Raw genomic sequence first — 56,956 nt, forward strand, 5'->3', positions numbered from 1 at the left:
GTTCCTGACTGAGATGGCGGGCGTTGCGCAGCTGCACCACGGCCATGCCGAAGGCCCGGCGGCGCAGCGTGGAAAGTGAGGTATCCGTGGTCATACGGGTATGCTCCGCGAGCGCGGCCCCGCAGTCCACGGACTATAGTCCTCATTTTTCTGTAGGCTGGGAAGTCATGGGCGGCGACGCCCATGACGGTTGATTTATTGCCGACGCACGTGTACATTACACGGCAAACGCCGGTGCCGCGTGACGACGGCACGACGTCGCGAACGACCGGCGGCGGGCCGGAAAGTCAGGAGGAACGCATGGACATCATGAGCGAGCTTTCCTACATCGGGCGCAACACCGCCGCCATCGCCGATCTGCTGTCGAACGTCGACGACGACACCCTGACGGAGGTGTTCAGGTCCCTTGACCCGGTGAGCCAGTCCTTCGTCCGCAACATCGCCGGAGTGGAGATGCTCCGCCGGGGGATAGCCCTTGACGACGGGTCCGAGACGTACGCCGTGCAATGGTGACCGTTGCCGCGGCAAGGTCCGTCAACGGCGATTCTTTCGACGTCAATGAATTCCCCGGTATCAATGAAGAAAATACGGGATTGGGAAGCAGATAAAAAAACCGTGATATTCCATCGAATATCACGGTCGAATGGTGCGCCAGACAGGATTCGAACCTGCAACCTTCTGATCCGTAGTCAGATGCTCTAATCCATTGGGCTACTGGCGCATGTCATCTCTTCAGACAACTCAGCTAATATAACGCTCTCACGGGAAAGATGCAATATCGGCGTGTCGCGTGATTTTCCCCGGAATCCGTGGGATAACCGCATGAAAAATGTTGAGACAGAATGTCATGCTTGATGGAGAAAATCAGGGAAAGGAACACGCATGGCCGATGCAGCAACCACGGGCTTTTGGGGTAGGATCCGGCGTATCGCGGCGTCGGATACGGTCTCGGGGCTGGTGATGCTCGGATTCGCGCTCGCCGGCCTGCTCCTCGCCAACATCCCGGTCACCTCCCACGTGTTCGAGGCGGTCGCGGAATACCATATCGGCGTGCCCTCGACGAACATCGACCTGCCGATCGGGCATTGGGCGCAGGATGGTCTGCTCACCGTGTTCTTCCTTGTGGTGGGCCTGGACCTCAAGCAGGAGCTGACCACCGGCTCCCTGGCGAATCCCCGGGCCGCGGCGGTGCCCATGGCCTGTGCGGTCGGAGGCATGGTCGTGCCGCCGCTGCTGTTCCTGCTGGTCTCCACGCTGTTCTCGTATTTCGGTCCGGGGGGTGTCGGCATGGAGGTGGTGGCCACGGGCAGCATCCTGCCTTCCGCCGAGATCGCACAGGGCTGGGCGGTGCCGATGGCCACCGACATCGCCTTCTCGCTCGCGGTGCTGGCGTTGTTCGCCAAGGGGCTGCCGGGATCGATCCGCGCGTTCCTCATGACGCTCGCCACCGTGGACGACCTGCTCGCGGTCATCGTCATCGCCGTCTTCTTCTCCTCGCTCAACGCCTGGTACTGGTTCGCGGGCATCATCGTGTGCGCCGCCATATGGTCCGTGCTCGTCAAACGCCGCCACGTCCCGTGGCCGCTGGTGGGGCTCGTCGGCATTCTGGCGTGGGTGATGATGTTCGAGGCCGGGGTGCATCCCACACTCGCCGGCGTGCTCGTCGGTCTGCTGACGCCTGCCCGAGAGATGTACGGCGAGACGACGCCACGCGCCGAACGGTACAAGGACAAGCTGCAGCCGTTCTCCGCACTGCTCGCGTTGCCGGTCTTCGCCCTGTTCGCCACGGGCGTGCGCTTCGAGGCGCTCAGCCCGCGCATGCTGCTGTCCCCGGTCGTGCTTGGCATCGGCGTCGCATTGGTGGTGGGCAAGCCGGCGGGCATCATGGCCACCGCATGGATATCCACGCATCTCGCCGGTCTCAGGCTCGCCAAGGGGCTGCGGGTGCGCGACCTGTTCCCCGCGGCGTGCGCGTGCGGTATCGGATTCACCGTGTCGTTCCTCATCGCCTCGCTCGCCTACGCCGACTCCGAGCTGTCGGGGGAGGCGCGGTTCGGCGTGTTGGTCGGTTCACTCGTGTCCGCGGCAATATCGGGAGTGCTGCTCAGCCGCCAGGCGAAGCGCTTCCGTGAACGCAACGCGGAGCGGGAGCTCGCCGAGGCGGCCCGCAAGGCGGCCGGCGACCAGGACATCGACGTGGAGCAGGTCCTCGCCGACGGTTCCGTGACCATATCGATGAAGGACCTGAGCCCCGAGGCGGTGGCACGATACAAGGCACGTCACGGGCAGGGCGACGACCGTTCCCACGACGGCGGACAGACGCCGAAGGACGGCGGGGGAGCCGTGCGGCGCCTCCGGCGCCGTCTGGGCATCTTCCGACGAGGCGGGAACCGAAAACATCCCGGCACGAAATCCCGGCGCAAGCCCCCGCACCGCCGGCATCCGGGCAAATGAGGATGACGGCGCCCTCGTCCCCGATGACCACATGCACGATGCGCGTGGATATGTGAATGGCGAATTAATTCACGGGGAATTCGCATCGGACGCCAACGCATCTGCGGCGGCGGGCCCGAAGTCTTGCTAGGCTGGCAGTCGGCAAGGAGCGTGACACATGGCAAGACTCGTGAAGAACAGCGCCGGGAAGAAGGGACGTCACGGGCGTGACGATGCGCAGCCCGCGAAGAAGAAGGACAAGAACCTCAAACGCAAGAACATCGTCGGGCATGACGACGATGCGGCGCTCGCCCCGGGCCCCGGCATGGACGCCGCCGAAATCGCGCGGGAGAAGGACTCCCCGTTGGGCGGCACCTACTACCGTGGCCCGGTGGTGATGCGTGGGTCGATGATTCCGAAGGACACCACCAGCGGTAACCTGCTGCGCCGTGACGACCGCACGGACTGGCTGCACATGGACCCGTGGCGTGTGCTGCGCATCCAGGCCGAGTTCGTCGACGGCTTCGGCGCCCTCGCCGAGGTGGGGCCCGCGGTCACGGTGTTCGGCTCGGCCCGCACCAAACGCGGCGACCCCTCCTACAAGGCGGCGAGGCGCATGGGCAAGCTGCTGGCGGAACGTGGCGTGGCCACGATAACGGGCGGCGGCCCGGGCATCATGGAGGCCGCGAACAGGGGTGCGTCCCTGGCGGGTGGCAAATCCATCGGCCTCGGCATCGAGCTCCCTCACGAGCAGGGGCTGAACAGCTACGTCAACCTCGGCATGACGTTCCGGTACTTCTTCGTACGCAAGACCATGTTCGTCAAATATTCGTCCGGCGTCATCGTATGCCCGGGCGGGTTCGGCACCATGGACGAGATGTTCGAGGTCCTCACCCTCGTGCAGACCCACAAGGTCACCACCATGCCCATAGTGCTGTTCGACACGGACTACTGGCAGGGGCTGTTCGACTGGATCAACGGCACGCTCGCCGACCACGGCATGATTTCGCCGTTGGACCCGAACCTCGTGACGCTCACCGACGACCCGGACGAGGCAGTCGACTATGCGACGCATCTGATCGGGAACTGACGCGGGCCGGCCGCCGGCGGTGCCTGCGGCCGGCTACTGCTGCTCGGGCAGCTTAAGGCTGAGAATCATTCCCGTCCCCGTGGGAATGATGCTTGACGAGAATCGTTCGTCGGCCATGGCGTAGTCGATGAGCTGGCGCATGCGCGTCGCCTTGCCGCAACGGTCGGACGGGTTGAGCAGCCCGCCGCGCGAATCGGCGTTCTCCAATGCCAGCGCGTCGCATAGGATGAGCACGCCTCCGGTGCGCAGCAGCCGATGGGCATGGTCGTAGGCGTCCGCATAGTTCTGTTCGTCCCCCGAGATGATGACGAGGTCGTAGTCGTCGTCGTTGAGGCGGGGGAGGAACACCTCCGCCTTGGCGTTGACCACGCGCAGCCGCACCTCGGACCGTGTCCGGGCCGTGATCTTGCGGATCGCCGTGGCGCCCTGGGCGGAGGAGTCCACTACGGTGAGCTGTCGTCCCGCCGGATCCGTCAGCCGGTCGAGCCCGGCCATGAGATGCAGCGCCTCCATGATGGCGCCGGTGCCGAGGATGATGACGGACCGGGCGTCGAGCTGTCTGGCCTCGAAGGCCAGGAAATCGGCCTGGGCCGCCGACCCTTGGCCGAATCCCATTCCGTCGGCCTGCTCGCGCAGGCCGCTGAGGTCGTCGGACTCGTTGACGAGGGCGGCGTTCTCGATGAATTCCCATCCCTTGGCGATATTGGTGAAGTCTCTTCTGTTCATCGTCACTTGAGCGCCGCCTTGGCCGCATCGACCTTCTGAATCGTCTGCCACAGCTCCTCGCCCACGTCGATGCCCTTCGGGCAATGCATGGAGCAGGCCCGCACGGACTGGCACGCGGCCGACCCGTCCGGTGCCATCAACGCCGCGAGACGCTCCGCCCCGGCACCGTCACGCGAATCATTGAGGAATCGTGAGGAGAGGATCATCGCGGCCGGGCCGACGAACGCCTCGCCGCCGGCGTAGACCGGGCAGCTGCCTTCGCATACGCCGCAGGCGATGCAGTTGCTGAGCAGCTCGTACCGTTTCAGCTGGTCGGGGTTCTGCAGGTATTCGAACGCATCGACCTTGCCGTTCGGCGTGGTCTTCAGATCGCCGGATGCCTGAAGGTACGGCTTGAGACGACGAATCTGGTCCAGCATGGGATCGATGTCGGCGATGAGGTCGCGGCGGGTGGGGAAACCGGGCAGTGCGGCCAGTTCGATGACCAGCGGGGTCCCGGGGGCCAGGGCGTCGAGGTCGATGGCGCGATCGGAGGAGTCCAGCGGCTCGCCGGTGGGACGGAACCCGTCCTCATTGGCGTATTCCGGAGCATCGGGCTTCGCCCAGTCGCGGACCTTCGCCGTGCACAGCAGCGTGGGCGTGCCATTGATGGCCACGGCATCGGACCCGCACATGCCATGCCCGCACGAATACCGGAACGCCAGGGAGGGATCCTGTTCGCGTTTGACCGCCAACAGGCAGTCGAGCACGGAATCGCTGGCGTGCGCGCTGACGACGTAATCCTGGGTCCAACGCTTGCCGCGCACGCGGTTCGACCTGGCCCCGGCGTCCGATCCGCCGAACGGCGACTTCGAGCCGAACGGGCTGCCGCCGCGACGACGCCCGGCACGTTCGGGCTTTGGGGTGAAACGGGCGATGCGCAAGGTCACCGACAGCACACGGTCGGTCGCGGCAATGGTCATTTCGTTGGTTCTCCTCAATCGTTAACTACCGACATCATAGCTTACCGGCGCATCGCATCGGGATGCGCCGGCGGCCTCAATCATCAAGGAGTGTTCACGAGCGGCCGGCTCCGACGGCCACCCCGCCCCCGTCAGTAGGCGCGCGACTTCGGCGGATAGTCGGTGATGACCACCGGCTGCCAGGAGACGGCGTGCCGTGCGTCGGTCATCGAATGGGCGAGGAAGCCCTCGTCGTCGCGTTCCGGGAAATCCCTGCGGAACAGCGCGCCGCGCGACTCGTGGCGGGCATCCGACGCCGCAAGCATGGCCTGCGCCACCGTGAGCAGATGCCGCACTTCGAGAATCGCGGTGACCTCCTGGTTGTAGGCGGCGGTGTCGCTGTGTGCGACGAGACGGTCGCCGCGGGGCGTGAGCGTGCGTTCGATGGCGCCCAACGCCTCGGCAAGCCCGTCATGGTCGCAGCGCACGGCCGCATGACGCTCCATGAGCGCGCCGAGGTCGGCCATGAGACGGTAGGCGTTGTCGTCCGACGCGTCGGATGCGCCGTCCCCGGCGGAATCGGAACCGGCTGGCGACGAGGGCTTCAGCAGCGTCTCGATGATGTGGCGACGTGCATCGGCGGCATCCGCGACCGCCGGGGAGGCGTCGTCGGCTCCGTCGTCGTGGGGCTGTGCGGCTTCGATGCGCGCCGCGAGCGCCGCTCCGGCCCGCGTTCCGAAAAGGCAGGCGTCCAGCAGCGAGTTCGCGCCCAGGCGATTCGCGCCGTGCACGCTGACGCACGAGCATTCGCCGGCCGCGTAGAGGCCTTCGATGGGGCGCCTCTCGCCATCGGCCCATTCGTAGACGTTGCCGTCGGCGTTGATGGGTATGCCGCCCATGGTGTAGTGGGCGGTCGGCTTGATGGGGATGAGGTCCTCGGCCGGATCGAGGCCCGCATACTGGCGCACCGTCTCGCACACCTCGGGAAGCCGTTCCTCGAGCACGTCGCGGCCCAGCGCCCGCAGGTCGAGCCATACGCAGTCCCGCGGCCCGTCCGGGTCCTTCGGATCGGCGACGCCACGGCCGGCGTCGACCTCGGCCATGATGGAACGGGACACCACGTCGCGGGCGGCGAGGTCGCCGTGGCCGGGAGCGTAGCGGTCCATGAAATGCTCCCCGTCGGCGTTCAGCAGCCGGCCTCCCTCGCCGCGGGCCGCCTCGGACAGCAGGATGCCGGTATGGGCCAGGCCGGTGGGGTGGAACTGCACGAACTCGATGTCCTCCAGCTGCAGCCCGGCCTCAAGGGCCAAGGCCATGCCGTCCCCAGTCAGGTCCCAGGAATTCGACGTGGTATGGAACAGGCGTCCCGCGCCGCCGGTGGCCAGCATGATGTTGCTCGCCTCGATGCCGTGCACCTTGCCGGTGTGCGTGTCCAGCACCACCAGTCCGCGGGCGTGCCCCATGCCGTCGCCGTCGCGTTCGACCACGAGGTCGCTCACATACCATTCCTCGGCGAATTCGACGCCTTCCTTGACGCACTGCTGCCACAGCGAGTGCAGGATCTGGTGACCGATGCGGTCGGCCGCGTAGGCGGTGCGGTGCACCGGTTGCCGGCCGAATTCCGCCGTATGCCCGCCGAACAGCCGTTGGGCGATGTGCCCATCCCCGGTGCGTGAGAACGCCACGCCGTCATGCTCGAGGCCGATGACCGTGGCGGGGGCGTTCTCGGCCAGTATCGCCGCCATGTCCTGATCGGCCAGCCAGTCGCTGCCCTTGATCGTGTCGTACAGGTGCCAGTGCCAGTCGTCATGCTCGACGTTGCCCAGACTGGCGGCGATGCCGCCCTCGGCGGACCCGGTGTGCGAGCGCAACGGCTGGAGCTTCGAGAGCACCAGGATCTTGGGGCTGCGGCCTTCCTGCCGCATCCGGTCGAACGCCTTGGAGCGCAGCAGCCCCAGACTGGCGGACAGTCCCGCCGCTCCGGCGCCGACGATTACCGCATCATAGTGTTTTTCCAACTGCTTCGGACTCATACCCTCGATTGTCGCACAGGCCCGGACCATGGCCTTCGGGGCGGTGGGATGCGGCCGGGGCCGGCGACGCCCCATAATGGGGATATGGTCGAAGCTATGGAACAGTCGTTTTCGCAGAGGGTCTATGCCGTGGTGAGTCGGATACCGAGGGGCATGGTCGCCACTTACGGCCAGGTTGCCGCACTCGCCGGCGCACCGCGCAGCGCCAGGTTCGTGGGGTTCGCGTTGCATGGCAATCCGGAGCCGGGGCGGATTCCCTGCCATCGCGTGGTGTTCCGGGACGGTTCCCTTGCCCCCGGGTTCGCCTTCGGCGGTCCGGAACGGCAGCGGGCGCTGCTGGAGGGGGAGGGCGTGGCGTTCGTCCCGCCCGCCGTGGGGGCGGGCAACGCCGGGGCGGAAGGATGGCGGGTCGATCTCGGCCGCTGCCAGTGGCGGGCGTAGTCGCGGACGCCCGCCTACATGGCCCCGGACCGTCCGCCACGGGTCCGCGGAACCAGCGAGATGACGCCGTCGGCCCCGATGACGATGATGTCCCTGGCTTCCAGGGCGGCGAGCGTCAGCTGCAGGGTGGCCGCGTCGCAGGGCGGCGACGTCCCGTTCGTGGACAGATGGTCGAGGATCGCGTCGGGGGTCGCCGCCACATGCCGCCGCCCGCAGCTTCGGATGGCGCTCGTCACCGCCCGCTGCAGCGGATCGGCCGGGGCGTCGGTTCTCGTGGGGTCCGCGCCGTCGTCGCGTTCGTTTCCGCCGTCGTCCCCGACGGCGTCGTGGGGCGCATGGCAGATATCGGAGACATCGGTCGCGGAGGCCAGCAATACGGCCTTGCCCTCATGCACCAGTCTGTTGCATCCGGTGTTGTAGGGCTCATCGATGTCCCCGGGGGCGGCGTAGAGCTCGCGGCTCATCTCCGCGGCCCAGGTGGCGGTGTTCAACGCGCCCGAACGGTGCCTCGCCTGTGCGACGACCACGACCCTGCCCAACGCCGCGATGATCCGGTTGCGTAGCAGGAACCTCCGTGCCTCGGGTATGGTCCCCGGAGGCATCTCGCTGATCAGCGCGCCCCGCCGGTCGGTCATGGCCTCGAACAGGGGGAGGTTGCGGGAGGGGCCGATATGGTCGAGGCCTCCCGCGAACACCGCGACGGTGCGTCCCGCCGGGTTCGGGCCATCCTCGATGCCGGACCGCTCGTCCCATGCGGCGATGGCTCCCCAATGCGCCGCGGCGTCGGCGCCCATCGCGCCTCCCGACACCACAAGATGACCTGCGCGCGCCGCATGCAGCCCGATGCCCCTCGCCACGAACCGGCCGTAGTCGTTGGCCTCACGCGATCCCACCACGGCGACCGGGGCGTCGCAGCTGGTCAGAGCGGCCGGGTCGCCCACGCCCCAGAGGCACAGCGGGGGCGCCCAGTCCGAACGTATGGACAGGTCGGCGAGCTGGGTCGGCCAGTACGGCGAATCCGGGCCGATGATCCACTGGCGTTCGTCGTGCACGAACCACGCGGTCAGGCCCTCGCGAGATCGTGCGGGCAGCCGGCCCAGTCTTCCGCGCCATCGGTCCAGCGCCGTATGGAACCCCTCCACGGCCCTGGCGTCGGCCCTGCGGCCCCATCTGGCCAGCCCGGTGACGAACACGCGGTCGAGCTCGCGCGCCCCGCCCGGTCCGTCGTATCCGAGCCAGTCCGGCCTCTGGTGGGTCGTCTCCTCGCAGAGGAGGGCCAGAAGCCGTCTGGGCGATTCGGCGCCTTTCAGCGCAGCGAACATGAGGGCGTCGGGCCCATCCCCGCAGTGGGTGAGCGCCGCGCGGCAGAGCGTATCCGTTTCCGGTGTCGTCGTCATCGTTCCTCCGTTCCCGTTCTCTCCTACTTCAGTCTTGTCCGCAGTGCTATGCCGGCGGCGACGTCGCCCGAATCGGGACTGGTGCGTCCCGACACGTCCGCGAGCGTCCATGCCAGCCGCAGCGCACGGTCGGCGCCACGCAGGCTGAGCTTCTGCGTCTCCAGCGCGTCGGCCACCAGCGACATGGCCTTTGCCGACGTGTTCCGACGCAGCCAGTCGCCGCTCGCCTTGGCGTTGCATGGCCATCCCTGCATCCGGTACCGTTCGGTGGCGGCGGCGCGCGCCTCGATGACGCGTCGCCGTATGACCTCGCTGGATTCGCCTGGTCCGCGTTCGCCGGCGACGAGGTTGGCCACCGGCGGCACCGTCACCTGGATGTCGATGCGGTCGAGGATCGGCCCGGAGAGGCGGTTCCAGTAGCGGGTGCGGTCCTTGACGCTGCAGACGCACCGCTCTCCCGAGCCCCATCCGAACCCGCACGGGCAGGGGTTCGCCGCCATGACGAGCTGGAACCGCGCCGGATAATGCGTGGTGCCCTTGGAACGTGACAGCGAGACGAAGCCGGTCTCCAAAGGCTCGCGGATGGTCTGCAGCACGCGTGGCGGGAACTCGGGCGCCTCGTCCATGAACAGCACGCCGTTATGCGCCCGCGTTATGGCCCCAGGCCGGGCGAATCCCGAGCCTCCGCCCACCAACGCCGGCACGCTGGACGTGTGGTGGGGCGCCTCGTACGGCGGCACGTCCGTGATGCCGTACGAGGGCAGGGTGCCGCACAGCGAACGGATGGAGGCCACCTCGAGCTGCTGGCGTTCGTTCATCGGCGGCATGATGGTGGGCAGACGCGAGGCCAGCATCGTCTTGCCCGCGCCGGGCGGTCCCACCATGATGACGTTGTGGCCGCCCGCGGCCGCGACCTCCAACGCCCATTTGACATGGTCCTGGCCGACCACCTGGTTCATGTCCGACGCGTCGCGTCCCCCGTCCGCATCGATGCCGCTTCCGGCGTCCGCGCCGATGTCGACGTCCTCGGGAAGGCGGTACCGCGTGCTGCCTCCCATATGTTCGATGAGCTCGCCGAGATGCCGCACCGGAACGACGTCGATGTCGGGAACCAGTCCCGCCTCGTCGAGGTTGCCGTGGGGGATGAACGCCCGCGTGATGCCGCGGTTGCGCGCGTGGATCAGTATCGGCAGCAGTCCGGTTATGGGCAGCACGCAGCCGTCGAGCCGCAGCTCGCCCATGACGAGGGTCTGCTCGAAGGCGTCATGGGGTATGACACCGCCGGCGCACAGCACGCTGGCGGCGACCGCCAGGTCGTGGCTCGCCCCGCTTTTGGGCAGTGACGCGGGGGAGAGGTTCACCGTCACGCGCGTCTGCGGCCACGGGAACCCGGCCGCCGAGCACGCCGACTTCACCCGTTCGCGGGCTTCGGACAGCGAGGTGTCGGGCAGGCCGATGATGGAGAAGTACGGCAGTCCGGGCGAGATGTACGCCTGCATCGTGATGGTGAAGGCCTTGAGCCCTACAAGGCCCACCGAAAGCGCGGTCCCGATCATCAGAACGCCCCCGGTATGTGCCTGATCTGCGGTGCCCGGCGTCCTCCGAGCACGCTGATGGCCAGGACGTCGAAACGGGTGCCGCTGCGGCGTATGGCATCGCCGTGCCGTTGGATCCATTCCATCCCGGCGTGCCGCAGTGCCTTGCGCTTGTGCTCGGTCACGGCGTCCTGCGGGGGGCCGAACATGGCGCTGCGCCGCGTCTTCACCTCGACGAATGTGAGTTGGTCGGCGCGGTTCAGCGCGATCACGTCGAGTTCGCCGTGCCGCGAGCGCCAGTTGCGGTCGAGGATGGTCCAACCCCGCTCCCGCAGCCAGAGTTCGGCATAGTCCTCGCCGAGGCGGCCGAGCTGCCGTGGCGTCAGCCCGGGCTGATGGAGCCGCCGGGTCAGCTGGTCGATCTGCTGTCGGACCCGTGCCGCAGAGGGCTCCCCGGCCATGGTGGCATGATGGTCCGCGGTCCGTCCGGCCTGCATGGTGTCTGTCATGATGTCTGTGTCTGTCATGGTCCCACTTCAGCATGGAACGGCCGCCGGCGGGCGCCCGCACCGGACAAGTGGACGGATGGACCACCCCCGGACGCCGAATGTGGACGATTCCCGGCCTCCGCCGGCCATGTGGACGGATTCGGGCGCCGTCCACATGCCGTCCACGCGCCGTCGTCGGCGTGTCGCGGAAAACCGCCCGGAAAAAGCGGCGGTCCGTCTCCGCGGCAAACCATTGCGGAACATGCGACTGGGAAAAGGCTATAACCAACCCTGATAGCCAAAAGCCCGTTTTGGCTTGAAAACAGAGGCTTCGAGCGGATATTGTCACAGTCATCAACCAAAAACAAACCAACCGCGAACTTGAAGGAGCTCACCACAATGGCTGAGAAGAACAAGAACTACCGCTTCGAGACCCTGCAGCTGCACGTCGGCCAGGAGCAGGCCGATCCCGCCACCGATTCCCGCGCCGTGCCGATCTACGCCACCACCTCCTACGTCTTCCACGACTTCGACCACGCCGAGGCCCGCTTCGGACTGCAGGACCCGGGCAACATCTACGGCCGTCTGACCAACTCCACGCAGGGCGTGTTCGAGGACCGCATCGCGGCCCTTGAGGGCGGCACCGCCGGCATCGCGGTGGCCTCCGGCGCCGCGGCCGTCGAGTACGCGGTGCGCAACATCACCCAGTCCGGCGACCACATCGTCTCCTCCAAGAACATCTACGGCGGTACCTTCAACCTGCTCAAGCACACGCTGCCGCGTGACGGCATCACCACCACCTTCGTCGACCCGGAGGTCCCGCAGAACTTCGAGGACGCCATCCAGGAGAACACCAAGCTCGTCTACTTCGAGACCTTCGGCAACCCGAACGCCGACCTGCCGGACTTCGAGGCCATCTCCGCCATCGCCCACAAGCACCATCTGCCGGTGATCGTCGACAACACGTTCGCCACCCCGTACCTGTTCCGTCCGCTCGAGCACGGCGCCGACGTCGTGGTCGAGTCCGCCACCAAGTTCATCGGCGGCCACGGCACCACGCTGGGCGGCGTCGTCGTCGAGGGCGGCAAGTTCAACTGGGCCGAGGTCCCGGGCAAGTTCCCGACCCTCACCGAGCCGGATCCGTCCTACCACGGCCTGAACTTCTACGAGGCCCTGGGCGGCGCCGCATTCGTCACCCGAATCCGCGCCATCCTGCTGCGCGACACGGGCGCCACGCTCTCCCCGTTCGCCGCGTTCCTGCTCCTGCAGGGCACCGAGACCCTGTCCCTGCGCGTCGAGCGCCACGTCCAGAACGCCCTCAAGGTCGTCGAGTACCTGCAGACCGTGCCCGAGGTCGAGTCCGTGTCCCACCCGGCCATCGAGGGCCGCCGCGACCACGAGCTGTACAAGAAGTACTTCCCGAACGGCGCCGGCTCCATCTTCACCTTCGACATCAAGGGCGGCAAGGACGCGGCACGCGTGTTCATCAACAACCTGCACCTGTTCAGCCTGCTGGCCAACGTGGCCGACGTGAAGTCCCTCGTCATCCACCCGGCCTCCACCACGCACTCCCAGGAGACGCTGGAGGAGCTCGAGGACCAGGGCATCCACCAGGGCACCATCCGCCTGTCCATCGGCACCGAGAACATCGAGGACATCCTCGACGACCTCAAGGGCGGCTTCGCGGCCCTGCGCGAGTCCGGTCTCGCCAAGTGACCCACGGGATTCGGGGGTAATCCTTACTTTCGGTCATTCGGGGCCGGCGCTGTTGGGGGATGGCGTCGGCCCCTTTTCCATGTCGGATTCATGTCCATGCGGCATGGTCCCGTCTTCCGCGGGAACTCCATCCCCCGCATAGGCCCCGGCCGGCCCGCGCGTCATCGTGCGTGCCGGCCGTCGCGGGCCGTCTCATCCGCCTATCGGCCGCACACCTCGTCCACGAAGGCGCGTACGAAGGTGAGCGCCGCGCCAAGCACGTCCTGATCGGGCGCGCACGCGCTCTTACGCATCGTCAGTGAGCAGTCGGGGAACGAGTCCAGCTTCTCCACACGCTGCTTCAGGTCGGCCATGTCGTCGTTGGTGAAGTACTGGCCGACCTGGCCGCCGATGATCACGTCGCAGTTGAGCACGGTGCGCATGTTCTTGATGGCCAGCGCGAGGTTGTCGAGATAGTTGTTGAAGACGCGGCGGTGCGTGTATTCGTCGTCACGCACCTGGTTGAAGAACTCCTCGAGGCTTTCGCCGCGGTGCCCGGTCAGCACGCGCGCCGAGCAGTAGGCGTCGAGGCATCCCCTGCGCCCGCAGTAGCATGGCGCGCCGTCCTCCACCAGCGTCATGTGCTCGATGGTGCCGTTCTTCATGGTGGAGCCCTGGCGCAGCCGGCCGTCGATGATGACGGCACCGCCCATGTACGGCTCCAGATACACGCACAGCGCGTTCTCTATGGACGGGTCCAGCCACAGCTCCGTCATCGCCGAGGCGTCGGAGTCGTGGATGAACGTGCATGGGTGGTCGATTTCGCGTGTGAACGTGGAGGTGTCCAGCCCCTCGTTGCCGAGGATCTTGCCGAACGTGATGCTTTGCCCGTCCGCGGAGACGATGCCCTGCATGCAGAATGCCACGCCGAGGATCGTGGACGGCGGCACGTTCAGCGACCTGATGAAGTGGTTGATGAACTGGCAGATGCGATGATAGTACGCGTCCGCGTGCGCGTACGGCAGCCGTCCCGAGGCCCGTTTGACGCAGGTGCCATGCATGTTCACCGCGCAGACGATGACCATGTCCGCGGTCATGCGCACGCCGATAGCGAGCCGCACCTGGCTGTTGAACATATACCGTTTCGGCTTGCGACCGCCGGTCGATTCGAAGAAACCGCCGCCTTGGATCAGCCCGTCCGCCTCCAGATCGCGCAGGTTCTGCGTGATCGTGGGCAGACTCATGTTCAGCGCCCGCATGATGTCCTGCTTGGACGAGCCGTCGTGCCGGTATATGTGGTCAAGCACCTGATGCCGGTTGTGCAGCTTGACCTGCGCCGTGGTTGCAGTAGCCAATAGAAAACCTTTCCAACGCCTCATTGTATCGGCCGGCGACAGGTTCCGTAGGAAAGGTCCGGAAAATGTCGCGTTCACGGTCCCCGACTACGATGGCCGATGACGGTCGTCTCAAACGATAGGACGTATCATGACATCTGATTTCCGCATCCGCATCCCCGACCTCATGATGGCGTCGGGCCCCTGTTCCGTCTATCCGCGTGTGCTGGCCGCCATGGGCCGGCAGATGGTGCACCACCGCACCGACAACTTCGTCGAACTCATGCTGTCGGTCAGCGCGGACCTGTCGAAGCTGTTCAAGACGGCGAATCGCGTGCTGCCCGTCGAAGGCGAATCGATCCTCGGTCTGGAGATGGCCTCCTACAACCTCGTCGAACCCGGCGACGTGTGCATCAACCTGGCGTCGGGCTACTACGGCGCCGGATACGCCAAGGTGCTGCGCGCCTACGGCGGCGACGTCGTCGACGTGACCGTGCCCTACGACACGTCCGTGACCATCGAACAGGTGCGCGAAGCGCTCGACCGGCATCCCGACGCCAGGGTGCTGGCCTTCGTGCATTCCGAGACGCCGTCCGCGTCCGAGAACCCGATGGAGGCCATCTGCCGCGAATGCCATGAGCGGGGCGTGGTCACCATCGTCGACTCCGTCTCCGGCGTCGGCGGATCCGACGTGCGATTCGACGACTGGGGCGTCGACGTGTGCGTCACCGGCACGCAGAAATGCCTTGGCTCGACGCCCGGCATGTCGTTGGTGGCGTTGAGCGGCCGCGCATGGGAGCGCGCCGGGGAGGTGATCGCACGCACCGGCCGCTACGAACGGTCGTATCTGTCGTTCCTGCCGTGGCGGCAGTGGCTGGAGAAGGACTACGTGCCGTACACGCCGCCGATCTCGTCGATATACGGTCTCAAGGCCGCGTTGGACATCATCATGGACGAGGGCGGCGTCGACGCGACCATCGCCCGTCATGAACGGGCGGCCAGGGCGACCCGCGCCGGCATCCGCGCCATGGGACTGGACCTGTGGGTGGACGACGACGCCAACATGGCCAATTCCGTCACCGCCGTCGCCGTTCCCGACGGTATCGACGACCGGAGGCTCCGCGGCATCATGGACGACGAATACGGGCTGCACATCTCCGGCGGACTCGGCGACGAGGCCGGCCGGCTCATCCGCATCGGCCACATGGGCTACACGGCCAGCCGGCAGAAGGTCGTCACCGCGCTCGGCGTGCTCGCCTCCGCGCTCGCCGAACTCGGCCACCCGGTCGACGTGACCGCCGGCCTCGAGGCGGCCATGGCGGCGTGATTGCCCGTTGTCGGGGGCGGGCTGATACACTGCTCCACGCATTTGTAGCGGCTCAGGTATGAGTGATGACATGGACCCGCAGGGATGGCTTTACGATACGGGCGATGCGAGGAATGCTGCGACAATTCCAAAAAAAGAGCAACAGAGCATGAAACGAGGATGGGAACGTGAGGGAATCGCAGTCCGAACAGCGGCAGACGACACGGCATCAGACGACAAAACGACAGACAAGCGCAATCGATGAAAGGATACCGCGCAGGCTCATCGGCTCCATTTTCGCCGTCGGCTCGCTCGCGTTCTTCGGTATCCTGACCGAGACGGTGATGACCGTCCTGTTCCCCGAACTCATGCGTGAGCTCAACGTCGGCACCGCCACCGTGCAGTGGATCACCACCATCTACCTGCTGTCGGTGGCGGTCACCATGCCGATCAGCTCGTATCTCAAACGGCGTTTCCCGCTGAAGGCCATCTTCGTGGCCGCCGTGATCCTCGCCGTCATCGGATGCGTCATCATGATCTTCGGACGCAGCTTCCCGGTGCTCATCCTCGCCCGCATCATCCAGGGCGTGGGATCGGGCATCGCCACGCCGCTGATGATCAACATCATCCTCGAGCAGTCGCCGAAGTCGAAGATCGGCCGGCTCATGGGCGTGGGTTCGCTGGTCATCACCGTAGCGCCGGCCATCGGGCCGACCGTGGGCGGCGCCATCTCCAGTGTGCTGCCCTGGCGCGCGATCTTCGTGTTCATCCTCCCCATCATGGCGATCTCGCTGGTCGTCGGACTCCTCTGCATCGAGCAGAAGACGCCCACCCAGTCCGCGCAGCTCAACCCGCTGCAGTTCATCGCCATCGTGCTCGGTCTCGCCGGGCTCATCATGGCCCTGAACCAGGCCGGCGTCGCCGTCAGCGCCGCCGCGGACGGCGCGTCGTTCACCCTTTCGGCGAACATCGCCGGCGCCAGCCTCGTGATCGGCGTGTTGGCATTGCTGTTCTTCGGCTACTCGTCCAAACGTTCGTTCTCGCCGTTGATCCGTCTGGGCATCCTGCGCGACCCGGTGGTGCTGCTGCATCTGCTGGCGTACGCGATCCTGCCGATGGTCGGCATCGGATTCGGCTACGTGATCACCAATCTCGCGCAGCTGTCGCTTGGAGCCGACGCGTTCCTCGCAGGTGCGCTCGTGCTGCCCGGCGCCCTGATCGGCGCGTTCTTCGCACCCGTGGGCGGCATGCTGTACGACCGGTTCGGCGCGACCCGGCCGATTCTCACGGCCTTCGCCGTGGCCGTCGTCGGACCGGTGCTGTTGCTTGTCTTCTCCATGCGGCTGACGCCCGCCCTGCTCGCCGGATTCTACTTCATCTTCGGACTGAGCTATGCGCTCGGCTACTCCAACATCATGACCAGCGCCCTGAGCGCCCTCCCCGGGCAGTTCACACCGGACGGCAACGCCATCTTCAACACCATGCTGCAGTTCGGCGGCGCGGCCGGCACCACGCTGTTCTCCACCATCCTCACCATCGCCCAGGCCGGGGCCGGTGGCGAGGGCACGCCGGCGTTCGCCCATGCCACGGCCGTCGGCGGCGCATGGACCTTCGCCACCATGATCGTCATCTGCGTGGCCGCGTTCGCCGCACTGGCCGCGGCGTTCCGCATCCGCGCGCGACGACGGTAGCCGCAACCGCACGAACGGCATCACCACGACATGCCACAGGCAACCAGTTTGGCCATGATGTGATATCCTCCTGTTGTTGTTTTTCGGCTCCGGGACCATCCCGGAACCTATCCCATGAACGCCATGAACAGTTGCACCTGTTCATGGCGTTTTTATTCCACGGGAAAACAAAAAACGCGCGACCACAGAAGTTCCTACAACCCTTGTTATCGGTTTCATGGGTTTCGTTGTCCTCAACGAGTCATCATCCTCGAGGATGAGCGGCGTCATGCGTTTTTCCGTCTCACGCACGATGGGAACGACGCCGCGTCTTCCGTAGTTTGGTATGCAGCAACGGGCCGATGCCCGACACCGAACGAAGGGAGAACGACGATGGGTCGGCATACCAATACGGAAATCAACTCGACGGCGGCGGAACGGCCGGGCGTCCCGAAACACGTCGGACGGCCGGGCGGGACGGCATACGACGTCCCGCTGCCGCCCACCCGCGTGGAGGGGGAACGGACCGCGGTGGCCATCGAGGCCATCGGACTGACCAAGGACTACGGCGAGGGCGAGAACGTCGTGCATGCGTTGCGCGGCGTGGACATCAGCTTCGCACGCGGCCGGTTCACGGCGATCATGGGACCATCCGGATCCGGCAAATCCACGCTCATGCACACGCTCGCCGGACTCGACTCCGCCACATCCGGCCACATCCTGTTCAACGGGGCCGATCTGACCCGGATGAACGACAGGCAGCTCACCCTGCTGCGCCGCAGCCGCATCGGCTTCATCTTCCAAAGCTTCAACCTGCTGCCGATGTTCACCGCCGAACAGAACATCCTCATGCCGCTGACGCTCGCCGGGGCGAAACCGGACCGGGCATGGCTGCGCACGCTCGTCCGCACGCTAGGCCTCGAACAGCGCATGGACCACCGGCCCAACGAACTCTCCGGCGGCCAGCAGCAGCGCGTGGCCATCGCACGCGCGCTCATCACCCGGCCGAACATCGTCTTCGCCGACGAACCCACCGGCAACCTCGACTCCGTGTCCAGCGCCGAAGTGCTCGAATTCCTCAAACGCTCCGTACGCGAACTCGGCCAGACCATCATCATGGTCACGCATGACGCCGTCGCCGCATCCTACGCCGATCGCGCCATCGTCTTCGCCGACGGCCGCATCGTCGCCGACGAACAGCATCCCACCGCCGACCGCATGAACACGCTGCTCATGGAGGAACGCGAACGGGCGACCCACGCCGCCGTGGCGGGCCGTCGCACACACTGAGCAGGAAGACAAGGAAGGACGAAACGAACCCCATGTTCCCAATCACGTTGAAGCTCATGCGCAGGAACGTGCGCATGCTCATCCCCGCCGGCGTGGCGATCCTCATCGGCACCGCGTTCATCGCCGCCACGTTCCTGTTCGGCAACGCGATGACCGACGCGCTCGCCCGCATGACCACCGCCCAGTACGGTGACGCGAACTACTCCATCGGCCCCGACACGTCCCTCACGGACATGAGCGACAGTGACATGGACTACCTGTATTCGCGCACCGTCAAGGACTTCCGCCCCGACCGCATCCGCGCCGTCGACGGCGTCGACGGCGTGCGCTTCGAGTCGCGAGTCGACCTCGGCGCCACGCACGGAAGCCGCCACGCCAGCGTGTTCGCCGTCACCACCGCTACGGAACGCGGGCTTCTGCCCGTCACCGTCACGAGCGGACGGCAGCCGGCCGACGGCGACGAAATAGCGTTGATGGAATCCACGGCGAGCCGGCTCGGCGCCCACGTGGGCGACACGATCGCGCTGACGCCGAAGTCGGCGGCGCCGGGAACCCCGTCGGCGTCCGGCGTGACGGCGCGCGTCGTCGGTCTCACACGCGACGATGCGGGCGCCTACCCGTATTACGGTGGAGCATCGCTGCTCTCCGACAGGCTCATGGCCACAATGAGCGGCGTCGCCGGCTTCGATGACGTGAACGCCACCAACGTCTACCTCGACATCGCCGACGACGATTCGGCCGCCGCGGCCGCCACGGTGCGGGAGGTCGGCAGACTCCTGCCGAAACGGTTCACAATCGAATCCCGCGAGAAGGCTTCGGCCGCGGCCGTCAAATCGTTGAGCGGCGGCGACACCGACATCACCACCATGTTCCTGCTCGGCTTCGGCGCGCTCGCCATGCTCGTCGGCGCGCTCGTCATCGCCAACACGTTCCAGGTGCTTGTCGCGCAACGCCGGCGCACGCTCGCCCTGCTGCGCGCCATCGGCGCCCGCAAGGGCCAGCTGTACGCCTCGGTGCTGTTCGAGGCGGGCGTGCTCGGCCTCGTCGCCTCCATGCTCGGCGTCGGCCTCGGCATCGCGCTCATGGCCGCGGTGACGGCTTCCGGGCTCACGGCGTCCGCCGGCATGGCCATGCGCCTCGTGCTCGACTGGCGTGTGTTCGTCGTGCCGATCGCGTTCGGCATGGTCATGACCATCATCGCCTCCCTCTCCTCCGCCCGTTCCGCCACCGCCGTGACGCCGCTGGAGGCGTTGCGGCCCATCGAACTGACCGACACGCGCCGCGTCGGAGCCATACGCGGCGTGCTGTCCGTGTTGGCGGCCATCGGCGGGGCGGCCGCATGCGCGTACGCCGTATGGCGGATGAACCAGGCGAACGCGGGCGACGGCACGATGGGCGCGGGCACCGCGCTCACCATCGCGGTGGCCGGCTGCGCGCTCGTCTTCCTCGGCGTCGTTACGGCAGTCCCGTTCTGGCTGCCCCATGCGCTGCGCGGCGTGGGCGCGCTCGTCGCCCTCGCCGGGCCAAGCGCGAAGGTCGCGAACGCCAACATCCAGAAGAACCCACGCCGTGTCGCCGCCACAGGCGCGGCGCTGCTCATCGGCGTCACCCTCGTCGCCACGGTCGCCACCGGAGCGGCCAGCTCCAAGGCGACGATGGGGCAGGCGCTCGCCTCACGCTACAGCGTCGACATGGTCGCCGCCGGAAGCGACATGACCGACGCACAGGCCCGCACGGCCGCCAGGACGAAGGGCGTGACCGCGTCCGTGTACGCGCCCACTGCGGTGGCGGAGGCGAAGACCGCGGACGGCAGGAAGCTGTCGGTGCTGCTCGTCGGCATCGAAGACGCGGGGGATCTGCGCAAGGTCATGCACGCCGACCTCGCCGGCGTGTCCATCGGCTCCGGCGACGCGCTCATGCCGGCCCGCTCCGCCGTCAGCGGACGCACGCTCGCATTCACCGGCGGCAGTGCCACGTTCGACGTGAAGGGGATGTCGGGCACCTCCGACACCACGGCCGCCGCAGGCACCCCGTCGAATACGAAAACAATGACACTTACCGTGCGGCAGTCCGACTACCGCCGCGTCTCCTCCGACTACGACGCCGTCGCCTTCATCGACGCCTCGCATTTCACCGACAAGACGCTCGTCGCAAGCGGCCACATGCTGCTCATGCGCGTCGACGCGGCGACCACCGGCGCCACGCTCAACGACGTGTTCGCGGACGTGCAGTCCGCGTTCGCCGGCTCCACCGGCGTGACCGTGACCGGACCCGTCGCCGAACGCACCCAATGGGACACGATGGTCAACGCGATGATGGCGCTACTCGTCGGACTCATCGCCGTCGCCGTGCTCATCGCGCTCGTCGGTGTCGCCAACACGCTGTCCCTGTCCGTCATCGAGCGCACGCGCGAATCCGCGACATTGCGCGCCATCGGCATGACCCGTGGCCAACTGCGACGCTCGCTCGCCGTTGAGGCGCTGCTGCTCTCCCTCGTCGCCGGCGCGGCGGGCATCGTGCTTGGCACCGGATTCGGCTGGCTCGGCTCCTACATGCTGCTCGGCTCCTACGGCGGCGTGGTCTTCCCGTTCGACTGGGCGGCCAACGGGGCGATGCTCGCCGTTACCGCACTCGCCGCGCTGCTTGCCTCCATCGCTCCCGCACGCCGGGCCGTACGCACGCCTCCGGTCGAGGCGCTCGCCGAAGCCTAGCCGCCACGCCCCGGCATTTCAAGACCGGCATTCCAAGCGAACCGGGACGCGGCTTCAAGGTTCCGTCCAGACGCCGGCCCTACAACGGAACACAACAGATAAGAGAAGAATCGCATTCCCCAGTGGTGCCCGCACGACACGCCTTCGGACGTGAAACGGCGGGCATCGTCCATTCCGATATTGTGATGTTGTGATGCGTCGTTGCGATCGTCGTTGCGTCGCCGTGTCCGCGAGCCCCTACACCAGGTGGTTCTCGTAGGCGAACACCACCGCCTGCACGCGGTCGCGCGCGTTGATCTTCGCGAGGATGTGCGCCACATGCGTCTTCACCGTAGGCAGGCTCACGAACAGCTTGTCCGCGATCTCCTGGTTGCTCAGCCCATGCGCTATCTCGATGAGGACCTCGCGCTCGCGGTCGGTGAGCAGCTCGAGCTCGGGGTCGGTGTAGTCCGCCGGGGGAGTGCCCTGCGGCGCCATGCCTCCGGCGCTCATCTTCTCGATGAGGCGCTTGGTGGCCGAGGGTGCGATGATGGCGTTGCCCTGATGCACCGTGCGGATGGCGTCGAGCAGCGCCTCGGGCTCGGTGTCCTTGAGCAGGAAGCCGGAGGCCCCGGCGTTGATGGCGGCCATCACGTATTCGTCCAGATCGAAGGTGGTCAGGATGATCACACGCGTCAGATTCCCCTTGCCCGCGTCGTCGTTGTCGCCTTCGCCGGAACCCGCGTTGACCGCGGTGATGCGGCGCGTCGCCTCGATGCCGTCCATGCCGGGCATGCGCACGTCCATCAGCACCACGTCCGGGTGCAGCCGTTCCGCCAACGCCACGGCCTCGGCGCCGTCGCCCGCCTGGCCGACCACCGCAAGATCGGGCTGCGAGCCGATCACCATGGCGAATCCCGCACGCACCAGCTCCTGATCGTCCGCGATGACCACACGGATGCACTGCTCCGTCATGACTCGTTCCTCCTTCACCTGGCACCGTTCCCGGCATCATCGTGCGCCGGTCCTTCGGACTTCCACTGTAGCTGCTCGTCCAACGGACTCGCGGGGTCCAGACGAATTCGCGGTTTTTCTTCGTCGTCGCTGAAGCCGGTCTCGCGCAACACGCCAAGCAGCTGCCTCATGCGTTTGAGCGCGGCCCGCCCCTCCGAGGCGATACCCTCGAACGCAGCGGCTATCATATGCGCATCGGTATCATCCGAGTCCAGCAGACGCAGGCCGTCGTCCGCCTTGCCCATCACGCCGAGCAGCGTGTCGGATACGTCGGCCTGGATGTTGGCGCTGATGCGGTCGCGTTCCATGTTCGCGGCGAGCAGCTTCTGCTTGGCCTCCTCGTCGCGCAGCGCCTCCTCGCGCGCCTGCAGCACCAGCATGTTCGCGCCCCGCGACCGTGACCACATGCCCCAGGCCATCGCCCCCAACAGGGTGATGCAGGAGGCGACGGCGTAGGCCAGCAGCATGAACAGCGTGCCGGTGGCCTTCGCCGCGGCGCCGTTCATGACCGTGGGCAGTTCCGCGATGAACGCCATCGTGGTCATGTCGAGATAGTTGGATGCGGTGAAGTTCACGGCGAAGACGCATGAGCCGAGCGCGATGGTGGGGATGGCCCAGCGTTTCGCGGTCCTTGGTCCGTACAACGTCACCGAATACACGGAATACACCGACGCCAGAGGGGCCAGGGTGCTCCACGGCAATGTCAGCAGCTCCAGCACCGTGACCGCGGCGAACGCCGCGGCGCTGGCCTGGGGGAACCGTCTGCGCCATATCAGCGGCAGCAGCACGGCCGTATTGGACAGTTTCCGCCATGCCTCCTCTTCCGGTGTCATGCCGTTCACCGATGTGGTGAGAAACATCATGGCCAACGCGGCGACGATGAGAAAGTCCATCAGCTGATAATGCCGTTCCGTCCAGCTGGAGACCCGTTCGATGACGTTGAAATCATGGGATTCGGGTGCTCCCACGGCGTCGGTCGTCTTTCGACCATTTCGTATGTGCATGAATATCGTATGCATACGGTCGATGACGGCCTGCTTCGATCCGCTGATGAACGTCATCCCGTCCGAATGCGTGGTGACGTCGTCATCGGTGGACGGGCGCGTCGCGCCGTTCTTGTCGGTATCGGACGGGATGAAGACGTTCGTTTTCCGTGGGGTCTTGCCGTCGAAGGGAATGAACGCCGCCACCTCGAATCCTCCGCCGACGCGTGGCCCGGCCGTGCACGTTCCGCCCAGTGATGCAAGCCGTTCCCTCATGCCGATCAGCCCATATCCGGCCTTATGCCCGTCGGCCGCGGCCGTGGCGCCTCGCCCGTCGTCTACGACGCGCAGCCGGAGCCCGTTGCCGGTCCACGTCTCCTCCAGGCCCGCATGCACATTCGACCCGGCGTATTTGCGGATGTTCGTCAATGATTCCTGCACCACACGGTAGGCGATGATCTGGGCGGAGGTATCGAGTCTGTCCGGGTCGGGTTTTCCGATGCGACGGCGTTCCAGATACAGGTCCGGGCTGGCTGCGCGCGTCTGGGCGATCAGCCCGTCGATGCCGGCATAGCTTGGGCGGTCGTCTTCGGCCTTGGCATCGGCGTCGTCGCCGTCATGATGGTCGGCGAAGATGCCGAGCAGCCGGCGCATGTCGGCCAACGCCTTCACGCTTTCACGCCGTATGGTCTCCATGGTGGATCGTGCGAGCGCGCGGTCGTTGGCGCCGGCGAATCGTCCGCCGTCCGCCTGCACGATGATGATCGACAGCGTGTGCGCCACCACATCGTGCATGTCGCGCGCGATGCGGGCCCGCTCGGCGAGGGCCGCGATGTGGGCCTCCTCCTCACGTCTGGCCTCCAGCGCGGCGTTGCGTTCCCGCATCCATCGGAGGGTGGTGGTTCTCGCCCGCTGCCAGTACGCCATGACGGTGACCGCGATCACCGGGGCGAGGAACATGGCCAGCATCATGAGGGCGTCCAGCCGTATCGAAGGGTCGCAGGCGTTGAGGGCGATGTCCCCGGACGGGGTGAGGCATTCGTATGGGGCGCGCCGGTATCGGTCAGGTCCCGGCATGGACAGTGGCCCGAAGGCCAGCAGCGTCGTGATGACTCCCGCCGCCAGCAGGGTCATGCCCACGGCGACGGCGATGAATGGTTTCGCGGTTTCACGGCGTCCATACACGATCACCGAATACAGCAGTATGAGCGCATAGCAGTCGGTGGCCACCAACGCCGGTCCGAACACCAGCTGCAGCAGAGCCAATGCGACGAACAGTGCGGCCGAGACGTGCGGCGCCTTGCGGCGGAACGCCAGTGGCAGGGCATAGACCCAGGTCCAGGCGAGGACCAGACGGGTCGAGAAGGGGAACAGCAACCCGTCCTGCAGCGTCCACGACGACGACACCAGACTGAGCAGGGTCGTCAGCATCAGGGACGTCGCGACGTCGACGATGAGGTTCCGGTCCATGAGCCGGCGCGCCGCCGACGCGGTTCGGGCGAGGATGTTCGGAAAAGCGTGCACACCAACAGCCTAGCCGTTCTCGCCGCCCACGCCATCCTTCCGGGGGATGATGCCGTTCCCCGACATACTTCGGTGCGACAATGGGGGCGTCACGAACAAGGAGCGTATACCATGCCATTGCTGGGGAGATACTATGTGCCGGGCCTCTACGTGGAGGACCATTCCATCGTCGTGCCGACCGACTGGGGAGGGGCGGATCCCGCCGACGTCCTGCGTTCCGGCCTACCGAAGACCGGTCCGGATGGGGTTCCGCCGACGCTGGGCCTGTTCTACCGCGTGCTGTGCGCGCCCGAGCATGTGCATGACGACCAGCCGCTGCTGGTCTTCCTGCAGGGCGGGCCGGGAGGCCAGTGCCCACGACCGCTCGGCCCGGACGACGACGGCTGGATCGCCGAGGCCATCAAACACTTCCGCGTGGTCCTGCCCGACCAGCGTGGCACCGGACGGTCCTCACGCATCGATTCGCAGACCATCGCCGGCATGGACGCACGCCAGGCCGCCGACTACCTGAAACTGTTCCTCGCCGACTCCATCATCCGTGATTTCGAATACCTGCGGCTCAAGGCGTTCGGCGGCGCCCGCTGGGCAAGCCTCGGGCAGAGCTACGGCGGGTTCCTCACGCTCACGTACCTGTCGTTGTACCCGCATGGTCTGGCCGCCTCGTTCACCACGGGCGGCATCCCGCATGTGCCGGCGGACGCGGCCGAGGTGTATGCGCACACGTTCCCGCGCATGGCCATGAAGACCCGGCAGTACTACGAACGCTATCCGCAGGATGTGCGGAGGGTCGCCGCCATCGCCGACCGGCTGGCTCAGGGGGACGTCGCGCTGCCCAACGGCGACCCGTTCTCCGTGAACCGTCTGCAGATGCTGGGCAGCGACTTCGGCATGAAGCCGAGCTTCGAACGGCTGCACTGGCTCGTCGACCAGGCATTCACCGGGGGAGACGGGGCGATTCTGCCCGAGGACGACGAATCCGGCGTCCCGCACGCAGACCATGCGTATGGCCAGGAGCCGGCGGCGCTTTCCACGGGCTTCCTCATGAACGTGCTGGCGCGTACGGCATCGTACGAAAGGCCTCTCTACTGGCCGCTGCAGGAGTTCATCTACGCGGACGGCGAACTCGATCATCCGATTCGCTGGGCCGCGCAGCATGAGCTGGAACGCCATCCCGATTTCGGCGTGGACGCCCGTCCGCTCATGTTCACCGGCGAGGCCGTGTTCCCGTGGATGTTCGACGAGGACAGCTCCCTCAAGCCGTTCAAACCGGCCGTGGACCTGCTCATGGAGGACACGCGCTTCGGTCGGATCTACGACGCCGCCCAGCTGGAACGCAACGACGTGCCGCTGCAGGCCGCCGTCTACCACGACGACATGTACGTGGATTCGGGAATGCAGCTCGACACGCTCTCCCGCGTCGGCAACGCCCACGCGTGGGTGACCAATGAGTTCGAGCACGACGGTGTGCATCACGGCACGCGTGTGTTCCGCCGCCTGTACGAGGAGGCGCTGAACCGCGGCGACCTCGCCGACCTGCAATGATTCTCCGGCTTTTTGCCTTCCCCTTGAGGGGAAGGTGGCCGGCTTCGGCCGGTCGGATGGGGTGACGGTCCGCACGACGGCCGTCAATAGCAAATCGCCGTGGGACTCCATGATTGGAATCCCACGGCGATTTGCTATCGCTATGTGGCTAGGCCGAACCTCATGCCATGAGCATCATCACATGGTTTACTTGATGATGACGTCCTCCGGCTTGATGTCGCTGGTGAAGCTCGGCGCGAGCTCGGTCTGGTAGGCCTTCTCGAAGAAGCCCTGGTCGGTGAGGGTCTTGATCTCCTTGTTGGTCCAGTCGAGCAGGCTCTTGTTGCCCTTCTTGACGGCGGGGGAGATGGTGGACTCCTCGCCAAGCGTCTTCACGCCGACGGTGTAGCCCTTGTTGTCCTTGGCCCACGCGTACAGGTAGGTGTTGTCGTCGGCGAGGGCGGCGACACGGCCGTCCTTGAACGCCTGGAACTGCTGGGTCTTGGAATCGAACTTCTGCAGCTGCACGTCGGGGTAGTTCTGGGTGAAGAACGTCTCAGCGGTGGTGCCCTTGGTCACGGCGAGGGTCTTGCCCTTGAGCTGGTCGGCGCTGGTGATCTTGGCCTTGTCGGGGGAGACCACGCCGATGGAGACCTTCATGTACGGGCTGGCGAAGTCGACGACCTGCTTGCGCTCGTCGGTCACGGTGAAGTTGGCGAGCACGAGGTCGACCTTGTCGGACTTGAGCGCGTCCACACGGCCGTCGGCGTTCACCTGCACCCAGTCGACCTTGACGCCGAGGTCCTTGCCGATCTGGTTGCCGAGCGCCACGTCGTAGCCGGCGCGGGTGCCGTCGTTCTTCACGTAGCCGTAGGGCGGCAGGTCGCCGAAGGTGGCGATGCGGATGGTGCCGGCCTTCTTGATCTGCTCGACGGTCTGACCCTGCTGGGAGGAGGAGCCGTCGGAGCTGCTGGAGCCGCCGCAGGCGGCGAGCGAGATCATGGTGACACCGGCCAGCACGCCGGCGACGATCTTCTTGAGTGTATTCATCGATACTGTCCTCTCTGTGTGATGAATCCCTTTAGAAAAAACTTGGTTGTTATATGGTCCGCGCGGACGCGTCGGCGGCCGTCGTCGGACGGCCCGCGCTATTCCTCGTCGCTGATCGGCGCCATGCTGTCGAGGAACGCCTTCGCGCGGTCGGTCTCGGGGTGGGTGAAGAAGTCATGCCCCGACTGGCGTTCCAGGATCACGCCGTTCTCGAGGAACAGCACGGTGTCGGCCACGCGGCGGGCGAACTCCATCTCATGCGTCACCACGATCATGGTCATGTGGTGTTCGGCCAGGCCGAGCATGAGCTCGAGCACCTCGCGCACCATCTCCGGGTCGAGCGAGGCGGTGACCTCGTCGAACAGCATGAGCTCGGGGTTCATGGTCAGCGCGCGCACGATGGCGATGCGCTGCTTCTGGCCGCCGGAAAGCTCGCGCGGGTAGGCGTTCTTGTATTCGCTCAGCTGCACGTCGGCGAGGAGCTTGTCCATCTGGCGTTCGACCTCGTCCTTCGGGCGTTTCTGCACCTTGGTGGGGCCGAGCAGGATGTTCTGCGCCACGGTGAGGTTCGGGAACAGGTCGTAGCTCTGGAACACCATGCCGATTTCGGTGCGCAGCCTGCGCCAGGTCTTCTCCGTGCCGTCGATGGGCTTGCCCTTGAACGCGATGGTGCCGCCCTGGATGGTCTCGAGGCCGTTGAGGCAGCGGATGAGCGTGGACTTGCCCGATCCGGAGGGTCCGAGCAGCACGAACACCTTGCCGCGCGGCACGTCGAAGCTGATGTCCTTGAGCACCTCGTGGTTGCCGTAGGACTTCTTGAGATGCTGTACGGACAGCAGGATCTCGTCGTCGTTCGGGCCGAAATTGTTCGGGTCAGCCATTGTTACGCTCCTTGGCACGCTTCTCCAGGGCCCGGGCGATCATCGCCAGGGGCCAGCACACGATGAAATACAGCAGGAACACGAATCCGTACACCCAGAACGCGGAATCCGGGTGGGCCATGCGGTTCGCCTCCATGATCTGCTGACCGACGGTGATGACGTCGATCACGCTGATGAGCAGCAGCAGCGACGTGGTCATGATCACGCGCGCCGCCAGGTTGATGGTCGCGGGGACCATGAGGTTGATGGACTGGGGGAGCCGCACGTACCACAGCAGCTGCAGCCCGTTCATGCCGAGCGCCTTGCCGGCGTCGACCTGATGCTCGGGCACGGAGATGAGCGCGCCGCGCACGACGTCGCTGATCTCGGCCGCGACCCACAGGCCGAACGCCACCACGGCGATGGTCTCGCCGTCCACCTGCACGCCCATCTCGCGTGGCAGGATGTAATAGAAGAGGAACAGGATGACCAGCGTCGGGATGATGCGGAAGAACTCCAGATACAGGCGCAGCACGGCGCGCAGCACCGGATTGTGCATGATGCGCAGCGCGCCGAGCACGACGCCGAGCGGGATGCCGAAGACCAGCGCCAGTCCGGCCACGCTCACCGACGTCCACAGGCCGCCGAGCAGTCGGGTGAGGTTGTCGCCCGTGAACAGGATTGTCCAGCCGGAGTCCGCGGCCAGCACGGTCGTTGCGGAATCAATCGCCGAAAGTACCACGACGGACCCTCCTTTCGAGCAGCGTCAGCACGACGGACAACGGGATGAGGATGATGGCGTAGGCGACCACCAGCATGAGCAGGTACTCGTCGGTGCGGTAGTACATGCCGATGAGGTCGCGGGCCGTGTTGGTCAGTTCCGGCACGGCGATGACGGTGAACACCGACGTTTCCTTGACCAGGAAGATCGCGTTGGCGGCCACTGCGGGCACGCTGCGCGTCAGTCCCTGCGGGAGCGTCACGTGACGGATCATCTGCAGCGGGGAAAGGCCCAGCGCCTTGGCGGATTCGACCTGGATGGTCGGGATGCCGCTGAATCCTCCGCGGAACGCGCCGGACATGTACGCCGCGCCAAGCAGCGAGATGCCGATGATGGCGCATGCCTGGGCGCTGAGCTTGATGCCGATCGACGGGAACCCGTAATACAGGAAGAACAGCTGAATCAGCAGCGGCGTATTGCGGAGCAGTTCCTCGAACGTGGCGCAGATCTGGGAGAACACCGGCACCTTGTATTCGCGCACCAGCGCGATGACCAGGCCCAGGATCGTCGCCAGCACGACGCCGATGGCCGAAAGCTCGAGCGTCAGCACGAAGGCCTTGCGGAACAGGGGAAGGGCCTGTTGGATGACTTGCCAGCTCATCGTGAACCCTCCTCCGTTCCGTGAATTCTTGTCTCTGTCTCTTTGCTTTGCATGAGTCTTTTCTCTTGAAAACGTCTGTGAATACCATACGGGTTTTTCGACCGTCCGAAGGACGCGCCCGCACCCGGGGACTCGGGTCCGAAGGCCTTCGGGGACGAGGGCGGACGGTCGGCGTACGGCATCCGCCGTCGTCGACCGTCCGTCGATAATCGTTGCGGTCATTGACGTTCGGACGTGGCATACGCCGGCCGTCGAAGCATCGGACCCATGAAGGGTCCTCCCGCGGTTATGGACATCATTTATGACGTGCTATCAGCAAATCGATAACTACCATAACAAAACTTTGGTGTGTCGCAATTGCGACGCCGGAATTTCGTTATAAGAAACATGATTACCTCCTATAAACGGCGTTTATAGGGGTCTTCCTGACGTCGCGCCGCATGACGTGACGTCAAGGTCGTCGATGTCCCTCGAACCCTTAGACTGGGAGACATGTCTTTAACTATTGGAATCGTCGGTCTGCCGAACGTCGGCAAGTCCACCATGTTCAACGCGCTGACCCGCAACAACGTGCTTGCGGAGAACTACCCGTTCGCCACCATCGAACCGAACACCGGCATCGTCCCGCTGCCCGACAAGCGTCTGCCCGTGCTCGCCAAGCTCGTGCACACCGAGAAGATCGTGCCCGCCACCGTCACGTTCGTCGACATCGCCGGCATCGTCAAGGGCGCGTCCGAGGGCGAGGGCCTGGGCAACAAGTTCCTGGCCAACATCCGCGAGGCCGACGCCATCTGCGAGGTCGTGCGCGCCTTCGAGGACGACGACATCGTGCACGTCAACGGCAAGATCGACCCCGCCGACGACATCGACACCATCAACACCGAGCTCATCCTCGCCGACCTGCAGACCATCGAGAACGCCCTGCCGAAGCTCGAGAAGGACCTGCGCGGCAAGAAGATCGAGCCCGCGTACTTCGACGCCGTCAAGAAGGCCAAGGAGATCCTCGAGGCCGGCGAGACCATCGACCATGCGGCCGCCGCCAAGAAGATCGACAAGAACGACCTCTACGACCTGCACCTGCTCACCGCGAAGCCGTTCATCTACGTGTTCAACGTCGACGACGACGAACTGCAGAACGACGACCTCAAGAAGAAGCTCGCCGACTCCGTCGCCCCCGCGCCGGCCGTGTTCCTCAACGCCCAGTTCGAGGCCGACCTCACCGAGCTCGACGAGGCGGACGCCCGCGAGATGCTCGAGGACGCCGGGCTCAAGGAATCCGGCCTCGACCAGCTCGCCCGTGTGGGCTTCGACATCCTCGGCCTGCAGACCTTCCTCACCGCCGGCGAGAAGGAGGTGCGCGCCTGGCAGATCCACAAGGGCTACACCGCACCGCAGGCCGCCGGCGTCATCCACACCGACTTCGAGAAGGGCTTCATCAAGGCCGACATCGTCTCCTACGACGACTTCGTCGCCGCAAACGGCTCGATGAACGAGATCAAGGAGGAGGGCAAGCTCCGCCAGGAGGGCCGCGACTACGTCATGCAGCCCGGCGACATCGTCGAGTTCAAGTTCAACGTGAGCAAGTAGTGATTGCTGGGTAATGTCGAGGGCCTTGGAATCGTTATGGTTCCAAGGCCCTTGTCTATAGTGTGGCATCGCGGCACGGTTTTTCGTGAGATTCATCGGTGCCTTTTGGTGCCTTTGGAATATGAAAAGAGCCTTCCGGGTTGCGCGCTGTAAGGAGGCGTGGAAGGCTGCTATTGATTGAATCCTATTGTGCGACCAAGACTGTATGTCTGCCGATTGCTTGCGATAACCACGGTATCCTGACTTGGCGCAATGGGGGTATCGATGTCTCGCCTTCGTGTTTGTACGGCCAGCTGAAGGGCTGATGCCGGGTTTTATCGTTTGTCACCGCGCTCTTCGGCGTCCTTGTCCGTTCCGGTTTCGAAGATGCTCTTCAGCGATGCCGACGCCCGTATTTTCAAGGGGCGTTTTCCGGACTGGACGACAAGCCCCGCTTCTAGGAGCTCTTCGATGTACTTTCTTGCGCTTTGCTTGGATAGCCTGATGTGGTATGCGGCATCGTTCAGCGTCATGGACTTGGTCGAGTCGAACATTTCTTCCTGGATTACGCCATATAGTATCGAGACCGCTTTGGCGGACAAGCCGTGCTTGTGTTCAAGTCGGTCGCAGACCGTCCGTCCCTTGTCGAGCTGGTCGACCCTGACCTCGAGCTCGTCGATCAGCTCGTTCTGGGCCTTGTGGATGAATCCGAGGATGGTGTTCACGAAGAACGTGAGCTCCCCGCAGTTGAGTTTGTCCTCCGCTTCCGTAAACGCCTTGTAGTAGGCGTTCTTGTTCTCCGCGATGATGCGGGACAGCGACAGCACGGTGGGCATGGTCAGGTCGTGGTTCAGGTAGAGGGCCAGGAGATACCGGCCTGTTCTGCCGTTGCCGTCATAGAACGGGTGGACGTATTCGAACAGGAAGTGAGAAATGATGGCCGACTGCAGCCGGGGAATCTCGTCGGATGTCGCAAGGTGGATCATGCTCGTCAAAAGCGCGCCGATGTTGCCTTCTCCTTTGACCCCGTTGTGGATCGCAAGGCCGTGCGGACCCTGTATCTCCACGTCGCCTTTCCGGAACAGTTCGCCGTCCGGCTTGTCGTGCTCGTCGATTTCGTCAAGCACGACCTTGTCGTAGATATCGCGGATGTCCGCGATTCCCACCGGTAGCGCGGAATCCTTGTCGGTGAGGTTCAGGTACAGCTTGGCGAATTCGCTGAACCGCGCTTTGGATACGTCTCCGTCCTTCCGCGCCTTGTCGGCCGCGTCCACGGCTTCCCGTGTTTCCTTGCGAGTGCTGCGCACGCCTTCCATCTCGTTGGTGGCGAACAGCTCCTCGCTGATGGAATGCCGTATGTAATCCCAGCGCATGACGCCGGGGATCTGATTCCAGAGCCGGGACACCCGCCGTTCCGCGAGAAGTATCTTTTCCGTGAGCATGGATGTCTCTCGTGGTGTGGTGGCGAACAGTTCGCCTAGGGGAGTGACGATTCCGGTTCTGAATGTGGAGTCCGCCTCGAGCCGTTGTCGGGCGAGCTTCGCGTGGTTGTTGAAGACGTCATTCGTCCTGTCGGCGTGGAACGCCCTCGCCAAACTTTTATATCTCATATCCATCACCACGACTCACGTTCCTGAATCATTTCTAAATTATAGAAACTATAAGATAGGAACAGAAACAAGTCAAACAAAAGCCGTCAATGGTATGACCGATATCAATTTCATCACTGTTGTTCTGTTGGATCGCAGTGGTCGGTGCTGATGCGACGGCGACATCGATATCTCGCCCACTTACTTGTATGAGCATTCATACGAGTACTCTGCTCACGGCGAGTTGGTTTCGGCTTGATGCCATATGGTGACATGGCTTGAGTTCAAGTTCAACGTGAGCAAGTGATGATTGCCGGATAACGTTGCAGGCCTTGGGGTCGTTGCGGTTCCGAGGCCTTTGTCTATACTGTGCCCAGTTGCTTGTATACGCGAAGCTCACCGCTTGGCTGGAGTGGCGCACGATCCCGAAGAACCGCGAGTTCGCCCCAGATCCTCATGCAGGCCGGGGCCGAACATCTCGGACACACTCGGCATCATCAACCTGTACAACAATCCGTTGGACGAGACGCTCGCCATCATGGCTCTTTACTTCCGCTTGACGATACTAACGTGGCGTGTTAGTATCGTTTCATGAGAACCAGAGACAGGGAGCTCAATAACTTCCTCTACGGAGGTCGATACCCCAAAACGTACCCGGCCGGCCTCGAACGCGTCCTCATGCGCAAGCTTCAGATGCTCAAGGCCGCGCACGAACTGCACGACCTCAAAGTGCCGCCGGGCAACAGGCTTGAACCGTTGAAGGGCGATCTGAAAGGCCATTGGAGCATCCGTATCAACCAGCAATGGCGAATCGTGTTCAAGTGGGATGATGACAACAAGGAGGCGACCGATGTCTACTTCGACGACTACCACAAATAACTACTACAGCACCCCGGGTGAGATCCTTGACGAGGAATTCCTCCAGCCGCTCGGCATCAGCCGCTATCGCCTGGCCAAAAGCATCGGTGTGAGCGAGACCGCGATAGGCGAGATAGTCAACGGCAAGCGGCGCATCACCACCCCCATGGCATGGCGGCTCGGCAAGGCGCTCGGCACTACGCCCGATTTCTGGGCGAACCTCCAGACCGACTACGATCTGCTGACCTTCGACCCCAACACTCTGGGCGACATCCGCCCGCTCGTGGATGCCTGACATCGGGACGCTTGACAAAATGACCACTATCGTCGTATGCGTGATCACAGTGGTGATTTTTATACCTACGGTACGGGAATGACGCGAACGGCCGATATCACCATGATTGATGCGGCCGTTCGCATATCCACACTTCGGTAGCTCAATTGGTCAGAGCGAAGGTGATGGGATCCCGTCCTAGAACCGCCGCGCCACGTGTGTGACCAGCGGTAGCATCGCAACGGCCAGGACGAACGTCGTCGCCAGGACCGCCCCCGCCGGGTAGGCACTGTATGCCCAGCCGTATGCGATCTGTCCGAGAGGCTGGGCGCACATGCTCGCGGAGAGCGCGAGCGACATCACCTTGCCTGTCATGTCCTCGGGGCAGCCCATCTGTATCGCCGGCACGGCAATGAGATTCGCGAGGGTGATGGCGACCATGGTGCCGCAGGTGCTCGCCGTGAGTACCGCGAGTCGCGCACCTCCACCTGCGGGAAGCGTCATGACGAGCGTCTGGGGCAGGACGGTGAACGAGAAGGCGGCGATCGCCATCGGGAATCTCCGCATGGAAAGCGACCTCGCGGCCCGCCCGCCGACGAGCGCGCCGAGCAGACCGGATGCTCCCACGAGACCGTACGCGAGACCGTACGCCGTGGATCCGAACCCCAGCACGGTCCGCACCATGTAGGGGAAGCCGACCTCCGCGTACCCCGTCACCAGGAAGTTGAGCGCGGCGCAGATCAACACCAGATGCAGCACATGAGGACGTTCGCGGGTGAGGAACCGTCCGGCCGCGCACAGGTCGTCAAGCACGGCGACATGACCATCGTCGCCGCGTTCGGGAGCGCCAAGCCGGATGAAGCATTCCACGACGGCTGCCGCGCCGAACCCCACGACCGCGATGCCCATCATGGGCATCGCGCCCACCGCCGCATACAACACGCCCCCGAGCACGGCGGGCACGAGCGTGCTCGTCTGGTTCACCACGTTCACCACGGCCATTGCGCGGCGCATCACGTCCTCGCCGTGGGATCGGAACATCTGCGGCAGCGCCGCCTGCACCGTGGGCGTCTCCATGGCGTCGAGCACGGCGAGCACAACCTGCATCACGGCTATCGTCGCCAGATTGAAACCGATGGCCGAGAAGACCGCCGCGCAGACGAGCACCGTCACGGCGGAGAGCGCGTCGAGCGCCACCATGACGGTCCGGCGGTTCGTGCGGTCCGCCACCACGCCGCCGAGTGGCGAAAGCAGAATCGTGGGCAGGATGCTCGCCGTGAGAATGGAGGCGAACGCCGCCGCCGAGCCGGTCTCGTCCAGCACCCACATGGACATGGCGAACCGCAGCATGAGGTTGGCGAAGAGCGATATGCCGAGACCCGCGACGAGCAGGTGGAAGTCGCGTATGTGAAGAGGATCCGCGGCCCGGTCCCTTTGCAGTCGGGCCGTGTATTCGGGTGCGTTCGTCATCGTGGATTCCTTTCTTTCTGTTGGTTCCTTGGTCAAGTCATGCCCGCTGAACAGACCGACCGTCGGTCTGTTATGGTGACAAGACTACAATTAGGGCAAAGGCGTGGGAACGTTTCGCCGTTTGGGGTGTCAGGATGTACGAGACAGTACATTCGGACGTGCCCGCCTATGCGGACGCCGTCCCTCCTTCCGGCATCAGGGCCGTGAGGCCCCTGACCGCGCGCCGGATGAGCGTCTCGTCGAACACCGGCACGCCGATGGCGTCGAGCATCGTGGCGAGGCAGCGGATGCGGCGTTCCAGATCGGCGCGGCTGGCAGGGTAGAAGCAGGGCATGAGCCAGTAGTTGCCGAGGAGGGAGAGCAGTTGCGCCGCCTCCTCGGGGTATGCCGTGGGAATGGAACCGTCCTGCACGCCCATATCGATGAGCGAGCGGAAGGACTCCGGCAGCCTCGTCGACCAGAAGCGCATGTTCGTCGTGAAGAATGCGGGATCCTTGAGAAGCGCCAGCTGGGAGCGAACGAGGTCCAGGTGGTCGGGGGTGTCCAGGGCGGAGACGATGAGCGCGCGCAGCTTCTCGAGCGCGCTCATGTCCTTGCGCCCGACGAGTTCGTCGAGCAGACGCGCGGTGGTAGTCCACTCGTCGGCGTTCAGCCGGTCGAGGATCGCCTCCTTCGATTTGAAATGGTGGTAGAGTCCGCCCTTGGACAGCCCCAGGTCGTCCAGGATGTCCTGGACGGACGTCTTCTCGTAGCCCTTTTCGGCGAAGAGCCTGCGGGCGGAATCGAGGATTCGCCGCTCGGTGTCTCCGGGATGCATAATGCGCGCCATACTGATGGTCCACCTTTCGTCTTGTCTTCGACGAAGTATACAGACCGCCGGTCGGTCTGTCAAACGGTCGAAGGAGTCATCGTACGATGCGATTGAACATCCGCGGCAACACAGAACGAAGAAAACCAGTAAGGCATCGAGTTCAAGTTCAAGACCCGCGCTGTAAAAGTCGCCTGACACGACAACGCCCCCGGCCTATCGCAGCCGATACGATGCGGTTCGGAGGCTATTCTTCGTTGTACCGGGCGAAGATGCTCATATACTCGCTCGGAGAGACGATCGCGGGGCTGGAAATCGTCACGTCGTCGAAATCCCTATCCCCGGTCACGAACACGTCCGCCGCGCCGATAATCGCCGAATACAGCACCGGATAGTCGAGCGGATCGCGTATCTCGAACAGGCCGGGCTTCGGCGTCAATGGCGTGACGACCGTCTCAAAGCTCAGTTCGAACAGATACTGTTCGAGCACACCGGTACGAGCCGGCCATTTGCGGGCCACCACATCGCGCGCCTCGTCAATTGTGTACGTGGACAACAGCAGCGTGTTGTCACCGCGCCCGGCGTCAACGATCACCCCGACAGAATTGGACGATCTGAAGATTACGGCGGACAGCAGCACGTTGGTCGATCATCACGCGCATGCTTCACCGTCCGACAGCTCGTTCTCGGCGCGCCGCCTTGATGAGGTTCGTCAGGCCGTCCTCGCCGTTCAGCCCTGCCTCCTCTGCTGCGCCGTCGAAGCCGGCCTGCGCCCTCGTCAGTGCTTCGAGGTTCGAGCTGCGCAATGAGACGCTGCCGTCATCCATGCGCACGAACACGACTTTGTCGCCCTCGCGGATGCCGACGGCCTCGCGCACGTCAGCGGGAATGGTGATCTGTCCCTTGGCCGTCACTTTGGCCACGTCCATTACCACGCTCATGATAAACCTCCTTAAGTAATGAAATCCTTACTATCATTATTACACTTGCTATGTAAGCAAGGAGTAATCCCGCAGGAGAGAAATGGCATGGCAATATGCCATGCAACTTACCCTGTCAAAAGGATCGTGCGGTGCAAGGTCGCTTTCGTATTGTTTGCAAGGATGCGAAAACGGGAATGCATACCCGTGTCATTGACTAAACTTTACCGCGACGCTTTGCGGGATATCAGGGCGACTATGCCGAGGGTGACGGCGATGACCGCAGCCGCCACGGCGAAGCTGCCGGTCATCGCGGATTCATAGGCGCGGGAGGCCACCTGCCGCATCATATTGCCCGCAGCGCCCACGAATCCAGCCGCCCGCTGGAAGTCCAGCGTCACGGAGCCGGCGGATTGCGGGTTCAGTCCGACTGGCAGTGCGAGATTGCGGAATCCCGCCGCGTACAGCCCGCTCTGGATGCTGCCGAAGATTCCCACGCCGATGATGGATCCGAATTGGCGGAACACGGTCAGCAGACTGGAGCCGGCGCCGGACTGCCCGACCGGTACTCGGCCCATGGCCCAGGTCAGCATCGCCGGCTGGCCGGCGCCCAATCCGAAGCCGGCCACGATCTGACCGAGCAACACCGTAGCTTGCCTCATCGTTACGTCTGGCCACCACATGGCGGCGCCGATCGTCAGCATGCCGGCGGCCAGACATCCCAAGGCCAGCAGACTCGTGCCACGTGAGCCGATCCGGGAGACGATCCAGCCGTTCACCCGGGCTCCCACGATGGACGCGACGACCAGCGGCATCAGCAGCATGCCGCCTATCAGCGCGTCATGGCGCAGCACCGTCTCCAGATAGGCGGGCATGATGAAGATGATGCCGTACATCGAGAAGTTCAGCATCATCAACGCCGGTGCACAGGCCCCGAAGGACGGGTCCCTCATCAAACCGAGTTCCATCAACGGGTTACGGGACATGCGGTCGTGCAGCACGAATGCCGCGGTCAGCACGGCGCCGACCGTCATTGGAATCCAGGCGTCTGTGGCCAGAATGCCATGCTGGGCGTTGACCAGACCGGCGGAGAACAAAGTGAACCCGGCGAACATCATCGCCACCGACAGCCACGGCACATGCAGCGACCGGGACTTGCGCGGTCCGCCCGCCCGCGGGACGTTCATGCGGATGACCATAATCACGGCGAGGAACACCACGCCATCGAATCCGAAGATGCCGCGCCACCCCAGCGTCGTGGTGAGCACCCCGCCGACGAGCGGACCGAACGGCACGCCCAGGGTGCCGGCTATCGCCCATGCGGTCATGGCGCGGGACAGTGCGGGGCCGCGGAACAGAATCCCGAGCAACGCTTGGCCCATCGGGATGACCACGCCCGCACCGGCGCCCATGATCGATCGTGAAACAAGCAGCACCGGCACGTTCCCGGCCGCAAGACCAATCGCGGATGCGACGACGAACATGCCCAGTCCGACAAGCATGGTCCGCAGATGGCCGAGCCGGTCGCCCATGAATCCGGCCAGCAGCACCACGGCCGCGAACACCAGATTGTAACTGGAGACGATCCACTGCTGTTCCGCCATGCCCGCGCCCAACGACTCGGCGATGTTCGGCAGCGCCACGTTGAACGCCGTGGTGTTGACCATCATCACCAGCTCGGCCGCGCACAGGCAGACCAATGAGCGGCTCAGGCTCTTCTGCCCCTTCTCGTTCAGGCTCTTCTCGTTTGTTTCATCCATAATCCAACCCGCTTAAGATACCAATAAGTTTCTTATGAACCATGCATGATTATAGATATCCGTAAATAAGAAACGCCGTGGTATCTTGTAAAAGGCGGTGTGGTCAATCAACGGGAACCACATTCGGCAACGACACCCACGCCGCGTATGGAGATGATCATGGAAGCGAACACCGCGCCGAAGCGAACACGTCGCCGGGGCAAGGTCCTTGAAGAGGCCATCCTGGAGGCGGCATGGGAGCAGCTGTCCATGTGCGGCGCCGAGGAGTTCACCTTCGACAACGTGGCCGCCAGGGCGCATACCAGCAAACCGGTGCTGTACCGCCGATGGCCGAACCGTACGGAACTGTTCGTGGCCGCCATGAGGCGGCATCGGGGCCGTGCCGTCATCGAACGCCCGAACACGGGGTCGCTCAGAGGCGACGTCATCTCCATTCTCCGCCAGCTCAACATCAAGCAGTCCGACGCGGTGATGGCGCTGGCCAAGTTCGGCGTCTACGCCGACTGGCTTGGCGTCAGCGCCCACGAACTATACGAACGGACGATGATCAGCGACCAGCCCAGCATCATGATGGCCGTCGAAAACGCGCTGGCGCGGGGCGACATCACCTGCGAGCTGCCGGAATCACTGCTGCGCATGCCCGGGGAGCTCGGGCGCGCGTCCATCCTCCGCGACATGCGGCCCCTGTCCGAAACGGACATCATCACCGTGGTCGACGAGCTGTTCCTTCCGCTCGTCGACCATTACGAGCGGCGGGCGCGAACCGCGACCGGCCTGTAGGACATCGGCATCCGCGACATGCGAATGCCGGAAACGACGATTGTGAACGCTATCATTTGGCATATATATCCAAGCCGGCAATATATTCCGCATACATCCGCCAAAAAGGGCATCGTATCCGGAACCGACGCCGAGCAACGACACCAAGGAAACGACAACCGTGAAGAAGAGCCTCTTATCCATCGCCGCGGGAGCGTTCGTGCTCGGCGCCGCCGAATTCGTCATGATGGGCATCCTGCCCCAAGCCGCCGCGGCCACGCACGTCTCCATACCGACGGCCGGCCACTTCATCTCCGCATACGCAATCGGCGTATGCGTCGGCGTGACCATGCTCGTCTTCGGACGCAGAACCAGCCCGAAGCACCTGGTCATACTGTTCATGGCGCTCGCCCTCGTCGGCAACGCCCTGAGCGCGGCCGCGCCGAACGCCATCGTGCTCGTCATCGCCCGATTCATCGCGGGACTGCCGCACGGCGCCTTCTTCGGCACTGGCACGGTCATCGCGAAAGCGCTCGCCGACAAGGGGCATGAGGGCAAGGCCGTGTCCGTGATGGTCACCGGTCAGACCATCGCCAACATGTTCGGCGTGCCCGCCGGCACCCTGCTCGCCGAATACCTCGACTGGCGACTCGCCTTCGTGATTCTGGCGCTCGGCTCGGCACTTACCATCGTGCTCACGCTGGCGTGGATGCCGCTCATCCCCGCCGTGCCCGACGCCGGTCTCGCCGGACAGTTCCGCTTCCTCGCCAAACCGGGCCCGTGGCTGGTGCTTGGCGCCGTGTTCGTCGGCAACTCCGGCGTATTCTGCTGGTGGAGCTACGTCTCCCCATGGCTGCAGAAGACCGGCGGCTATGATTCGCGATTCGTGCCGCTGCTCATGATGCTCGCCGGATTCGGCATGGTCGTCGGCGGCCTCGCCGGTTCCCATCTGGCCGACCGATGGCTGCATGCCGCGACCGCCTCCGCCGGACAGGCGATCTCCGCAGTGGGCCTGCTTCTGGTGTTCCTCGTCCCCGGAAACCTCGTGACCTGCGCCATCCTCACGTTCTGGATTGCGTTCGGCCTGTTCTTCATCAACGGCCCGCAGATGCTGCTCATGGCCGACGCCGGCAAGGGCGGGGGAGAGCTCATCGGCGGCGCCGCCGTGCAGATCGGCTTCAACGGCGGCAACGCCGTCGGCTCGCTGGTCGGCGGCATGGCATTGACCGCGTCCGGCATGGACTACCATTTCACCGGACTCGCCGGACTGCCGTTCACCGTGGCCGCCGTGCTGCTGCTGGCCACGTTCGCGTTGCGTTACGAACGGAAGGAGACGCGCGGCTGAGCTTGGCGGCGGCCCCTGTCTGTCGGGTGCGTCCTACTCCATGCTGCGGCGGGCCTTGCGCCAGACAAGCCTGGCGGTGTTGACGTCGGCGGTGATGGTGAGCAGCTCGCCGTCATAGTCGACGTGCCGCACCTGCGACTGATGCTCCCATGTGGGGTTCATGCTGATTTCGATGTTGTGGATGACATTCGAATGCTCAAGATCCAACGTATAGGTGCCGCAATAGGCCACATAGCCGTGCGCGGCCGCGGCCATCTCCTCCGTCGTGCCCTCATGCAGGTCGCGGGAGGCGTATGCGGGACGCCCGGTGGCCGACATCTGCGCCGAAACGTGTCCGTCGGCCGTGTAGATGAGATACGCCTCGCAATCCTCGCCCAGCGGATGGAACACCGTCCCGTCGTCGCGGGTGAGCGTGTAGGAGACGATTTCCCAGGTGCCGATGAGTTCGTCGGGCGTGATGGTCATGATGATGTCCTTTCGTGGTTGTTCCGTATGATGCGATGAGCGTGCTTCGTCGTGGATGGGCTTCTCCATGAAGACGCGGTGATAGCCGTCCTCGACGCGTCTCGCCGTCTCATGGAATCCCAGATGCGCGTAGATGTGCAGATTTTCGGTCATCAGCTCGTTCGTATAGAGCGCGATTCGTGAAAGGCCGAGTTGGTCGGCATGGCGTTCCGCGAATTCCAGCAGCCTGCGTCCGACGCCACGTCCTTGGGTCGGCGAATCGACGGCGACGTTCTCGATGAACAAGGCATCGTTCACAGGATGCATGCAGATGAGGCCGCATATGACCTTCGCATCGCCGACATGGCCGGCATCATGACCGTCGACGGCGACCCATACCCGTCCGGCGGCGACGTCCGCGCTGCCGTCCTTCAGCATGGGGGCCGGGGGACGGTCCATCCGATCGAGATATACGCCGTATGCGTCGTCGACGAGCGTCTTCAGCCGGGGGACGTCGACGGGCGTGGCGTGCCTGATGATGATGTCCACGACTGCCATGATAGGCCGGTAGTCTATCGTTCGCGTACGAGTGCGGACAATGCGCGGATGTCGTCGGGCGTGGTGCGGCAGCATCCGCCGATCAGCGACGCCCCCGCCGCCAGCCATTGCGGCGCGAACCGGGGGATGCCCGTCCCGACGGGATGCGGCGTCCACGTCTTCGTCTCGGGATGATAGACGTCGCCGTTGTTCGGGTAGACGATGACGGGCCGGTCCGTTGCCTCGTGGAGACGCCGGACCGCGTCCTCGGCCATGTCCGGAGGAATGCAGTTGACGCCGATCGCCGCGATTTGGGGGATGTTCCCCAATGCGGATGCGGCGTCCTCGACGGCCGTGCCATCGCACAGGTGCCCGGCATCGCGCAGGCTGAACGACGCCCACGCCTCCATGCCGGGGAACTCGTCGGCCAGCAGCCCGGCCAGCGCACGGGCCTCACCCAGATTCGGCATGGTCTCGAATGCGAACGCGTCGACGCCGGAGTCGGCGAGTATGCGCATGCGCGGCCGGTGGAAATTGCGGTACTCCGCGTCCGACATCGCATAGTCGCCCGTGTATTCGCTGCCGTCCGCCAGGAACGCGCCATACGGCCCGACGCTGCCGGCGATGAGCAGCGGCCGGCCGGCGATCTCGTCCCCGATATGCGACGCCCGGTACTCCTCGCGTGCGGCGATGGCCTCCTCCGCGGCGACGGCGATCAGCCTCTCCGCCTCCGCGTGCGATAGCCCCAGCCTTTCGAACGCAGGAACGTTCGCCTGATACGAATCGGTGATGGCGATGTTCGCGCCGGCCTCGAAATAGGCGCGATGCACGTCGCGCACGGCGTCGGGGCGGTCGATCAGCGCCATCGCCGACCACAGCGCGTTCGCCGTGTCCACGCCGCGTTTCTCCAGCTCCGTCGCCATCGCCCCGTCCACGATCAGTGGCGACCGCATGGCAAGGGCCCCTGTCAAGGCATGGGGCGTCATATGGGACATCATGATGTTCAGTCCCCGATGACGGCATCGACGATGCCGGAGACGATGGCCATGATGAACGAGCCGAGCACGGCCCACAGGAACCCGTGGATGATCACGCCCACGTCGAACAGCGACATCGCCAGCCATGAGGCAAGCTCCATGAACAGCCAGTTGAGCACCAGCGCGAACAGACCGAAGCTCAGGATGGATATCGGCAGTGCGATGAGTTGGACGACCGGTTTGATGGAGGCGTTGATGAGCGCCAGGAACAGGGAGAACGCGGCGACGCCGAGGACCGGCGGCTCGCCCACCGCCTCCATGCCGGGCAGCAGCGCCACCATGACGCCCGCCGCGATCGTCAATACCAGCCATCGGGAAAGAAAGCGACTCATACCCCGATTATGCCACGGTCGTCCCCGCGGTGAATCGCCGGTTCGTCGCCGATTGCTACATTGGTTGGTGGACGGAACGATGGGACCGCGAACAAGGAGACGAACGTATGCAGCGACCGATCATGAAGGACGAGGCGTTCCTGGGCAGGGTGTCCGCGCCGGCCACGCAGGACGACCTCGCGGTGGGCGACGACCTGAGGGATACGCTCGACGCCCATGCGCACGAGTGCGTCGGCATGGCGGCGAACATGATCGGCGTCGGCAGGCGCATCATCGTCTTCGCCGACGACCTGACCGGACGCAGCATGGTCATGTTCAATCCCGAGATCGTCGCCAAGGCGGAACCGTATGAGGCGAGCGAAGGGTGCCTGTCGCTGGCGGGGGAGCGGAGCGCCACACGCTACCGCCGCATCACCGTCACCTATCGGGACCGCCGATGGCGCGAACGCACCGCGCGTTTCGAGGGCTACACCGCGCAGATCATCCAACATGAAGTGGATCATTGCGACGGCATACTCATCTGAGAGCAACAGGCACAGGAGCTTAACCAATATGACAGAAACCATCATACGTGAATCCGAGGCTTATCGGCTTCCCGCGGGATTCGAGCACTGCTCGAAGCTTAGGCCCGTCGTCGAGGCGAAGACCGCGCTTGACAGGGTCAAGGCCATCGTCGACATCCTCTACTCGCCCGGCGGTTGCCCTTGGGATGGCAGGCAGACGAATCGCACGCTGCTCAAGCACCTGCTTGAGGAGACCTACGAGTACATCGACGCCGTCGAGACCGACGATCGCGACAACATGCGCGAGGAGCTCGGCGATGTGCTGCTCCAGTCCGTGTTCCAGGCACGCGTATGCGAAACCGACCCCGACGACCCGTTCGGCATCGACGAGGTCGCCGACCGGCTCGTGGACAAGCTCATCACCCGGCATCCGCACGTGTTCGTCCCCGACGACGCCGATGGCGCTGACGGGACGCAGACCGGCCCCGAATCCCCGGAGGCCACGCTCGCCCTATGGGAGAAGGTCAAGCAGAAGGAGAAGCACCGCAAGTCCGTGCTCGACGGCATCTCGCATACGCAGGGCGCGTTCCTGCGCGCCGCGAAGGTCGTCTCGCGTGTATCGAAGTCACCACATGCCGATGATTTGTTCGAAGCGTTCGACGGACCGGACGACGCGTCGGCTTCCAGGTCCGACGCCTACGCCGACGACATCTTCGCCGTCATCCGTCGCGCGCAGGCCGACGGCGTCGACGTGGAGTCCGCGCTGCGCAACCGTCTGCGCGACGTGGAGGCCGGCATCGCCGAGCGCGAGGCCGAAGCCAGGCGGCATGGGGAGCGGTGATGAGGGTCTTCGACTTCGACGGCACCATATACGACGGCGAAAGCCTCTTCGACCTGTACTTGTTCAGCGCCCGCTACGACCTGCGGGTCTTCCGCCATCTTGCGCCCGTATTGCGATACGCCATCAAATACAAGCTGGGCAAGGCCACGCTCGAACAGATGGAACGCGGCGTGGGCAAGGTCACGGGGAAATATCTCAAGGACCTCGCCTCCTCGCGCAAGGTCGACGATCTGCGCGTCGGCGCGCTGACCGAAGCGATGAACGCCGGACTCGGCGACGACGTGATGGCCGGCGACGCCTCCGCCAGGGAACTCGAATCGATGACCGGTCCTCTCCGGGCGCTGGTCAACGCGTTCTGGGACCGCAACATGCATAAGATCAAACCCTGGTATGAGCCGCGGCCGGACGATGTGATCCTCACCGCGTCATTCGACATGACCGTGGGGGAGGCATGCCGCCGTCTCGGCGTCGGCACGCTCATTTCGTCCACCATCGATCCCCGGACGCTGACGGTCTCCTATCTCAACTTCAACACGAACAAGCCGAAACGTCTGCGCGAGGTGCTCGGAGACGACGTGACGATCGACGAATTCTACACCGACAGCGCATTCGACCAGCCCATGATCGACATGGCCCGCAAGGGGTTCATGGTCAAAGGGGATATCATCACCCGGGTCAAGTAAGCCGAACGGCCCCGCAGGACCGGCGACGAGTCACAGATACGTGCTCCAGCCGAGCTTCACGGCCAGTATGACGCCGGCGAGCACGGCGGCGGCGCGCATGATACGGGCGGGGATGCGTCGGGTGATCGGCGGGGCGATGTAGCTGCCGATGAAGCAGCCGGCGCACAGGGCGATGGCGAACGGCCAGTTCACCGAACCCCGGACGATGAACATGAGTGCGGCGGTGATGTTCGCCCCGAACCCGATGACGGTCTTCAGCGCGTTGATCTCATGGAACTCGCCGATGCGGCCGAGATCGAGGATGGCCAGTGCGAACGTGCCCGCCCCGGCGCCGAAATACCCGCTGTAGATGCCGACGAAGCATACGCCCGGCCACATCCACCACGGGTCCTTGCGCACGTCGTCCTTCGGTCTGGCCAGCTCGCGCTCGGTGGCTTCGCGGGCCTGCGCCGAATTCGGTCCCAGCGTCTTGCCCACGGAGTCGCGGGCATGGGCGCGTTCCTTCGGATTGAACGCGATGATGACCGCGCTGAACAGAATCAGCGGAGGCACCAGGTATTCGAACACGGAGGCGGGCAGTTCAAGCAGCAGCAGGCCGCCGACAAGACCTCCGACCACGCCGATGACGGCGTAGATGATGACGCGGGCCCGATGCCCATGCAGTTCCTTGCGTGCGGAGAGGCATCCGCCTACGCCGGTGCCCACCACGCCCACGGTGTTCGTGGTGTTCGACAGCACCGGAGGGATGCCCAGCGCCAGCAGTGCCGGATAGGAGACCAAGGACGACGCACCCACCGCGTAGCCGACGAATCCGGCGCCGATGCCGGCGAGCAGCACCAGCAGCAATGTCACGACGGGAACTCCGACAAGGGTCATGATAGCCTCCAGCGCATAGGAACCGTAAGGATTCCGTTAGGAATTGGTGAGGAACATCATGTGAGCATAGCCATTCGCCGCCGTCCGGTCGAATGGCTGACCGCAACGTGGACCGCGGTGTGAACGGCGCCGTCCACGTCAGCGGTATGTGTTCCAGCCAAGCACAACGGCGAGGATGACGCCGGCGACCATGGTGACGGCCCTCATCGCCACTGCGGGAATGCGACGGGTGACGGGCGGCGCCATCGCGCCGCCAATGAAGCATCCGGCCCCCAGCGCCAGGGCATACGGCCAGTTCACCGAGCCGCGCACGATGAACAGCACCGCGGCGGTGACGTTCGATCCGAATCCGATGACGGTCTTCAGTGCATTGATTTCATGGAACCGTCCGACACGCCCCAGACCGAGCACGGCGATGGTAAGCGTGCCCGCGCCCGCGCCGAAATACCCGTTGTAGACGCAGGCGAACGACACCCCCAGCCACATCCACCAGGAATCATGACGGATGTCGTCCCTTCCCGGGGCGGGGCTGCCGTCGTCGGCGATGCGCTTGCCGGGTCTGACCACGATGGTGATGGCGCTGAACAGGATGAGCGGCGGCGCAAGGTATTCGAACACGGAAGGCGGAAGCTCGGTCAGCAACAGTGCGCCCGCGGCGCCGCCGACGACCCCGATGAGCGCGTAGGCCGCGACACGGGGCGCATGGCCGGAAAGCTCACTGCGTGCGGAAAGGATGCCGCCCGCATCGGTGCCCAGCATGCCGACGGTGTTCGTGGTGTTCGCCAGCACCGGTGGCACGCCGATGGCCAGCAGGGCGGGGTAGGAGACCAATGACGCCGCTCCGGTCGCATAGCCGACGAATCCGGTGCCCACCCCGGCGAGCAGCACCAGCAGCAGCGTGACGATCGGGATTCCCGCAATGGTCATGAGGCTCCCGTCCGATAACGTCATGATGGATAAAACGCAATCGATGATAATACCCGGACGATGGCACGGACAATGTCCGGCCGTAACGTGGAACCCGGCGCTATCATCAAGAAGAAGACGCCGCGCCCGGCATGGACGTCGGGCGACGGCCGCAACCGGCAATCCGATAATCCGGATAATCACGGAAGGAACATCATGAGCACGACCACGGGAAAGCGTCTCGCCATCGTCACCGGCAGCGCCATGGGCCTCGGCTACGAGCTCACCCGCCAACTGATCGCCAAGGGCTGGTTCGTCGCCGGCATCGACTTCAACGAGAAACGGCAGGTCGAACTCTCCCGCGAGTTTCCCGCCGACGCATACCGGGGATTCGTCGGCGACGTATCCGACGAACTGTTCGTCAAACGGTCCGTCGCCGAGATCGCCGAAATCGGCCACATCGACCTGCTCGTCAACAACGCCGGGCAGCCGTCGTTCAAGGAGCCGACGAAATACGAGGCCGCCGACGTGGACAAATGCCTCAAGGGTCTCAAGGGCATGATTCTGTGGAGTGTGGAGACGCTGCGCGCCACGGGGGAGCAGGACCTCAAAATCGCGAACGTCATGAGCACCGCCGCCACGCGCGGCAACGCGAACGAGTCCGTGTACTGCGCCGCAAAATGGGGTGAGAAGGGCTACACGCAAAGCCTCAAGGCCGCCTACAAGGGCAGCGGTGTGAAGGTCGTGGGCGTGTACCCCGGCGGCATCGACACCGACTTCTACCGCGAGAGCCACGACTACGTGTCGTTGGAGAAGCAGCACACGTTCATGAGCCCGGCCGAATTGGCGCAGGTCATCCTGCTCAACCTCGTCAACGACGCCAATCTCACCGTCTCCGACATCCTCATCGAACGCAACTACCGCTGACGCCCCCGACGTGTCGGCCACCGTCTCCGACGAACGCGATCGGCGGCCGACGACCGACTATCGCCGACGGACGACGCTGTCGGCCATGCCGATGACGACGCCCGTCGCGGCCGGCGTCAGCCAGCCCAGCTGGGCGTCATACAGCGGCAGCAGGCCAAGTGCGGCATCCAGCCATGGCAGCGAGCCTCCGAACACGGCGGCCAGGCTCGAGACGCAGCCGAGCGCCGCGACCACACCGACCAACAGCACCGTCCAGAAGTACACGCGCGGGAAACGGGACGCGAACACGTGATGCGACAGGGTCAGCGCCACCAGCACGATGGCCATGGGATACAGGGCCGAAAGCACCGGAACCGACACCTTGATGATCATGCTCAGGCCGGCGTTCGACACCACGAAGCTGAACACGGCGAACACGGCGCTCCACGTTCGGTACCGCACACGGCGGCCGGCGACCACGGGGAACCGGTTCTGGAAGTACGTGCCGCATGTGGAAATGAGGCCCGTACACACGTTCAGGCAGGCGATGACGAACACCAGCCCCACGAACGCGGTGCCGAACGGGCCGAACAGGGAGGCGGTCAGGTTCGTCAGCACCGTGGCGCCGGTGTCATGCGCGGGGTCCACTGCGGCGACGGACCCGGAGACGGCGCCCACATAGGCCAGCACGCCGTAGATCATGATGAGCAGCACGCCGGTGCCGACGCCGGCGAACGCGGTCTCCCGCCGCACCTGCGACTCGTCGCCGATGCCCTGCGACCGTACGTTCGCCGAGATCACGATGCCGAAGTACAGCGCCGCCAGCAGGTCCATGGTCTGATAGCCGTCGAGGAAGCCACGTGAGACCTGCCCCTTCGTATAATCGCCCATCGGCGCGGCGAACCCGCCGGTATGGCGCACCACGCAGGCGACGAACAGCACGGCGATAAGAATCAGCAGCAGCGGGCCCATGAACCGTCCGAGCGTCTTCGACAGCCGTTCGGGATGCTGGGCCAACAGAAAGGCCACGGCGAAGAACACGAACGAATACACGAGCTGGACCAGCCAGCCGGGCGCCCCGCCGGCGAACGGCGCGACCGCCATCTCGAACGACGTGGTCGCCGTGCGGGGAATGGCGAAGCAGGGGCCGATGGTCAGGATGATGGCCATGCCCAACACCAGCGAGAACCTTGGCGAGACGCGATCCGCCAGCCGTTCGAACCCGCCGGCGAGCGACACGGCCACCACACCGAGAATCGGCAGGCCCACGGCGGAGACGATGAACCCGGCCGCGGCCACCGGCGTGCGGGAACCGGCCTGCGCGCCGACGAACGGCGGGAAGATGAGGTTGCCGGCGCCGAAGAACATCGAGAAGAACGTGAACGTCATCAGCAGACGGGCCTTGAGGCCGAGCCGCCGCATATCACGCCGCCCCCCGTCGGCATGATGCCCGGTGGCCTTCTCGATGGCTCCGTTGGTTGTTGCGGTCATCGTCCCTCCTCGTTCGGTATGCGGGTTCCCATTGTTCCGAGCGGACGACACGCAGTCAACCGGATTTTCCGAGAATTTCACCAAAGGTTCCATCATCCGGCAGCGGGACCGCGACGGGCATCGACTACGCTGAATACCACATACGGGGCATCGACGCCCCGGCACGATGCCGATAGGTGAAAGAGGTAACGGGCATGGGAATGCCATTGGATCTGTATGTCATCCGCCACGGCGAATCCGAGGCGAACGTGATCGTCAAGGCCGGCGAGCAGGGCGACAACTCGCTCTACACGCAGGACAACGTGACGGTCCCGGACCGTTCGTGGAGGCTCACGGCCACCGGCCGCAAGCAGGCCGACTGCATCGGACGCTGGCTGGTCACGCAGCAGCCGCTGTTCGACCGCTATCTGGTGTCGCCGTATGTGCGCACGCGCGAGACCGCCGCCACGATGGCGCTGCCGAAGGCCCGGTGGGAGGAGACGCGCGTGCTGCGCGAACGCTCTTGGGGCGAGATCAACACCATCACGCAGGAGGAGTTCCGCACCAACTATTCGCGCAACTGGATGTTCAAGCACACCGACCCGCTGTATTGGCGTCCGCCGGCGGGCGAGTCCATCGCCGACGTGGCCGAGGACCGCGTGCACAACCTGCTCACCTCGCTGAACCGCCGCGCCGAGGCGGAATCCGTGGTGGCCGTATCGCACGGCGACTTCATGCTCGCGCTCATGCTCACCCTGGAGGACATCTCCGACGAGGAGTTCCTGCGCCGCACCTCAGACGACGCGTGGACGATCACCAACTGCACGTGCCTGCATTATTCGCGCCGCGACCCCAGCACCGGACGGACCTCGCGGCGCGTGCGCTGGGAGCAGACGGCGCGGCCCGTGTTCAACGAGTCGATCGGCCGCTGGGAGGTGAAGGTCGACCCGTGGCGGGAATTCCAGAAGCCCATGCTCAGCAACGGCGACCTCGTGGACGTGGTCCATTCCGTCGACCCGCATCTCGAACAATACGCGAAGTGACGGGGGCGACGGGAATTCCGTCGGGCGGCGTCGCCGCCGACGTCAGGCGTCGCCGCCGACGCGCCCCTCATACCGATACAGCACCGTCCCTGCGCCGTCCGTTATGGTGACGGTCGGGCGGGAGGCGATGTCGAAGTCCGCGACGATGCCATGCCGTCCGTCGGCGCTGACCGCACGATAGACGTACCGTTCGTTCTCCAGCCGCAGCGTCTGCGTGCGCGCCTCGACCAGCCACGGATTGCGGCGGCGCAGTCCGATGAGGTCCTGATGGGCCCTATAGATCGCCTCGCCCAGGGGCGACAGCTCATCGGGGGAGTCGGGGAACATCGGACGGATGTCGTCGTCGCCGCCGAGGCATTCGCGTTTGACGCCCGTGTATCCCTGCTCGTCGCCGTAGTAGATGCTGGGCGTGCCGCCCACGGTCATGAGCACGGCGAGCGCGAGCACCGCCTTGTCGGCGCCGACCTGGCTGGCGATGCGTGTCACGTCGTGGTTGCCGATGAACGTCTGGGGCACGAACGCGTCGAGGAAGCCGTTATGCCGCCCCAGCGTCCAGTCGAGCTCGTAGTAGTTCCTCGTCTTCAGGCTTGACCACACGGCCTTCCACAGTTCGTATTCGGTGACCGAATCCATGGTGGAGTCCCTGACGATCCCCGCATAGTCGCCGTGGATCACCTCGCCGAAGATCCACGAATGCGGGTGGCGTTCGCGTACGGCGGGCAGCGTCCTCGCCCAGAACGACGGATCGACGGCGTAGGCGGCGTCAAGCCGCCAGCCGGCGGCGCCCCGGTCGAGCCAATGGTTCATCACCCCGGCCACATACCGCACGGTGGCGGGGGAGTCGTGGTCCAGGTCGACCAGACGGTCATGGCCTTCGAACACGTCCAGCACGGGGCTGCCGTCCTCGCCGGCGCGGACCTTCACCAGACCGGCCCAAGGGCTGTTCTCGTCGCCGTCGAGGGCGGCCTTCACGGCCGGATGCTCACGGCCCACATGGTTGAACACACCGTCGAGGATGATCTGCAGGCCCCTGTCGCGGCAGGCGGCGACGAGCCGGTCGAATGCCTCGTCCCCACCGAGGCGCATATCCACATGCATGTGGTCGATGGTGTCGTAGCCGTGCGAGGAGGATTCGAAGATCGGGCCGAGCAACAGCCCGGAGACGCCGAGGTCACGGACGTAGTCGAGCCACGGCACCAGCGAGTCGAGGCCGCGTCCCAGGAAACGGCGTCCGCCCTCGGGCCGGATCTGCGCGCCCACGAACCCCAGCGGATACACATGCCACCAGATGCCGTGACGCACCCAGTCAGGCATGGCGTGGGTGGGGAACGGCGGCATGGGGAGGGTGTTCTTCGGCGCATCGGCCATGGTATTCGAGACGGTCATGGGACCTCCCTTGCACTCCGGGTCCGCCGGACCGTTCCGGCGGTCATACCATCCAATGTATACCCTATGGGCGGGGCCGTCCGGCCGGTGCGCGTCCCGCGTGGCATGGACGGCGATTCGCTATAATCACACTGGTTTCACACGAACGAGCGGATGAGCGGAAGGGACGATGGCGAAGCAGGATGCGGCCGTGAGGCCGGAGGGCAAGGGAACGAGGACGGTCTCGCCCCACGTGGCGAGGCTCATGCTGCTGGTCAACGCGGCGGTATGGGGTTCGGGCTACACCATCATCAAACACATCCAGGAGACGGTGCCCACCCAGTGGATGATGACCATCCGCCTGTCCGCCGCGGCCCTGCTCATGGGCGTGATCTTCCTTCCCCGACTGCGCCGGGTGGGGCTGCACCGGCTTGTGGTCCCCGGCATCATCCTGGCGGTCACCTACTGGCTGGGCTTCCTCTTCCAGCTTAAAGGACTCGAGACCATCGCGCCGGGACGCAACGCGTTCCTGACCGACACGTACTGTGTCATGGTGCCGTTTCTCGTCTGGGCCGTCACACGTCGTCGCCCCAACTGGCAGCATATGCTCGCCGCCGCGGTCTGCATCGTAGGCATCGGTTTCGTGTCCCTGGGCGGAGGCGCGGCCATGGGCGTGCTCGAGATCGGCGCCGGCGACGTCTACACCATCATCGGGGCGTTCTTCTTCGCGGCGAACCTCGTGGCCGTGGGCATGCTCGCCAGGAAATTCGACCCCGTGGCGCTGATGTTCATGGAATTCGTGTTCGTGGCCGTGCTGTTCTTCGTCGGCGCCGCATTGCTTGAAGGCGCCCCACAGGCCGGATGGGCGCGCTGGGACCTCGTCGCCGGCTTCGCCTACCTGGTCATCGGGTCGACCATCGTCGCGCAGATATTCCAGACCGTGGCAATACGGTTCGTGCCCACCTCCCAGGCGTCGATCATCCTCAGCACCGAAAGCATCTTCGGCGTGCTCATGTCGGTGATCTTCTATGGGGAGCGGCTCACCGCATCCACGATCAGCGGGTTCACGCTGATCTTCTGCGCCATCCTGCTCAGCGAACTGCATTTCCCGAGGAAAAGGAAGACGCCGGACTCCGGATGACCCCGGCCTGTCGGGCTAATGGGCGGGGCCCTGATGCCATCCGGCGATCAGAAACACGCGCGTCGGATTCGCCGGCCGCACAATCGCGGCGAACAGCCGTTCGAACCCCGACGTATCCCCGGTGTATGCGAGGCGCTTGGCGGAACGGTAGTCCTCGACGCCGACCGGACCCCAGTCGAGATCCCAGCCTGCGCTGTGGGCGAGACGCGAGGCGAACACGCGCAGCGTCATCGCATTGCCATAGGCGAAGGGATGCAGATATCCAAGCTCGTCGTAGAAATGCGCCAGCCGGGACACGAACACCCCGCGGTCGAGGGCGTGGAGATTACGGGCCTCGGCGAGCTCCGCGGCGATGTTGGCCGCACCCGTCTCCAGCAGCGCGCACGGGAAGAACGCCTGGGAGCTTGCGGCGATCGACCCCGATGCGCCATAGGCGTCGGACGCCGTGTCATGGGAGCGCAGCGCGCCGGCTCCGTCAAGCACTCCGTCGAACAGGGTGCGGTGAATCGTTCGCAGCTCCTCCAGATCGCCGCTGAAGGGAGCCGGATGCTCGGCGAGCAGCAGCCCCCGCACGAAGACGGCGTCCGCGCAGTCGGCAAGGTCGTCGCCATCCGTTCCGCACCGGTCGACGAATTCGTCGATGCCGAGGCGTCCCCGCTCATACTCGCGGGCGAGGGCCATGGTCCGCCGGTCGATCGTCATTGATTCAAGCGCGCAGTTCCTGGCGGAGAAGGCCACTGCGCTCATACGTTCCGCTGGCAACATAATTCGATGATAGACCATGACCGTCCGGTGCGATGGCATGGGCATACGTTGGGGCCGATGGCATACGGAACGCGAAAGGGTCCTGCGGCCGTCGACACGGCCGCAGGACCCTGGTGGAACCCTGTTCTCGTTATCGTTGCTCAGGAATCACTTGGTCAGCAGCGGGTCGAGCACCGCGCCGGCCTCGACCTCGTAGATCAGGTAGGTGTCGTCGAACGGCAGGTTGAACAGCTGGCGCTTGGCGCCGAACTCGTCGCGCTCGCCGACGAAGTTGATGTTGGCATCCTTGAAATCGGGGTGGTCCTTGCCGATGAGCAGGGCGGCATCGCCGAGAGCCTTGGTGACGCCCACGAGGGACTTCGCGCCGGTGGCCTTGTCAACGACCTTCACCACAAGATACAGATTGTTATCGGTTGCCATTGGTTCGCTTCCTTCTCTGTGAATACGGAATTCACCTGTAATAGTACGTAATTACGGCGGACGAATATAGGACGGTGGTCCACGTCCCGAAAGCGGTGTTCCAGTATCTGGAACATTGGTGCTCCTCGGACAGGATACCGTGACTGTGGAACATTATCCGCGCGTCGTGGACGGAGGCTATGCCAGTCCGGCGGCGATCTTCATCGCCAGCACGCGCTGCGCCGACCGGTCGACGGCCTTGGCGAACGAGGGGTCGGACTTCGCCTTGTCGATGATTCCCTGAAGTATCGTCGCGACCGTGGCGGTGTCGCCGATGCAGACGAGGTCGCCGCCCGCCGCGATGAAACGTGTGCCGAGGTCCTTCGTCGGAATGCCGCTGACCGCCTGGGCGGACATCGAGTCCGACGTCACCACGCCCTGGAAGCCGAGCTTGGAGCGCAGGTAGCCGTCGATGATGGTCTTCGAGAACGCCGCAGGCTGCGACGGGTCTATCCGCCGATAGGTGGCGAGCGACATCATCACCATCTCCGGCTTGGCCTTCAACGCCTCCGCGAACCCGACCGTCTGGCCGCCGCCCAGCGTCGTGACGGTGTCGGTGATGCCCTCTGTGGTGAAATCAGTGTTGCCGGCGACGGCACCCAGACCGGGGAAGTGCTTGACCGTCGTCATCACGCCGGACGACCTCATGCCGGCGATGAACGCCGCGGCGTGGCCCCCGTTGCCTGCGGCGTCCAGACCGAAGTCACGGTCCAGCGCCCCGATCGGCGCGTTCTGCGCGCGGGAGGCCGTCTGGACGGTGTCCGCCACCGGAGCCAGATCGGCGTTCACGCCGGCAGCCTTGAGCTGGGCGCCCCATGCCGCCGCGGACTTCCGCAACGTGGCCGTGGCGGATTGGCCTTGCTCCAGTGCCGAGGGCATAGTGTCGAACCCGGTGCCGGTCAGATGCTGGACCTGACCGCCCTCCTGGTCGGTGCAGATCAGCAGCTTCACACCGTCCGTCGTGTATCCCTGCACGGTTCCCGTGGCTTGGGAGACCGAGGCGGTGCCGCCGCTCCAGTTGCCGATGAGCACAATGGACCCGACGTGCCGGTCGACGACCAGCGACCTGACCGTCGAGGGGGAGTCCCCGGCGAACAGCGGCGCCATGATGAGCTGGCCCGCCTTCTCCTCGAGGCTCATCGACGTCGCCATCGCCTTCGCCCGTGTGGCGGCATCGCCCGTGTCCGTGCTCGCCGAGGCCGAGGCCGCGGGGGTCGACGGCTTCGTTGCTGTGCGCGACGGCGAGGGCGTCGACGTGCCGGTGGATGCGGAAGGGGAGGCCGTCGAATTATTCCCCGACGAATTATTACCCGAGGGAAACAGCGGCATGGTGCATCCCCCGGTCGCGAGAACCATGACGGCCGTCGCGAAAAGCGCCGTGAAACGAAGCGGAAGATGTGATGAGCGAAGTGGGCTGTCCATGGATTCCTTGATAGCACGCCCCCGGCCCAAGTCCGGAGGCGCATGGAGACCGGCCCCATCATGGCATCCGGCGTGGCATTGCGCGGTGAGCGTGCTGCACGGAACACCATGTCGTCCGGTGTTACCCTAGGGATGAGAAGACACGCATGAGTGAATGCCATGGCCGATCCGCCATGGATCGGCGCGTTCACGGCCGACACGCCGACGAATTGGCGCGTTCATGGCGCGCAGGGGTTGTTTGAGGTGATGAGGATGATGTCAGGATTCGACCGCTTCCGTGCGGGCCACGCGAAGGAGACGACAGGGGAGGCCCGGTCCCGGTCGCGCGGCAGCGTGCTGGGGCTGGTGATTTCGTTCCTGCGACTATTCGACAGGACTACGAGGATTCTCATCGTCGCATGCCTCGTTGTCACCATGGCGTCCCTAGGTGTGCTCATACCCCGGGGATCGGCGCCCCTCATGGCCGATTCTTCCGACGCGCCGTTGGCCGTGGAGGCCGCCGACATCCGGGAGACGCCCGCCGCCTCCACGAAGCGGGCCCGTGCGGTGCCGGCGCCTGACAAGACCCCGAAGACGCCTTCGTGGCAGCTGCCCACCGGTGGCACGCACATCGACCTCGGCAAAGTGAGGAACCTGCATCTTGTGGTCTCCCTCAGTCGCCAACGCGTCTACGTGATGAGCGGCAACCATGTCGTCTATACGATGATCTGCTCCACAGGCATGCGCGGATCGACCCCGAAGGGCGACTACCGCATACAGAACCGGGGCGGCGATTTCTTCAACGAGCGAGAGAACATGGGCGCCAAATACTGGGTCTCATGGGCAAACTACGGTGAATACCTCTTCCACACCGTGCCCACCGACAGGAAGGGCAGGTACATCGCATCGGAGGCGGAGAAGCTCGGCAGGCCCGCGTCGCACGGATGCGTGCGCCTCAGCGTCGCCGACGCGCAATGGCTGTACAGGCAGCTGCCGGAGGGCACCCCGGTATCGATTCGGTGACGCCGGCTAACTGCGCTGCGACTGCCTCATGCCCATGCGGATGCGCAACGCCACGGTGAGCACCACCAGCATGACGCCCAGTACCGCCATGTCGACGCACCATTGGTGTGCCGAATGCGTCCACAGGGGATCGTCCTCCGCGGTGAGCACCGCCCACTTCAGGTCGACGGTCGACGCGGCCGCCGCGAACCCCCATCGTGCGGGGAACAGATAGGACACCTGCTCCAGACCCGCCCGGTCGGTCACCGGGATCATGCCGCCCGAGAACACCAGCTGCGTCATGACGACGATCACCAGCAGGGGCATCGTCTGCTCGTTCGACCGGACCAGGGAGCTTCCCACGGCGCCGAGCATGGCGCACACCCAGGCCGTGGCCCATACCACCAGCACGAGTTCGACGACGCTGTGGTTCCTCCAGATCGCGCCATACTTCGGCATGTCCTTGCCGAACGCGACCACGGACACCAGCAGG

The 56,956-nt window shown here is 65.0% G+C and carries 52 protein-coding genes, 1 tRNA gene and 1 pseudogene (2 of these 54 cut by a window edge); 22 read left to right on the top strand and 32 right to left on the bottom strand.

The window, feature by feature from the left end:
• On the bottom strand, positions 1-94 hold the start of the coding sequence (locus KIH77_RS03590; RefSeq protein ID WP_236024441.1) for a helix-turn-helix domain-containing protein. The gene continues 188 nt to the left of window position 1, outside the view; the window shows 94 of its 282 coding nt (coding positions 1-94); it begins with the start codon at positions 92-94; its stop codon lies beyond the left edge, outside the window.
• A gap of 206 nt (positions 95-300) precedes the next feature.
• Between KIH77_RS03590 and KIH77_RS03595 the strand changes: the two genes are divergently transcribed.
• On the top strand, positions 301-513 hold the full coding sequence (locus KIH77_RS03595) for a hypothetical protein (protein ID WP_219099736.1): 213 nt from the start codon (positions 301-303) through the stop codon (positions 511-513).
• Positions 514-644: 131 nt separating this feature from the next.
• Here the strand turns inward: KIH77_RS03595 and KIH77_RS03600 are convergent.
• Positions 645-721 (bottom strand) — tRNA-Arg (locus tag KIH77_RS03600).
• 161 nt (positions 722-882) lie between these two features.
• On the opposite strand from KIH77_RS03600, the pseudogene KIH77_RS03605 reads away from it, so the two are divergent.
• Together KIH77_RS03605 and KIH77_RS03610 are read left to right on the top strand one after the other, a co-directional pair.
• A pseudogene (locus tag KIH77_RS03605) lies at positions 883-2,127 on the top strand (Na+/H+ antiporter NhaA); the annotation flags it as partial.
• Positions 2,128-2,758: 631 nt separating this feature from the next.
• Entirely contained in the window at positions 2,759-3,523 is a 765-nt protein-coding gene (locus KIH77_RS03610; protein ID WP_236024460.1) for an LOG family protein, read from the top strand.
• A 33-nt stretch (positions 3,524-3,556) separates the two neighbouring features.
• Here the strand turns inward: KIH77_RS03610 and KIH77_RS03615 are convergent, their stop codons facing one another.
• From KIH77_RS03615 to KIH77_RS03625, 3 genes are all read right to left on the bottom strand, one after another.
• Positions 3,557-4,249, bottom strand: a complete 693-nt coding sequence (locus KIH77_RS03615; protein ID WP_236024461.1) for an O-methyltransferase — start codon at positions 4,247-4,249, stop codon at positions 3,557-3,559.
• Between the two features lie 2 nt (positions 4,250-4,251).
• Entirely contained in the window at positions 4,252-5,211 is a 960-nt protein-coding gene (locus KIH77_RS03620) for a succinate dehydrogenase/fumarate reductase iron-sulfur subunit (protein ID WP_219099739.1), read from the bottom strand.
• A gap of 131 nt (positions 5,212-5,342) precedes the next feature.
• The gene (locus KIH77_RS03625; protein WP_219099740.1) at positions 5,343-7,223 is read right to left on the bottom strand and encodes an FAD-binding protein; all 1,881 of its coding nucleotides are present in this window, start codon (positions 7,221-7,223) and stop codon (positions 5,343-5,345) included.
• Between the two features lie 96 nt (positions 7,224-7,319).
• Between KIH77_RS03625 and KIH77_RS03630 the strand changes: the two genes are divergently transcribed.
• Complete coding sequence (locus KIH77_RS03630; protein WP_219099741.1) at positions 7,320-7,664, top strand: MGMT family protein; 345 nt, start codon at positions 7,320-7,322, stop codon at positions 7,662-7,664.
• 14 nt (positions 7,665-7,678) lie between these two features.
• Here KIH77_RS03630 and KIH77_RS03635 read toward each other — a convergent pair whose 3' ends face one another.
• The 3 genes from KIH77_RS03635 to KIH77_RS03645 are packed head-to-tail and all read right to left on the bottom strand — an operon-like array spanning position 7,679 to position 11,105.
• Positions 7,679-9,061, bottom strand: a complete 1,383-nt coding sequence (locus KIH77_RS03635; protein ID WP_219099742.1) for a DNA-processing protein DprA — start codon at positions 9,059-9,061, stop codon at positions 7,679-7,681.
• Positions 9,062-9,084: 23 nt separating this feature from the next.
• A complete protein-coding gene (locus KIH77_RS03640) occupies positions 9,085-10,620 on the bottom strand; it encodes a YifB family Mg chelatase-like AAA ATPase (protein WP_219099854.1) in 1,536 nt (511 codons plus the stop codon).
• Positions 10,617-11,105 (bottom strand): YraN family protein, encoded by a 489-nt coding sequence (locus tag KIH77_RS03645; RefSeq protein ID WP_236024442.1) that lies wholly within the window; start codon positions 11,103-11,105, stop codon positions 10,617-10,619. The genes KIH77_RS03640 and KIH77_RS03645 overlap by 4 nt, the downstream gene beginning before the upstream one ends.
• Positions 11,106-11,483: 378 nt before the next feature.
• On the opposite strand from KIH77_RS03645, the gene KIH77_RS03650 reads away from it, so the two are divergent.
• Positions 11,484-12,800, top strand: coding sequence for an O-acetylhomoserine aminocarboxypropyltransferase/cysteine synthase family protein (locus tag KIH77_RS03650; RefSeq protein ID WP_219099743.1), 1,317 nt, complete (start codon positions 11,484-11,486; stop codon positions 12,798-12,800).
• A gap of 200 nt (positions 12,801-13,000) precedes the next feature.
• On the opposite strand, the gene KIH77_RS03655 is transcribed toward KIH77_RS03650, so the two are convergent.
• Positions 13,001-14,134 (bottom strand): ROK family transcriptional regulator, encoded by a 1,134-nt coding sequence (locus tag KIH77_RS03655; protein ID WP_219099744.1) that lies wholly within the window; start codon positions 14,132-14,134, stop codon positions 13,001-13,003.
• 130 nt (positions 14,135-14,264) lie between these two features.
• On the opposite strand from KIH77_RS03655, the gene KIH77_RS03660 reads away from it, so the two are divergent.
• The 4 genes from KIH77_RS03660 to KIH77_RS03675 all read left to right on the top strand — a co-directional run bounded on the left by KIH77_RS03660 (position 14,265) and on the right by KIH77_RS03675 (position 21,090).
• Positions 14,265-15,440 (top strand): pyridoxal-phosphate-dependent aminotransferase family protein, encoded by a 1,176-nt coding sequence (locus KIH77_RS03660; RefSeq protein ID WP_219099745.1) that lies wholly within the window; start codon positions 14,265-14,267, stop codon positions 15,438-15,440.
• 236 nt (positions 15,441-15,676) lie between these two features.
• Entirely contained in the window at positions 15,677-17,110 is a 1,434-nt protein-coding gene (locus tag KIH77_RS03665) for an MFS transporter (RefSeq protein WP_308283220.1), read from the top strand.
• Between the two features lie 372 nt (positions 17,111-17,482).
• On the top strand, positions 17,483-18,379 hold the full coding sequence (locus tag KIH77_RS03670) for an ABC transporter ATP-binding protein (RefSeq protein WP_219099747.1): 897 nt from the start codon (positions 17,483-17,485) through the stop codon (positions 18,377-18,379).
• Between the two features lie 32 nt (positions 18,380-18,411).
• Positions 18,412-21,090 (top strand): ABC transporter permease, encoded by a 2,679-nt coding sequence (locus tag KIH77_RS03675; protein WP_219099748.1) that lies wholly within the window; start codon positions 18,412-18,414, stop codon positions 21,088-21,090.
• Between the two features lie 237 nt (positions 21,091-21,327).
• On the opposite strand, the gene KIH77_RS03680 is transcribed toward KIH77_RS03675, so the two are convergent.
• Together KIH77_RS03680 and KIH77_RS03685 are read right to left on the bottom strand one after the other, a co-directional pair.
• The gene (locus KIH77_RS03680; protein WP_219099749.1) at positions 21,328-22,044 is read right to left on the bottom strand and encodes a response regulator; all 717 of its coding nucleotides are present in this window, start codon (positions 22,042-22,044) and stop codon (positions 21,328-21,330) included.
• Positions 22,045-22,058: 14 nt separating this feature from the next.
• Positions 22,059-24,590 (bottom strand): sensor histidine kinase, encoded by a 2,532-nt coding sequence (locus tag KIH77_RS03685; protein ID WP_219099750.1) that lies wholly within the window; start codon positions 24,588-24,590, stop codon positions 22,059-22,061.
• Between the two features lie 111 nt (positions 24,591-24,701).
• On the opposite strand from KIH77_RS03685, the gene KIH77_RS03690 reads away from it, so the two are divergent.
• Positions 24,702-26,132, top strand: a complete 1,431-nt coding sequence (locus KIH77_RS03690; protein ID WP_219099751.1) for an alpha/beta fold hydrolase — start codon at positions 24,702-24,704, stop codon at positions 26,130-26,132.
• A gap of 186 nt (positions 26,133-26,318) precedes the next feature.
• On the opposite strand, the gene KIH77_RS03695 is transcribed toward KIH77_RS03690, so the two are convergent.
• The 4 genes from KIH77_RS03695 to KIH77_RS03710 all read right to left on the bottom strand — a co-directional run bounded on the left by KIH77_RS03695 (position 26,319) and on the right by KIH77_RS03710 (position 29,403).
• Positions 26,319-27,161 carry a transporter substrate-binding domain-containing protein gene (locus KIH77_RS03695; RefSeq protein WP_219099752.1) on the bottom strand — a complete coding sequence of 281 codons (843 nt, stop codon included), beginning with the start codon at positions 27,159-27,161 and terminating at the stop codon, positions 26,319-26,321.
• Positions 27,162-27,259: 98 nt separating this feature from the next.
• A complete protein-coding gene (locus KIH77_RS03700) occupies positions 27,260-28,042 on the bottom strand; it encodes an amino acid ABC transporter ATP-binding protein (protein ID WP_274607433.1) in 783 nt (260 codons plus the stop codon).
• A complete protein-coding gene (locus KIH77_RS03705; RefSeq protein WP_308283195.1) occupies positions 28,035-28,763 on the bottom strand; it encodes an amino acid ABC transporter permease in 729 nt (242 codons plus the stop codon). Before KIH77_RS03705 ends, KIH77_RS03700 begins: the two co-directional genes overlap by 8 nt.
• Positions 28,744-29,403, bottom strand: coding sequence for an amino acid ABC transporter permease (locus KIH77_RS03710; protein WP_219099753.1), 660 nt, complete (start codon positions 29,401-29,403; stop codon positions 28,744-28,746). Before KIH77_RS03710 ends, KIH77_RS03705 begins: the two co-directional genes overlap by 20 nt.
• A gap of 492 nt (positions 29,404-29,895) precedes the next feature.
• Between KIH77_RS03710 and ychF the strand changes: the two genes are divergently transcribed.
• On the top strand, positions 29,896-30,990 hold the full coding sequence (gene ychF / locus KIH77_RS03715; protein ID WP_219099754.1) for a redox-regulated ATPase YchF: 1,095 nt from the start codon (positions 29,896-29,898) through the stop codon (positions 30,988-30,990).
• A 314-nt stretch (positions 30,991-31,304) separates the two neighbouring features.
• On the opposite strand, the gene KIH77_RS03720 is transcribed toward ychF, so the two are convergent.
• Entirely contained in the window at positions 31,305-32,585 is a 1,281-nt protein-coding gene (locus tag KIH77_RS03720; protein WP_219099755.1) for a Fic family protein, read from the bottom strand.
• A gap of 564 nt (positions 32,586-33,149) precedes the next feature.
• Between KIH77_RS03720 and KIH77_RS03725 the strand changes: the two genes are divergently transcribed.
• Both KIH77_RS03725 and KIH77_RS03730 read left to right on the top strand, forming a co-directional pair.
• A complete protein-coding gene (locus KIH77_RS03725) occupies positions 33,150-33,437 on the top strand; it encodes a type II toxin-antitoxin system RelE/ParE family toxin (protein WP_219099756.1) in 288 nt (95 codons plus the stop codon).
• Positions 33,409-33,711: a HigA family addiction module antitoxin gene (locus KIH77_RS03730; RefSeq protein ID WP_219099757.1), complete on the top strand. Its 303-nt coding sequence runs from the start codon at positions 33,409-33,411 to the stop codon at positions 33,709-33,711. The genes KIH77_RS03725 and KIH77_RS03730 overlap by 29 nt, the downstream gene beginning before the upstream one ends.
• A gap of 177 nt (positions 33,712-33,888) precedes the next feature.
• On the opposite strand, the gene KIH77_RS03735 is transcribed toward KIH77_RS03730, so the two are convergent.
• From KIH77_RS03735 to KIH77_RS03755, 5 genes are all read right to left on the bottom strand, one after another.
• The gene (locus KIH77_RS03735) at positions 33,889-35,160 is read right to left on the bottom strand and encodes an MFS transporter (RefSeq protein WP_219099758.1); all 1,272 of its coding nucleotides are present in this window, start codon (positions 35,158-35,160) and stop codon (positions 33,889-33,891) included.
• A gap of 166 nt (positions 35,161-35,326) precedes the next feature.
• A complete protein-coding gene (locus tag KIH77_RS03740; RefSeq protein WP_219099759.1) occupies positions 35,327-35,989 on the bottom strand; it encodes a TetR/AcrR family transcriptional regulator in 663 nt (220 codons plus the stop codon).
• Positions 35,990-36,215: 226 nt separating this feature from the next.
• Complete coding sequence (locus tag KIH77_RS03745) at positions 36,216-36,608, bottom strand: PIN domain-containing protein (RefSeq protein WP_219099760.1); 393 nt, start codon at positions 36,606-36,608, stop codon at positions 36,216-36,218.
• Between the two features lie 25 nt (positions 36,609-36,633).
• Positions 36,634-36,909 carry an AbrB/MazE/SpoVT family DNA-binding domain-containing protein gene (locus KIH77_RS03750; RefSeq protein WP_219099761.1) on the bottom strand — a complete coding sequence of 92 codons (276 nt, stop codon included), beginning with the start codon at positions 36,907-36,909 and terminating at the stop codon, positions 36,634-36,636.
• Between the two features lie 203 nt (positions 36,910-37,112).
• Positions 37,113-38,648: an MFS transporter gene (locus tag KIH77_RS03755; RefSeq protein ID WP_219099762.1), complete on the bottom strand. Its 1,536-nt coding sequence runs from the start codon at positions 38,646-38,648 to the stop codon at positions 37,113-37,115.
• 159 nt (positions 38,649-38,807) lie between these two features.
• On the opposite strand from KIH77_RS03755, the gene KIH77_RS03760 reads away from it, so the two are divergent.
• Together KIH77_RS03760 and KIH77_RS03765 are read left to right on the top strand one after the other, a co-directional pair.
• A complete protein-coding gene (locus KIH77_RS03760; protein ID WP_219099763.1) occupies positions 38,808-39,428 on the top strand; it encodes a helix-turn-helix domain-containing protein in 621 nt (206 codons plus the stop codon).
• Positions 39,429-39,588: 160 nt separating this feature from the next.
• Positions 39,589-40,752, top strand: coding sequence for an MFS transporter (locus KIH77_RS03765; protein WP_219099764.1), 1,164 nt, complete (start codon positions 39,589-39,591; stop codon positions 40,750-40,752).
• A 33-nt stretch (positions 40,753-40,785) separates the two neighbouring features.
• On the opposite strand, the gene KIH77_RS03770 is transcribed toward KIH77_RS03765, so the two are convergent.
• The 3 genes from KIH77_RS03770 to KIH77_RS03780 are packed head-to-tail and all read right to left on the bottom strand — an operon-like array spanning position 40,786 to position 43,102.
• Positions 40,786-41,754: a GNAT family N-acetyltransferase gene (locus KIH77_RS03770; RefSeq protein ID WP_219099765.1), complete on the bottom strand. Its 969-nt coding sequence runs from the start codon at positions 41,752-41,754 to the stop codon at positions 40,786-40,788.
• Between the two features lie 14 nt (positions 41,755-41,768).
• On the bottom strand, positions 41,769-42,731 hold the full coding sequence (gene mmuM, locus KIH77_RS03775) for a homocysteine S-methyltransferase (protein WP_308283199.1): 963 nt from the start codon (positions 42,729-42,731) through the stop codon (positions 41,769-41,771).
• 5 nt (positions 42,732-42,736) lie between these two features.
• Complete coding sequence (locus KIH77_RS03780; RefSeq protein WP_219099767.1) at positions 42,737-43,102, bottom strand: phage holin family protein; 366 nt, start codon at positions 43,100-43,102, stop codon at positions 42,737-42,739.
• A 107-nt stretch (positions 43,103-43,209) separates the two neighbouring features.
• Between KIH77_RS03780 and KIH77_RS03785 the strand changes: the two genes are divergently transcribed.
• The 3 genes from KIH77_RS03785 to KIH77_RS03795 are packed head-to-tail and all read left to right on the top strand — an operon-like array spanning position 43,210 to position 45,129.
• Positions 43,210-43,626 (top strand): peptide deformylase, encoded by a 417-nt coding sequence (locus KIH77_RS03785; RefSeq protein WP_219099768.1) that lies wholly within the window; start codon positions 43,210-43,212, stop codon positions 43,624-43,626.
• 28 nt (positions 43,627-43,654) lie between these two features.
• Positions 43,655-44,446 carry a nucleoside triphosphate pyrophosphohydrolase gene (locus KIH77_RS03790; RefSeq protein WP_219099769.1) on the top strand — a complete coding sequence of 264 codons (792 nt, stop codon included), beginning with the start codon at positions 43,655-43,657 and terminating at the stop codon, positions 44,444-44,446.
• Positions 44,446-45,129: a haloacid dehalogenase-like hydrolase gene (locus KIH77_RS03795; protein ID WP_219099770.1), complete on the top strand. Its 684-nt coding sequence runs from the start codon at positions 44,446-44,448 to the stop codon at positions 45,127-45,129. Before KIH77_RS03790 ends, KIH77_RS03795 begins: the two co-directional genes overlap by 1 nt.
• A gap of 30 nt (positions 45,130-45,159) precedes the next feature.
• On the opposite strand, the gene KIH77_RS03800 is transcribed toward KIH77_RS03795, so the two are convergent.
• Both KIH77_RS03800 and KIH77_RS03805 read right to left on the bottom strand, forming a co-directional pair.
• Positions 45,160-46,005, bottom strand: coding sequence for a sulfite exporter TauE/SafE family protein (locus KIH77_RS03800; protein WP_219099771.1), 846 nt, complete (start codon positions 46,003-46,005; stop codon positions 45,160-45,162).
• 138 nt (positions 46,006-46,143) lie between these two features.
• The gene (locus KIH77_RS03805; RefSeq protein WP_219099772.1) at positions 46,144-46,932 is read right to left on the bottom strand and encodes a sulfite exporter TauE/SafE family protein; all 789 of its coding nucleotides are present in this window, start codon (positions 46,930-46,932) and stop codon (positions 46,144-46,146) included.
• A gap of 195 nt (positions 46,933-47,127) precedes the next feature.
• Here KIH77_RS03805 and KIH77_RS03810 point away from each other — a divergent pair, with 195 nt between their 5' ends.
• On the top strand, positions 47,128-47,838 hold the full coding sequence (locus KIH77_RS03810) for an SDR family oxidoreductase (protein ID WP_219099858.1): 711 nt from the start codon (positions 47,128-47,130) through the stop codon (positions 47,836-47,838).
• 57 nt (positions 47,839-47,895) lie between these two features.
• Here the strand turns inward: KIH77_RS03810 and brnQ are convergent, their stop codons facing one another.
• A complete protein-coding gene (gene brnQ / locus KIH77_RS03815) occupies positions 47,896-49,239 on the bottom strand; it encodes a branched-chain amino acid transport system II carrier protein (RefSeq protein ID WP_219099859.1) in 1,344 nt (447 codons plus the stop codon).
• Positions 49,240-49,502: 263 nt separating this feature from the next.
• On the opposite strand from brnQ, the gene KIH77_RS03820 reads away from it, so the two are divergent.
• Positions 49,503-50,330: a histidine phosphatase family protein gene (locus KIH77_RS03820; RefSeq protein ID WP_219099773.1), complete on the top strand. Its 828-nt coding sequence runs from the start codon at positions 49,503-49,505 to the stop codon at positions 50,328-50,330.
• A 42-nt stretch (positions 50,331-50,372) separates the two neighbouring features.
• Here the strand turns inward: KIH77_RS03820 and KIH77_RS03825 are convergent, their stop codons facing one another.
• Positions 50,373-51,644 (bottom strand): alpha-amylase family protein, encoded by a 1,272-nt coding sequence (locus KIH77_RS03825; RefSeq protein WP_219099860.1) that lies wholly within the window; start codon positions 51,642-51,644, stop codon positions 50,373-50,375.
• Between the two features lie 241 nt (positions 51,645-51,885).
• Here KIH77_RS03825 and KIH77_RS03830 point away from each other — a divergent pair, with 241 nt between their 5' ends.
• Entirely contained in the window at positions 51,886-52,836 is a 951-nt protein-coding gene (locus KIH77_RS03830; RefSeq protein WP_219099774.1) for a DMT family transporter, read from the top strand.
• A 15-nt stretch (positions 52,837-52,851) separates the two neighbouring features.
• Here KIH77_RS03830 and KIH77_RS03835 read toward each other — a convergent pair whose 3' ends face one another.
• The 3 genes from KIH77_RS03835 to KIH77_RS03845 form a co-directional block, all read right to left on the bottom strand.
• Positions 52,852-53,583: a Fic/DOC family protein gene (locus KIH77_RS03835; RefSeq protein ID WP_372445353.1), complete on the bottom strand. Its 732-nt coding sequence runs from the start codon at positions 53,581-53,583 to the stop codon at positions 52,852-52,854.
• 165 nt (positions 53,584-53,748) lie between these two features.
• Complete coding sequence (locus tag KIH77_RS03840; RefSeq protein WP_219099776.1) at positions 53,749-54,021, bottom strand: hypothetical protein; 273 nt, start codon at positions 54,019-54,021, stop codon at positions 53,749-53,751.
• A 177-nt stretch (positions 54,022-54,198) separates the two neighbouring features.
• Positions 54,199-55,389: a glycoside hydrolase family 3 N-terminal domain-containing protein gene (locus KIH77_RS03845; protein WP_236024443.1), complete on the bottom strand. Its 1,191-nt coding sequence runs from the start codon at positions 55,387-55,389 to the stop codon at positions 54,199-54,201.
• Between the two features lie 252 nt (positions 55,390-55,641).
• On the opposite strand from KIH77_RS03845, the gene KIH77_RS03850 reads away from it, so the two are divergent.
• Positions 55,642-56,484: a L,D-transpeptidase gene (locus KIH77_RS03850; protein ID WP_219099778.1), complete on the top strand. Its 843-nt coding sequence runs from the start codon at positions 55,642-55,644 to the stop codon at positions 56,482-56,484.
• A gap of 6 nt (positions 56,485-56,490) precedes the next feature.
• On the opposite strand, the gene KIH77_RS03855 is transcribed toward KIH77_RS03850, so the two are convergent.
• A protein-coding gene (locus KIH77_RS03855; protein ID WP_219099779.1) for an ATP-binding cassette domain-containing protein crosses the window boundary here: on the bottom strand, positions 56,491-56,956 show its 3' portion. It continues 1,763 nt past the right edge of the window; 466 of the gene's 2,229 nt are visible here — the last part of the coding sequence; its start codon lies off the right edge, out of view; its stop codon occupies positions 56,491-56,493.

Origin of the sequence: Bifidobacterium pluvialisilvae, from assembly GCF_019331695.1 — a bacterium.
GTDB classification, from domain to species: domain Bacteria; phylum Actinomycetota; class Actinomycetes; order Actinomycetales; family Bifidobacteriaceae; genus Galliscardovia; species Galliscardovia pluvialisilvae.

Bases quoted from the DNA above. Each gene is read 5' to 3' on its own strand.
- KIH77_RS03595 (WP_219099736.1), top strand. From the start codon at position 301: ATGGACATCATGAGCGAGCTTTCCTACATCGGGCGCAACACCGCCGCC.
- KIH77_RS03610 (WP_236024460.1), top strand. From the start codon at position 2,759: ATGGACGCCGCCGAAATCGCGCGGGAGAAGGACTCCCCGTTGGGCGGC.
- KIH77_RS03615 (WP_236024461.1), bottom strand. From the start codon at position 4,249: ATGAACAGAAGAGACTTCACCAATATCGCCAAGGGATGGGAATTCATC.
- KIH77_RS03620 (WP_219099739.1), bottom strand. From the start codon at position 5,211: ATGACCATTGCCGCGACCGACCGTGTGCTGTCGGTGACCTTGCGCATC.
- KIH77_RS03625 (WP_219099740.1), bottom strand. From the start codon at position 7,223: ATGAGTCCGAAGCAGTTGGAAAAACACTATGATGCGGTAATCGTCGGC.
- KIH77_RS03630 (WP_219099741.1), top strand. From the start codon at position 7,320: ATGGAACAGTCGTTTTCGCAGAGGGTCTATGCCGTGGTGAGTCGGATA.
- KIH77_RS03635 (WP_219099742.1), bottom strand. From the start codon at position 9,061: ATGACGACGACACCGGAAACGGATACGCTCTGCCGCGCGGCGCTCACC.
- KIH77_RS03645 (WP_236024442.1), bottom strand. From the start codon at position 11,105: ATGACAGACACCATGCAGGCCGGACGGACCGCGGACCATCATGCCACC.
- KIH77_RS03650 (WP_219099743.1), top strand. From the start codon at position 11,484: ATGGCTGAGAAGAACAAGAACTACCGCTTCGAGACCCTGCAGCTGCAC.
- KIH77_RS03660 (WP_219099745.1), top strand. From the start codon at position 14,265: ATGACATCTGATTTCCGCATCCGCATCCCCGACCTCATGATGGCGTCG.
- KIH77_RS03670 (WP_219099747.1), top strand. From the start codon at position 17,483: ATGGGTCGGCATACCAATACGGAAATCAACTCGACGGCGGCGGAACGG.
- KIH77_RS03675 (WP_219099748.1), top strand. From the start codon at position 18,412: ATGTTCCCAATCACGTTGAAGCTCATGCGCAGGAACGTGCGCATGCTC.
- KIH77_RS03680 (WP_219099749.1), bottom strand. From the start codon at position 22,044: ATGACGGAGCAGTGCATCCGTGTGGTCATCGCGGACGATCAGGAGCTG.
- KIH77_RS03690 (WP_219099751.1), top strand. From the start codon at position 24,702: ATGCCATTGCTGGGGAGATACTATGTGCCGGGCCTCTACGTGGAGGAC.
- KIH77_RS03695 (WP_219099752.1), bottom strand. From the start codon at position 27,161: ATGAATACACTCAAGAAGATCGTCGCCGGCGTGCTGGCCGGTGTCACC.
- KIH77_RS03700 (WP_274607433.1), bottom strand. From the start codon at position 28,042: ATGGCTGACCCGAACAATTTCGGCCCGAACGACGACGAGATCCTGCTG.
- KIH77_RS03710 (WP_219099753.1), bottom strand. From the start codon at position 29,403: ATGAGCTGGCAAGTCATCCAACAGGCCCTTCCCCTGTTCCGCAAGGCC.
- ychF (WP_219099754.1), top strand. From the start codon at position 29,896: ATGTCTTTAACTATTGGAATCGTCGGTCTGCCGAACGTCGGCAAGTCC.
- KIH77_RS03720 (WP_219099755.1), bottom strand. From the start codon at position 32,585: ATGGATATGAGATATAAAAGTTTGGCGAGGGCGTTCCACGCCGACAGG.
- KIH77_RS03725 (WP_219099756.1), top strand. From the start codon at position 33,150: ATGAGAACCAGAGACAGGGAGCTCAATAACTTCCTCTACGGAGGTCGA.
- KIH77_RS03730 (WP_219099757.1), top strand. From the start codon at position 33,409: ATGTCTACTTCGACGACTACCACAAATAACTACTACAGCACCCCGGGT.
- KIH77_RS03735 (WP_219099758.1), bottom strand. From the start codon at position 35,160: ATGACGAACGCACCCGAATACACGGCCCGACTGCAAAGGGACCGGGCC.
- KIH77_RS03740 (WP_219099759.1), bottom strand. From the start codon at position 35,989: ATGGCGCGCATTATGCATCCCGGAGACACCGAGCGGCGAATCCTCGAT.
- KIH77_RS03750 (WP_219099761.1), bottom strand. From the start codon at position 36,909: ATGAGCGTGGTAATGGACGTGGCCAAAGTGACGGCCAAGGGACAGATC.
- KIH77_RS03755 (WP_219099762.1), bottom strand. From the start codon at position 38,648: ATGGATGAAACAAACGAGAAGAGCCTGAACGAGAAGGGGCAGAAGAGC.
- KIH77_RS03760 (WP_219099763.1), top strand. From the start codon at position 38,808: ATGGAAGCGAACACCGCGCCGAAGCGAACACGTCGCCGGGGCAAGGTC.
- KIH77_RS03770 (WP_219099765.1), bottom strand. From the start codon at position 41,754: ATGGCAGTCGTGGACATCATCATCAGGCACGCCACGCCCGTCGACGTC.
- mmuM (WP_308283199.1), bottom strand. From the start codon at position 42,731: ATGATGTCCCATATGACGCCCCATGCCTTGACAGGGGCCCTTGCCATG.
- KIH77_RS03780 (WP_219099767.1), bottom strand. From the start codon at position 43,102: ATGAGTCGCTTTCTTTCCCGATGGCTGGTATTGACGATCGCGGCGGGC.
- KIH77_RS03785 (WP_219099768.1), top strand. From the start codon at position 43,210: ATGCAGCGACCGATCATGAAGGACGAGGCGTTCCTGGGCAGGGTGTCC.
- KIH77_RS03790 (WP_219099769.1), top strand. From the start codon at position 43,655: ATGACAGAAACCATCATACGTGAATCCGAGGCTTATCGGCTTCCCGCG.
- KIH77_RS03795 (WP_219099770.1), top strand. From the start codon at position 44,446: ATGAGGGTCTTCGACTTCGACGGCACCATATACGACGGCGAAAGCCTC.
- KIH77_RS03800 (WP_219099771.1), bottom strand. From the start codon at position 46,005: ATGACCCTTGTCGGAGTTCCCGTCGTGACATTGCTGCTGGTGCTGCTC.
- KIH77_RS03805 (WP_219099772.1), bottom strand. From the start codon at position 46,932: ATGACCATTGCGGGAATCCCGATCGTCACGCTGCTGCTGGTGCTGCTC.
- KIH77_RS03810 (WP_219099858.1), top strand. From the start codon at position 47,128: ATGAGCACGACCACGGGAAAGCGTCTCGCCATCGTCACCGGCAGCGCC.
- brnQ (WP_219099859.1), bottom strand. From the start codon at position 49,239: ATGCGGCGGCTCGGCCTCAAGGCCCGTCTGCTGATGACGTTCACGTTC.
- KIH77_RS03820 (WP_219099773.1), top strand. From the start codon at position 49,503: ATGGGAATGCCATTGGATCTGTATGTCATCCGCCACGGCGAATCCGAG.
- KIH77_RS03825 (WP_219099860.1), bottom strand. From the start codon at position 51,644: ATGCCTGACTGGGTGCGTCACGGCATCTGGTGGCATGTGTATCCGCTG.
- KIH77_RS03830 (WP_219099774.1), top strand. From the start codon at position 51,886: ATGGCGAAGCAGGATGCGGCCGTGAGGCCGGAGGGCAAGGGAACGAGG.
- KIH77_RS03835 (WP_372445353.1), bottom strand. From the start codon at position 53,583: ATGAGCGCAGTGGCCTTCTCCGCCAGGAACTGCGCGCTTGAATCAATG.
- KIH77_RS03840 (WP_219099776.1), bottom strand. From the start codon at position 54,021: ATGGCAACCGATAACAATCTGTATCTTGTGGTGAAGGTCGTTGACAAG.
- KIH77_RS03845 (WP_236024443.1), bottom strand. From the start codon at position 55,389: ATGCCGCTGTTTCCCTCGGGTAATAATTCGTCGGGGAATAATTCGACG.
- KIH77_RS03850 (WP_219099778.1), top strand. From the start codon at position 55,642: ATGGCCGATCCGCCATGGATCGGCGCGTTCACGGCCGACACGCCGACG.